Origin of the sequence: Amycolatopsis sp. NPDC059027 (assembly GCF_042739735.1) — a bacterium.
Classification (GTDB): Bacteria; Actinomycetota; Actinomycetes; order Mycobacteriales; family Pseudonocardiaceae; genus Amycolatopsis.
On sequence record NZ_JBHYIK010000034.1, the window covers coordinates 17006 to 57692 of the forward strand.

General features: G+C 70.9%; 30 protein-coding genes and 1 riboswitch. Of the genes, 24 read left to right on the forward strand and 6 right to left on the reverse strand.

Annotated elements, in window-relative coordinates; genetic code table 11:
- Window positions 1-212 precede the first annotated feature (212 nt).
- The 6 genes from pgeF to ACFWY9_RS23605 all read left to right on the forward strand — a co-directional run bounded on the left by pgeF (window position 213) and on the right by ACFWY9_RS23605 (window position 4690).
- A complete protein-coding gene (gene pgeF, locus ACFWY9_RS23580) occupies window positions 213-920 on the forward strand; it encodes a peptidoglycan editing factor PgeF (protein WP_378339919.1) in 708 nt (235 codons plus the stop codon).
- 76 nt (window positions 921-996) lie between these two features.
- Window positions 997-1737, forward strand: a complete 741-nt coding sequence (locus ACFWY9_RS23585; protein ID WP_378339920.1) for a YggS family pyridoxal phosphate-dependent enzyme — start codon at window positions 997-999, stop codon at window positions 1735-1737.
- Window positions 1738-1816: 79 nt separating this feature from the next.
- Window positions 1817-2410: a cell division protein SepF gene (locus ACFWY9_RS23590; RefSeq protein ID WP_378328795.1), complete on the forward strand. Its 594-nt coding sequence runs from the start codon at window positions 1817-1819 to the stop codon at window positions 2408-2410.
- 116 nt (window positions 2411-2526) lie between these two features.
- The gene (locus tag ACFWY9_RS23595; RefSeq protein WP_345402452.1) at window positions 2527-2802 is read left to right on the forward strand and encodes a YggT family protein; all 276 of its coding nucleotides are present in this window, start codon (window positions 2527-2529) and stop codon (window positions 2800-2802) included.
- A 51-nt stretch (window positions 2803-2853) separates the two neighbouring features.
- Window positions 2854-3714, forward strand: coding sequence for a DivIVA domain-containing protein (locus ACFWY9_RS23600; protein WP_378328794.1), 861 nt, complete (start codon window positions 2854-2856; stop codon window positions 3712-3714).
- A 343-nt stretch (window positions 3715-4057) separates the two neighbouring features.
- On the forward strand, window positions 4058-4690 hold the full coding sequence (locus tag ACFWY9_RS23605; protein WP_378339921.1) for a hypothetical protein: 633 nt from the start codon (window positions 4058-4060) through the stop codon (window positions 4688-4690).
- A 15-nt stretch (window positions 4691-4705) separates the two neighbouring features.
- Here ACFWY9_RS23605 and ACFWY9_RS23610 read toward each other — a convergent pair whose 3' ends face one another.
- Entirely contained in the window at window positions 4706-5455 is a 750-nt protein-coding gene (locus ACFWY9_RS23610; protein WP_378328792.1) for an ArsR/SmtB family transcription factor, read from the reverse strand.
- Window positions 5456-5519: 64 nt separating this feature from the next.
- Here ACFWY9_RS23610 and ACFWY9_RS23615 point away from each other — a divergent pair, with 64 nt between their 5' ends.
- Window positions 5520-6857 carry an MFS transporter gene (locus tag ACFWY9_RS23615; protein ID WP_378339922.1) on the forward strand — a complete coding sequence of 446 codons (1338 nt, stop codon included), beginning with the start codon at window positions 5520-5522 and terminating at the stop codon, window positions 6855-6857.
- Here the strand turns inward: ACFWY9_RS23615 and ACFWY9_RS23620 are convergent.
- The 4 genes from ACFWY9_RS23620 to ACFWY9_RS23635 all read right to left on the reverse strand — a co-directional run bounded on the left by ACFWY9_RS23620 (window position 6829) and on the right by ACFWY9_RS23635 (window position 16223).
- Complete coding sequence (locus ACFWY9_RS23620; RefSeq protein ID WP_378339923.1) at window positions 6829-9597, reverse strand: hypothetical protein; 2769 nt, start codon at window positions 9595-9597, stop codon at window positions 6829-6831. The genes ACFWY9_RS23615 and ACFWY9_RS23620 overlap by 29 nt on opposite strands.
- Complete coding sequence (locus ACFWY9_RS23625) at window positions 9597-11366, reverse strand: HSP90 family protein (protein ID WP_378328789.1); 1770 nt, start codon at window positions 11364-11366, stop codon at window positions 9597-9599. The genes ACFWY9_RS23620 and ACFWY9_RS23625 overlap by 1 nt, the downstream gene beginning before the upstream one ends.
- Before the next feature lie 214 nt (window positions 11367-11580).
- Window positions 11581-15564 (reverse strand): AAA family ATPase, encoded by a 3984-nt coding sequence (locus ACFWY9_RS23630; RefSeq protein ID WP_378339924.1) that lies wholly within the window; start codon window positions 15562-15564, stop codon window positions 11581-11583.
- Window positions 15565-15698: 134 nt separating this feature from the next.
- Window positions 15699-16223 (reverse strand): DUF2165 domain-containing protein, encoded by a 525-nt coding sequence (locus ACFWY9_RS23635; protein ID WP_378328787.1) that lies wholly within the window; start codon window positions 16221-16223, stop codon window positions 15699-15701.
- Between the two features lie 764 nt (window positions 16224-16987).
- Between ACFWY9_RS23635 and ileS the strand changes: the two genes are divergently transcribed.
- The 16 genes from ileS (at window position 16988) to ACFWY9_RS23715 (ending at window position 35556) form a co-directional block, all read left to right on the forward strand.
- Entirely contained in the window at window positions 16988-20158 is a 3171-nt protein-coding gene (gene ileS / locus ACFWY9_RS23640; protein ID WP_378339925.1) for an isoleucine--tRNA ligase, read from the forward strand.
- A 161-nt stretch (window positions 20159-20319) separates the two neighbouring features.
- A complete protein-coding gene (locus ACFWY9_RS23645; RefSeq protein ID WP_378339926.1) occupies window positions 20320-20622 on the forward strand; it encodes a hypothetical protein in 303 nt (100 codons plus the stop codon).
- The gene (locus tag ACFWY9_RS23650) at window positions 20615-22054 is read left to right on the forward strand and encodes an ATP-binding protein (RefSeq protein ID WP_378339927.1); all 1440 of its coding nucleotides are present in this window, start codon (window positions 20615-20617) and stop codon (window positions 22052-22054) included. The genes ACFWY9_RS23645 and ACFWY9_RS23650 overlap by 8 nt, the downstream gene beginning before the upstream one ends.
- Window positions 22054-22713: a response regulator transcription factor gene (locus tag ACFWY9_RS23655; protein WP_378339928.1), complete on the forward strand. Its 660-nt coding sequence runs from the start codon at window positions 22054-22056 to the stop codon at window positions 22711-22713. The genes ACFWY9_RS23650 and ACFWY9_RS23655 overlap by 1 nt, the downstream gene beginning before the upstream one ends.
- Before the next feature lie 154 nt (window positions 22714-22867).
- Window positions 22868-24292, forward strand: a complete 1425-nt coding sequence (locus ACFWY9_RS23660) for an SLC13 family permease (RefSeq protein WP_378339929.1) — start codon at window positions 22868-22870, stop codon at window positions 24290-24292.
- Between the two features lie 32 nt (window positions 24293-24324).
- Entirely contained in the window at window positions 24325-25497 is a 1173-nt protein-coding gene (locus tag ACFWY9_RS23665) for a glycerate kinase (protein WP_378339930.1), read from the forward strand.
- Between the two features lie 116 nt (window positions 25498-25613).
- The gene (locus tag ACFWY9_RS23670) at window positions 25614-27245 is read left to right on the forward strand and encodes a penicillin-binding transpeptidase domain-containing protein (RefSeq protein ID WP_378339931.1); all 1632 of its coding nucleotides are present in this window, start codon (window positions 25614-25616) and stop codon (window positions 27243-27245) included.
- 158 nt (window positions 27246-27403) lie between these two features.
- The gene (locus ACFWY9_RS23675) at window positions 27404-28099 is read left to right on the forward strand and encodes an ArsR/SmtB family transcription factor (protein ID WP_378339932.1); all 696 of its coding nucleotides are present in this window, start codon (window positions 27404-27406) and stop codon (window positions 28097-28099) included.
- Between the two features lie 107 nt (window positions 28100-28206).
- A complete protein-coding gene (locus ACFWY9_RS23680) occupies window positions 28207-29685 on the forward strand; it encodes a potassium/proton antiporter (RefSeq protein WP_378328778.1) in 1479 nt (492 codons plus the stop codon).
- 144 nt (window positions 29686-29829) lie between these two features.
- A complete protein-coding gene (locus ACFWY9_RS23685) occupies window positions 29830-30519 on the forward strand; it encodes a M23 family metallopeptidase (protein ID WP_378339964.1) in 690 nt (229 codons plus the stop codon).
- Window positions 30520-30604: 85 nt separating this feature from the next.
- Window positions 30605-30719, forward strand: a riboswitch (SAM riboswitch).
- A 39-nt stretch (window positions 30720-30758) separates the two neighbouring features.
- Complete coding sequence (locus ACFWY9_RS23690; protein ID WP_378339933.1) at window positions 30759-32120, forward strand: aminotransferase class V-fold PLP-dependent enzyme; 1362 nt, start codon at window positions 30759-30761, stop codon at window positions 32118-32120.
- A gap of 76 nt (window positions 32121-32196) precedes the next feature.
- Window positions 32197-32799, forward strand: a complete 603-nt coding sequence (locus ACFWY9_RS23695; RefSeq protein ID WP_378328775.1) for a hypothetical protein — start codon at window positions 32197-32199, stop codon at window positions 32797-32799.
- 24 nt (window positions 32800-32823) lie between these two features.
- The gene (gene lspA / locus ACFWY9_RS23700) at window positions 32824-33489 is read left to right on the forward strand and encodes a signal peptidase II (protein ID WP_378328774.1); all 666 of its coding nucleotides are present in this window, start codon (window positions 32824-32826) and stop codon (window positions 33487-33489) included.
- Entirely contained in the window at window positions 33486-34412 is a 927-nt protein-coding gene (locus ACFWY9_RS23705) for an RluA family pseudouridine synthase (protein ID WP_378328773.1), read from the forward strand. Before lspA ends, ACFWY9_RS23705 begins: the two co-directional genes overlap by 4 nt.
- Before the next feature lie 102 nt (window positions 34413-34514).
- The gene (locus ACFWY9_RS23710) at window positions 34515-35411 is read left to right on the forward strand and encodes a helix-turn-helix domain-containing protein (protein WP_378339934.1); all 897 of its coding nucleotides are present in this window, start codon (window positions 34515-34517) and stop codon (window positions 35409-35411) included.
- On the forward strand, window positions 35377-35556 hold the full coding sequence (locus ACFWY9_RS23715) for a DUF397 domain-containing protein (protein ID WP_378339935.1): 180 nt from the start codon (window positions 35377-35379) through the stop codon (window positions 35554-35556). The genes ACFWY9_RS23710 and ACFWY9_RS23715 overlap by 35 nt, the downstream gene beginning before the upstream one ends.
- A gap of 358 nt (window positions 35557-35914) precedes the next feature.
- Here the strand turns inward: ACFWY9_RS23715 and ACFWY9_RS23720 are convergent, their stop codons facing one another.
- The gene (locus tag ACFWY9_RS23720) at window positions 35915-36967 is read right to left on the reverse strand and encodes an AsnC family protein (RefSeq protein WP_378339936.1); all 1053 of its coding nucleotides are present in this window, start codon (window positions 36965-36967) and stop codon (window positions 35915-35917) included.
- Window positions 36968-37266: 299 nt separating this feature from the next.
- Here ACFWY9_RS23720 and ACFWY9_RS23725 point away from each other — a divergent pair, with 299 nt between their 5' ends.
- A complete protein-coding gene (locus ACFWY9_RS23725; RefSeq protein ID WP_378339937.1) occupies window positions 37267-40584 on the forward strand; it encodes a DUF885 domain-containing protein in 3318 nt (1105 codons plus the stop codon).
- The last annotated feature ends 103 nt before the right edge of the window (window positions 40585-40687 follow it).

The following is a 40687-nucleotide window of genomic DNA, read 5'->3' on the forward strand; positions in this document are numbered from 1 at the left end:
GGTGGTGGTGGTGGCCCCGCTTTCCGGGGGGGTTTTATGTCCGGAAGGCGGGCTCGGGCCCCGTGCGGCGCGCGCCCCGACCCTCCGGCGTCCTTCACTGCGTTGGATGCACTGAAAGCGTCCTTCAGCACCCGGCCAGCCGCTGAAGGGCGCCGCGCGCTCGGCACTAGGCTTGGCGACGGGACACTTTCCCGGGGAAAAGAGGAGCGGACTTGCGGATCCGGCGGGTGGTCACGACCAGGGCGGGCGGAGCCTCCGCGCCGCCCTACGACAGCTTCAACCTCGGTGACCACGTCGGCGACGACATCGGGAACGTCTTCGCCAACCGCAAGCGGCTCGCCGCCGAACTCGGGCTCGGCGAGGATCGCCTGGCCTGGATGGAACAGGTGCACGGCCGGACGGTGACGGTCGTCGACGGCTCCGAGACGAAGGCCGCCGAAGCCACCGACGCACTCGTGACCGCCGAGGCGGGGTTGGCGCTCGTGGTGCTCGTCGCGGACTGCGTTCCCGTACTGCTCGCCGACGCCGAGGCCGGTGTCGTGGCCGCCGTGCACGCGGGGCGAGTCGGCACGCGCGTCGGTGTCGTGCCCGCCGCGCTCGAACGGATGCGGGCGCTCGGCGCCGAGACGCACCGGATCGAAGCGTTGCTCGGCCCCGCGATCTGCGGCGACTGCTACGAGGTCCCCGCCGACATGGCCGCCGACGTCGACAAGCACGTGCCCGGCAGCGCCTGCAAGACCCGCAAGGGCACGCCGGGCCTCGATCTGCGGGCGGGATTGTGGCGTCAGCTCGCCGACCACGGCGTCGGCCGGATCGGCCTCGACCCGCGCTGCACCGCCGAGGACAGGACGTTGTTCAGCTTCCGCCGCGACGGCACCACCGGCCGGATCGCCGGGATCACCTGGGTCGATCCGGCATGAGCGACGCCTGCGAGCGAATCATGGACATCATGCGCCAAAAGGAATCGAACACTGTCTCGCGAAGCGAGTCGATCGCATGAGCGTCGACTCCGACACGAGGAAGGCCGAACTCGCGAAGTCCTTGGCAGCGCTGGAAGAGCGGATCGACGCCGCCTGCACCGCCGCCGGGCGCACCAGGGACGAGGTCCGCCTGATCGCGGTCACGAAGACGTTCCCCGCACTGGACGCCGCGCTGCTGGCCGACCTCGGCGTCACCGACGTCGGGGAGAACCGCGACCAGGACGCGGGGCCGAAGCGCGCCGAGGTCGCCGAGTTGCGACCCGAAGCGGCGCTGCGCTGGCACATGGTCGGCAGGCTGCAGCGCAACAAGGCCCGCTCGGTCGTGCGCTGGGCCGACGAGGTCCAGTCGGTCGACTCCGAACGGCTCGTGGACGCGCTCGCCAAGGCGGTCCACGTGGCGAGGGACACCGGTGACCGGGAACACCCGCTCGACGTGCTGATCCAGGTGAGTCTCGACGACGATCCGGCGCGCGGCGGCTGTCCGCTGGCCGGCCTCGATCGGCTGGCCGGCCATCTCGCGCGGGTGGGTGACCTGCGGCTACGCGGGCTGATGGCGGTGGCGCCGCTCGGTGCCGATCCGGCCGAGGCCTTCGCCCGGCTCGCCCGCGCGGGGGAGAGACTTCGCGAAGATCACCCGAATGCCGCAGAAGTCTCCGCCGGAATGAGCCATGATCTCGAGCAGGCGATCGCGCACGGCTCGACCTGTGTGCGTGTCGGAACCGCGTTGCTCGGCGGGCGCGGTTTAGCCTCGCCGTAGGGAGCCCGTCCGATGGTCACGGTGAGTGTCCACCGGGCGGGGTCGCACGGTGCGGGAGCGGCTAGGGCTAGGGAGAGGCATGAGCGCGCTGCAGAAGCTGAAGGCCTACTTCGGGATGGTGCCCGCAGAAGAGGACCAGTACTACGAAGAGGACTACCGGCGCGACGACCGGTCGGCGGACTACGACGGGTACGAACAGCCGCGGTCCCGGGGACGGTACCGCGACGAGGTGGACCCGTACGAGGAGCCGGTCGCACCCGCTCGGTCACGTTCCGTAATGGCTCGGGAGCGGTCCGAACCGCAGGTGCACGGCGCGCTCGCCGTCGACCGCGAGCCGGAGCCGGTCGCCAGGCTCCGGCCGGTGCAGGAGGCCCGCAGCGCCTACCGGGACGCCCTCAGCCGCATCATCACGGTGCACCCGTCGAGCTACACCGAAGCCCGCACGATCGGCGAGCACTTCCGTGAGGGCAACCCGGTCATCATCAATCTCACCGAGCTGGAGAACTCGGACGCGAAGCGGATCGTCGACTTCGCGGCGGGGCTCGCCTTCGCGGTGCGCGGCGCGATGGACAAGGTCACCAACAAGGTGTTCCTTCTCTCACCGCCGGACATCGACGTGACCGCGGAAGACCGTCGGCGGATTGCCGAGGGCGGATTGTTCCTGCGCGGCTGAAGTCGGATGAACCGCTGAGCGCAAGCAGACGTGATTTTGTCGACTCATCTCCGCGTCGACGCCCTTAGCTGCGTGTTCTGTCGGCCCTCCCGGCTACAGTGGTGAACGTGGAAGCTGTGTGGCTGGTCCTGTGGTACGTGCTGTTCGCGTTCTGGTTGTTGCTGACGGCGCGTATCGTGATCGAGCTCGTGCGCACCTTTGCGCGCGAGTGGCGTCCCGCCGGAGGGGTTGCGGTCACGCTCGAGACCATCTACACAGTGACCGACCCGCCGGTTCGCCTGTTCCGCCGCATCATCCCGATGGTGCGGATCGGCGGCGTCGGGCTGGACTTATCGATTATGGTGCTGCTGTTGGTTGTGTTCTTCGCGATGCAACTGGCGAATCCCAGGTAGTCGGGGAGACTTGGGTGACCCTGCAGGCCATGGAGTGCGTGAGGTGATCTGATGTCGTTGACCCCCGCTGACGTGCATAACGTCGCGTTCAGCAAGCCGCCCATCGGCAAGAGGGGCTACAACGAGGACGAGGTGGACGCGTTCCTCGACCTGGTGGAAACCGAGCTTGCCCGGTTGATCGAGGACAACAACGAGCTGCGGCAGCAGGTGGAGCAGCTCGACGCCGAGCTCGAGTCCACTCGGGGCGAGCTCGAGAACGCCAAGGTGAACGCGGTCAGCGGGCCGCCGCCCGTGCGTGACGAGCCGTCGCGCCGGCTGGCCCCGGTGCCGCCGCCGACCTCGCCGCTGGAGCAGACCCAGGCACACGGCATGGTCGGCGACAACGGCGAGCCGAACGTGCAGGCGGCCAAGGTCCTCGGGCTGGCACAGGAAATGGCCGACCGGCTCACCGCCGAGGCCAAGACCGAGTCGGACGGGATGCTGGCCGAGGCCAGGACGAAGTCCGAGCAGCTGCTCTCGGACGCGCGGGCGAAGTCGGACTCGATGGTGAACGAGGCGCGGACCCGTGCCGAGACGATGCTGAACGACGCGCGCACGCGCGCCGAGACGCTGGAGCGCCAGGCGCGCGACAAGGCGACCACGATGGAACGCGAGTCGCAGCGCAAGTACACCGAGGTGATGAACAACCTCAACGCCGAAAAGGGCGCGCTGGGCAAGAAGATCGAGGAGCTCCGCACGATCGAGCGGGAGTACCGCACGCGGCTGCGCGGGTTCCTCGAGTCCCAGCTCCGGGAGCTCGACGACCGCGGTTCCGCCGCACCGGCGTCGGCCTCCTCGAACTCGTCCCAGGGAGCGGGAGCTTCCGGCGGCGGACAGGGTTACTCGTTCGGCCCGCGGGCTGAAGCGGGCTGACCGAGGGGGTAGGGGTGAGGTGTGTTCGCGGAACACGCTCACCCAAGCCCTCGGTCAGGTGTCTTTTGGGGGTCGAACCCCCAAACCCCCGCCAGGGGGCAAGCCCCCTGGACCCCCGGTGGTGGTCGCTTCGGGTGCGAGCCTCCGGATCTCCGGTGGTGTCGCCTGGCGAGTAGGGGGTGGGGGCTGCCTTGGTTGGTTGTTCGTAGTGTGATCGGCCCGTGGGTATCGGAACGCGTCCGGTGCCTGCGGGCCGTTGCTGCGTAGTGCTGCTTGTGGCATCTGTTACGTGTCGTGGGCGGGTCGTGACCAGGGTGGGTGGCGGGTCGTGCTGTAATTCAGCGTGCTTTACATCGTCCTGGTTCTCGTCCTGGCGGCCCTGGGCCTGCTCGTCGCGGCACTCATCACCGCCACCTCGCTCTGGGCCTGGATCTCCATCGGGCTTTCGGTCCTCGCCGGGCTGTTGCTCGTCCTGGACTGGCTGCGCAGGCGGCGCCGCGCGGCGGCCGCCGGAGCGGAGCCCGCCGAGACGGCCGAGTCCGCTGAGGACAGTGAAGACAGCGAAGACGCCGAGCCCGCAACGGAAACCGGCGAGACGTCGGAAGAGAAGGACGTCGAGCAGACCACCCTGCTCCCCAAGGCCGGTGAACTCGGCGACCCGGGTGACACACCCGAGCCCGATGTCTCCGAAGACGCCTCCGACGCCGAGAAAACCTCGACGATCGCGGCCGCTCCCGCGGTGCGGGACGGCGACCCGCCCGAGGAACAGACTTCGGCCGACGACCTCGCCGTCGTCTCGGAACTCGAAGACGAGGTGGTCGTCGTCGACGAACACCCGCGGTATCACCTGACCGACTGCGGCTGGCTCGCCGGGCGCGACACCATCCCGATCGCCGTCGGCGAGGCACGCCAGCTCGGCTTCACCCCGTGCGGCCGCTGCACCCCGGACACCTCGTTGGCGGCCGCGCACCGCTGAGGCGCCGGAAACCCTTCAGGAAAGCCGGATTCCCAGGCGATCCCGCAATCCCGTCGCGCCCGCGTCGGTCACCCGCAGGGCGCGGTGTGCCTTCCCACGTTCGCGAACCCAGCCGAGTGCGGCGAACCGGGCCGCCACCGCCGCGCCGAGCCCGCCCGCGAGGTGATGCCGTTGTTCGCTCCAGTCCAGGCAGAAGCGCAGCAGCGGCCGTCGCTGGGCGGCGACTGCGTCGAGATCCACGCCCAGATCTCCGAACACGTGCGTGGCGCGGGGGCCCAGCGCGTACGGATGTTTCTTGAGCTGTGCGGAGATCTGGTCGCCTTCGCGGCGCCGGGTGCTGGGCTCGCCGTCGAGCGTCACCAGTGCGTCCCGCTCCAGCAACGCCGCCGTGACCGCGACACCGAGCCGACCGGCGAGATGGTCGTAGCACGTTCTGGCCGCACGTAAGGCCTGCGCGCGTGTCCCTTCTCGCAGCGAGGTCACCGGCTGCGTGGGGGAGAGCCGCGCCAAGGTCTCCAGCACGTCCGCCGTGTCCGGGCCGGCCAGCCGGTAGAAGCGGTGCCGTCCGGATTTCTCCGCGATCACCAGCCCGGCCTCGCGCAGTTTCGCCAGGTGCGCGCTGACACCCTGCGCGGAGAGCCGGGCCTCGGCGGCCAGCACCGACGCGGCCAGCGCCCGGCCGTCGCTCAGCGCCATCAGCACCCGGACTCGCGCGGGGTCGGCGAACAACGCCGCCGTGCGCGCGATATCGGCGTCACCTTCCATGCCTCCAGCATGCCGCGCGGACACTTCCACCGCGATGGAAGTATCGCGGGTGTCCACTAGGGACATGATCACCCACGCGGTCCGCTCGAAAACCCCGGTGCTGCTCGCCATGTGCGCGGGGATGTTCCTTGTCCAGCTCGACGTCACCGTCGTCAATGTCGCCTTGCCGACCATCGGCACCGAACTGCGGGCCGGGCTCGGTGCGCAGCAATGGGTCGTCGACGGGTACTCCGTCGTTCTGGCGGCGTTACTGCTCACCGGCGGCACGCTCGGCGATGTCTTCGGCCACCGCCGGATCGTCCACATCGGACTGACGATCTTCGGTGCGGCGTCGGCGTTGTGCGCGCTCGCGGGCTCGGTGCCGTGGCTGGTCCTGGCCAGGGCCGGACAGGGGCTGGGCGCGGCGCTGCTGCTGCCCGGCACCCTCGCCGTCATCACCGGCGCCTATCCGGAACGTCGTGAGCGGGCGCGTGCTCTCGGTGCCTGGGCGGGAATCTCCGCGGTGGCGCTGGCGGCGGGCCCGCTGCTCGGCGGGTTCGTGGTCGCGGCGGGGGGCTGGCGGCCGGTGTTCTGGCTCAACGTCCCGGTGGTGGTGCTCGCGATCCTTGCCACACAACGGTTCGTGCCGCCACACGTGCCGGCGGCCCGGCGCCGGGTCGACGTCGCGGGCGCGCTGACCGCGGCACTGGCTCTGGGATCGGGGGTCTTCGCGGTCATCGACGCGAACGCGATGGCGGCGGTGCTCGCGGTCGTGGCCGCGGTGGCGTTCGTGGTGATCGAACACCGCGCCGCCGACCCGATGCTGCCGCTGAACCTGCTGCGGTCGCGCGCCACCGCGGGCGCGAACCTGATCGCCATGGCCATGAATTTCGTCGGCCTCGGCAGCATTCTCGTGCTGACGCTGTACCTTCAGCGCGTGCTCGGCGCGGATTCCCTTGTCGCGGCACTGGAAGTCTTCCCGATGTTCCTGCCGCTGTCGGCGCTGGGCCCGTTGTCCGGCAGGCTGGCCGCGCGGTTCGGCCCGCGGCCGCTGATGCTTTCCGGCCTGGCGCTGGGTGCGCTGAGCCTGCTCAACCTGCTCCGGATCGGGCCGGACAGCGGGTATCCGGCCCTGCTGCCGACGATGCTCGGCCTCGGCGTCGGGATGGGCCTGCTGACCCCGGCCGTGGTCACCGCCGCCGTGGCCGGGATCCCAGCCGAGCGAGCAGGGATCGCCAGCGGCGTCAACAACACTGCCCGGCAGGCGGCCGGTGCGCTCGGCGTCGCGGTTTTCGGTGCGGTGGCAGGAGAACCCGCGCACCGGGACGCCTTCCTGGCAGGCCTGCACACCGTCGGCCTCGCTGCCGCGGTGCTGTGGGTGGCCGCGATCGCGGTCACGCTGGTGACGATCCCTGTCCGGTGAGTTCGGCAAGCAGCGCTTCGAGGCCTTCGCGTTGGCGGTCCGCGTCCGGCGGGAGACCCGCGAGCGCTGCTTCCACCGCTTCCCGTGCTTCCGCCGTGCGGCCGAGGTCGGTGAGCAGCCGTCCGCGGAGCGCGTCGGCGAACGCGGCCTCGGTCGTCGCGCCGACGCCCCGCAGCAACTCGGCGGCCGTGGCCGCCCGCTCCAGCGCGTCGTCCGGACGGTCGCAGTTCGCCAGCAGGCGAGCGCCGTTGTAGCCGACCATCGCGCGCTCCCACCGGACGATCGGCTCGTCGCCGTCGAGCGTGTCGGCGCACTTTTCCGCCGCCGCCAAGGCTTCGAGCGCCTTGTCCGGTTCTCCGGCCCACAGCCACGACAGCGTCGCGCAGCGGAGATTGCGTACGGAGTCGAGGGGGAGTTCGGCGGTGCGGAAGTACTCCGCGGCGCGGACGTAGTGCTCGGCCGCTTCGGCGTCGTGGTCGAGTTCGTCGAGGATGTCCGCGGCGGTCTCGGCCGCCTGCCCGGCCGCGGGCGGATGCTCGGCGGCGTCGAAGTGCTCGATCACCGGCTCCAGCAGGGCACATGCCTGCTCCCGCTGACCGAGCGCGCGGTACGCCCCGGCGAGCAGGTAACGGGCCCGCGCCAGCTCGCTTTCGTCGCCGACGCGCTCCAGGACGTCGATCGCGTCCTCCGCCGCGTCCGCGACCTCCTCCGGACGGTCGAGCCGATCGCTCGCGGCCGCGAGCTCGACCCGGGCGTGGGCGGCGCCGGTGCTGTCCCCGGCCGCGGTCAGGTCGGCGACCGCGTCGCGGTAGTGCTGTACCGCGTCGGCGGGGCGGTCGAGGTCGAGAGCGAGCCTGCCGAGGGTGAACCGCGCCTGGGCACGCAGTTCCGGGTCGGTGGCGGCCTCGGCGTTCGCCGCCGCGGTGTAGGCGTAGCCCAGTTCGCCGAGTGCCGCGCTCATCCGTGCCGCCGCGATCGTCGCCCTCGCCGCGTGGTTGGGGGAGCGGGCCTCGGTGAACACCGCCGCCCCGTGCTCCGCCAGTTCCCTTGCCGCACCAAGATTTTCCGGGCCGCTCCGTGCGACCAGGTCGGCACGCTGCAGCAGGATCCGTCCGGTCAGTTCGGCGGATCCCGACGCGGCGACGGCGTCCTCGGCCCGGCCGAGCACGTCGAGCGCGGCGTCGGCATCGCCGGAAGCGAGCTGCCCCAAGGACAACCGCAGCAGCGCGCGGACGTACTGGTCCTGATCGCCCAGCGTGGCGAGTGCCGACACAGCGGTGTCGAGTGTGGACAGACCCGAATCGCTGTCACCGGACCGGCACCGGGCGAGCGCGGCCTTGCTCGACGCGGCATGCCGGGCGATCTCGTCGCCCGCCTCGGCGAACAGCTCGGCCGCGCGAGTCCAGTCGCGTTCGGCCGCTTCGACGTCCTCGCCCACGATCGCGGCGGCGGCCCCGGCGATTCGTCTGGCCAGCAGCTCTCCGGTGGGTTCCGGGCACACCTCGTCGAACCTCGCCCACGCGGCAGCGGCGGCGATGTCGTCGTCGAGCAGGTACCGCTCCTCGGCGAGATCCGCCAGCGCCGCCGGAGTGTCCGGATAGGACGGTTCCGCGAGCACCGGCTCCGATGTCGCAGCCGGACGGGACACCGGCCCGGACAGCGGAAGGTGTTCGACGAGCGGTTCGGCGGCGAGGACCGAGCGGATCCGGTCGCCCTGTTCGCTCGTCCCGTTGCGGGCGTCGAAGCGGGTCGCGATCGCCAGCGCGCGTTCGGAAAGTTCGGCGTGCAAGGCTTTGACGGAGATCTCCCCGCCGGGCCGTTTCACTTTCGCGTCGCCGTGCCCGGACTCCGCCACCCGCCGCAGGGTCAGCGCCGCCGTCGCGGAGAACTCCATCTCGGTGTACGGGCTGGGCGCCTCGGCGAGCCAGCCGAGGTGCCGCTCGAGCAGTTCCAGCCCCCGCGCGTGGTTGCCGGTGAGTGCGCAGAATTCGAGGTGGTCGCTCACGTCGCCGAGCTGGGTGCGGTCGTGCCGGATCGCGCGGTAGGCCTGCCGATGTGCCCGCGCCGCCTCCGCCATCCGTCCAGTGTGGACATACGGGAGCAGCAGCGAGGTCAGGACGGTGTGCGGCTGCTCGACACAGGTGAAGACGCCGCCGAGCACCGGTTCGGCGATCGCGATGGCTTCCTCGAAGCGGCCGTACCGGCTCAGGTGCCAGACCTTCGCGCTGGGTTCGCAGCCGACGCAGTCCGACATCTCGCCGCGCGGCGACGCCGTCCATAGCCGGTACTGTTCGGCGGCCGTTTCGTGCTCGCCGACGTGCCGGGCGACCAGTTCCCGGTGCTGGTGCACGGGGTTCATCGTGTGCCCGGCGACACGGTACCGGCGTTCCATGTCGTCGAGGACGGCGTACGTGCGATCCAGCGGCATCTCGGGAAACCGCGTCATCGAGCTGACAAGGAACTTGAAGGCCCAGTAGAGGTGATCGTCCCAGCGCGGATCGGCCTCGCCGCGGTCGTACACCGCGAGGCACCACGAAAACGGCACGAACGCCTTGGCGGGCTCGCCGCCCTGCTGATAGGCGCTGATGACGAAGATCCGGGCGGCGTACCGAAGTTCCGGCGAGCCTTCGGCGTCGGCGGTCCTGAGCACGCTTTCCAGCGCGGTGATCTGGCCCTTCCCACGCGGCAACCGCTGCGACGCCCACAGCTTTTCCCACAGGGCTTCGTCGGTCGCGGCCATCAGCGCTCCTGTGCGGGGACGGCGTGCTCGAGCAGGCCGAGGAACGAACGGTTCAGCAGCGCGGAGTCCGCGGGCCGGATCGGGTGATGACCCAGCAGCAGGGCCTGGCCGTAGAGCGATTCGACGGCCAGTGCGGTGAGTTCCGCGTCCTGGAGCCGGGAAACCCGCTGTACCAAGGGATTCCGGTAGTTGAGCACGAGTTGCGGGCGGTCCTGTTCCGGCTTCTCGAAGGCCGAGAGCACCCCGGCCCACAGATCGTCCACTTTGTCCTTGGTCGCGCGCAGCTCGCCGGCGAACGCGGCGGCGCGGTCGACGAGATAGAGCACCGGTAGCGTCACGGGCTCGAACTCGCGCAGCACGACCTCGCAGCCGAGCCGGTCGACGGACCGTTGTGCCGCCGCGACGAACGGCCGGGTGGCGAGTGCGGCGGCGGTGTCCAGTTCGGCGAAGGCCGTGGTGATGTCGCTCGGGTCGAGCCGTTCGACGAGCAGGCCGGGTTCCAGCACACGCATGCGTTCGACGAGTTCGCTGTCGTAGGTGTACCCGCCGTTGATCACCGGGACGTCCTGCGCGGCCGCGACACCGGCCAGCTGGCTGAACTCCTCGGTGGTCGCGCAGTAGCGGAGAACCCCGTACCGGGCACGGAAATCGGCGAGGGTCATGCGGCCGGCGTTGGTTTCCAGCGGCCACCACTCGTCGACCAGCCGCAGCATCTCGTCGTCGTGCAGTGCCAGCGCCTTGACGCCGAGGTGGTGGACGCCGAGGAACCGGTTGAGCCGCTCGGGATGGGTACCTGCCAGACCGACGAGCCAGCCGCGCAACCGGTCGCCGAGTGCTTCGCGGGTGGCGGCGAGCTGCTCGTCGTCGTACAGCGCTTCCCGGCTCGCCGTCGGCCGCAGCTCGCCGGTGTCCACGACGCAGCGGGCGAAGAACGCCCAGTCCGGCAGCAGGCCCGGCGCGTTCTCCGCGAGCAGCATCCGCTTGAGGTACACGCGGTGTCCCGCGTGCTCGGCGGGGTTCGCGGGGAACGGCAGCACATAGGCGACACCGGTTAGCCCGGCCTCGGGGACGTCGAGCTCGACGACGTCGAACGGGGTGAAGCCGAAGGTTTCCTGGGCGTAGCCGACGAGGTCCGCGGCGCGGTGCCCGGCTGCCCGGTCGTCGGCCCGCCACGGGGTGCCCGCGCCGCTGATCGCCTTGCCGTTCACGGTGATCTCGAACGGCAGCATCGAGCCGTACAGCGCCGCGAGGCCGGTGACCGTCTCCGGGACGAACCACTGCTCCGCGCCGGGGCGCGCGGTGAGGGTGACCGTGGTGCCCGCCGTTTCCCGCTCACCGGGACCGATGGCGTAGGTGCCGTCCGCGTGGCCGGTCCACGTCACCGCCGGGCCGCCGTGCGCGGAGCGGGTGACGACGCGGGCCTCGTCGGCGACCAGGAAAGCGGACAGCAGCCCGATGCCGAACTGGCCGAGGAACTCGTGCCTTCCGTAGCCGAGTTCGTCCCGTTTGGAGCTCCGGCCGATGGTCGCGAGCAGTTCGTGCACCTGTGCCTCGGAAAGGCCGATTCCCGTGTCGGTGATCCGGAGCGTCCCACCGTCGACCTCGATCGCGATGCCGGCGGGTGCCGTGGGATCGGCCGAGCGCCGCGCGGTCACGGCGTCGACGGCGTTCTGGAGCAGCTCCCGGACGTAGACCCGCGGGCTCGAATAGAGGTGCTGGCTCAGCAGGTCGACGACACCGCGAAGATCTACCTGAAAACTACGGCTCACCGTGAATGTTCCCCCATGGCGTTGCGACGTCGGCTCAACACGGCCTCAGCACGCCTGAGACGGAGCACGTCAGCCGCCATCGTATCGAGAACGAGCCGTTCTGCGTCACCGACTTTCGGTACGCGGCACCGTCCGGCGCCGCTTCGCCGGGACATCCACAGTGGAAGTGTCACGTTCGATCCCTTGTGGACAGTCTATTGCGGACTTACGGCACTCAGCCGCAGGGGGACAGTGGCGAGATCTGCGGGAGGTGCCGCTGCCACTGGTCCGGCGTCAGGACGTTGCGGGTGGCGGCGCAGACACGCTGGATGACGTGGTCCACGTCCAGGTCCCACAGCAGGACGACGCCGTCGTTCCCGCCGGTGGCGAGCGAGCCGTCCGCCGGGTTGAAGCGGACCGCGTTCCCGAGCTTGGCCGCGACCGTGAGCTGTCCCAGCGACTCCGGACGCGCCGGATCTGCCATGTTCCACAGTCGCAGTGTTTCGGCGCCCGCCGTGGCGAGCCGGGCGCCGTCGTGGTCGAACACCGTGGCCATCGGCGCGCTGGTGTAGCCGGTGATCGGGCCGCCGAGCGGCCGCGGGTGCGCCGGGTCGGTCACGTTCCACAGCCGCACGGTCTGGTCGTCGCCCCCGGTCACCAGGGTGGTCCCGTTCGGGCTGAACGCGATCGACCGGACGGTGGCGGTGTGCGCGGCGAGCGGCTCGCCCAGCGGGACGGGCCTGGCGGGATCGGTGATGTCCCACAGCCGCACGGTGTTCGCGACGCTGCTGGTCGCGAGGGTCTTCCCGTCCGGGCTGAACACCGTCGAGCTGACATAGGCGGGGTGACCCGGCAGCAGTGGCCCGACCGGCCGGGGGCGGGCCGGGTCGGTGATGTCCCAGAGCCGGATGGTCTGGTCGTTCTCGCCGCCGGTGGCGAGCAGGCGGCCGTCGGGGCTGAACACCGCCATGTTGCCGTACCGCGTGGTCATGGTGAGCGGTTCGCCGAGCGGCCGCGGGTGCGCCAGGTCGGTCACGTCCCACAGCCGCACGGTCTGGTCGTCGCCGGCGGTCGCGAGGATCTTCCCGTCCGGGCTGAACCTCGCCGAGTTGACCGTGGCGGTGTGCCCGGTCAGCGGCGGCCCGGCGGGAACGGGGCGGGCCGTCCCCGTGACGGTCCAGAGCCGGACCGTCCGGTCGGCCGATCCGGTGACCAGCGCTCGCCCGTCCGGGCGATACCCGGCCGCGGTCACCCCGGCGGAGTGCCCGGCGAGCATCCCCGCCGGCAGCGACCACAGCCGCGTCACGCCGTCCTCGCTGCCGACGGCGAGCGACCGGCCGCCGGGGGCGAAGGCGAGCGTGAACCCGCCGTGGTCCTGGGAGAACGGCTTGCCTATCGGGAGGGCGTTCGCCGGATCGGTGACGTTCCAGAGGCGGGTGTCGCCGCCGGTCGAGGCGAGCGTGCGGCCGTCCGGGCTGAACGCCGCCTGCCAGATCGCGGCGGTGTGCCCGGTGAGCGGCCTGCCGAGCGGCGTCACGTGCGCGGGATCGGCGACGTTCCAGAGCCGGAGCGTCTTGTCGTCGCTGCCCGTGGCGAGGGTGTGGCCGTCCGGGCTGAAGACGACCCAGTGGACGGTGTCCTCGTGACCGGCCAGCGGCGGGCCGGCCGGGACGGGACGGAGACGGTCGCTGACGTCCCAGAGCCGCACGGTGCGGTCGTTGCCCGCGGACGCGAGCGTGCGGCCGTCGGGGCTGAACGCGACCGTGCGCACGTGATCCCCGTGCCCGCTCAACGGGGAGCCGAGCGGAGTGGGCCGGGCGGGATCGGTGATGTCCCAGAGCTGGACGGTGTGGTCGTCCTCCGCGGTCGCGAGGGTCTTTCCGTCCGGGCTGAGCGCCACGCAGTAGATCGTGCCGCCGCTCGACGTCGCCCGGCCGGCCGGTACCGGGTGGGCCGGGTCGGTCACGTTCCACAGCCGGAGGGTGTGGTCGTCGCCCGCGGTCACGAGCGTCCGGCCGTCCGCGGTGAAGATCGCGGAGGTGACCCAGCTGGTGTGCCCGGTGATCGGCTGCCCGAGCGGTTTCGGATCGGTGGGATCGCGCAGGTCCCAGAGCCGGACCGCGCCGTCGTAGCCCGCGGTGGCGAGCAGCGTGCCGTCCGGGCTGAAGGAGGTCTGGTACACCGAGCCGCGGTGGCCCGGCAGGGGAGTGGCGAGAGGGATCTGCTGGGTGGACAGCAGTTTCGCGGTGACGGACTGGTCGTCGGGACGCAGCCGGTGGGCTACCAGCGCCAGCTGCGCGGACAGCGAAGGGTCGGTGTCGGCGACCCGGTCGGCCTCGGCCACGAGCTGCCCGAACTCCGCGTCGTCCCGCTGCCGCAGCGCCACGACCGCGGTCGAGGCGGCGATCAGGGCGAACACCGCCACCAGTGCGACGGCGGCCCGGCGGGTCCAGCTGCTGCGCCGCCGCTGCCGCACCGACATCGCCAGGAACTCCCGCGCGGCCGCGGTCACGTGGGCGGGATGGGTGGACGCGGCCTGCCGCGCCGCTTCCAGGCGCGCGCCGCGATAGAGCAGGGAAGCGTCGCGGCCGTGGTCCTGCCAGGCCGCCGCGTCCTCGTCGAGGCGCTGCCGCACCAGGTTTCCGGTCCGGTCCTGGTCGAGCCAGGCACGCAGCCGCGGCCACGCGTACAGCAACGTCTCGTGGCTGATCTCGGCGGAATCGACGTCCAGCGTCACGAGCCGGGCCGCGGCGAGCACCTCCAGGGCCTCCTCCGCGACGGCGGGATCGTCCGTCGCCTCGACGAGTTCCTCGCGGGTGGACCGCCGCCGGGTGTCGCGCATGTCGTCCCCGACCCGCACCAGCCGCAGCAGCATCGAGTGCGTGATCCGCTGGGCCTCGGGGGAGAGCCGGGCCCAGGCCCGCTCGGCGGTCGCCGCCACCGCGCCGTGGATGCCGCCCGCGGCCCGATAGCCGGTGATGGTCATCCTGCTGGTCTGGCGTCGCTGCCACGTTGCGAGCAGCGCGTGGGACAGCAGCGGCAGCGCGCCCGCGTCGTAGGCGCCGTGCGCCGGCCCGCTGCGGCTGGCGCCGATGTCGCGCAGCAGCAGTTCCACCAGCCCGGGTTCCAGGCTCAGGCCGACGGACTTCGCCGGGCCGGTGACCGCGTCCCGCAGTTCCGTCACGGTCATCGCGCCGAGGGTGGACTGCCGCTCCTGCAAGGCTTCCGAGAGTTCCGTGAAGTCGAGGCAAGGACCGTAGAAGTCGGCGCGCAGGCCCAGGACCACCAGGGCGGGGGCCGGGTCGCCCGCGTCGCCGGGGGTGCAGGCCGCGTGCAGGACTGCGATGAAGGCGCGGCGTTGTTCCTCGTCGGCGCACAGCGTGAAGGCTTCTTCGAACTGGTCCACCACGAGCACCAGCCGCGCCGGGGTGCCCGCCTCCTCCGCGAGGTGCGCGGCGACGGCGCTCCGGACCCGTCCGGCGAACCGGGCGTCGTCCGGCGGGGCGTCCACGACGTCGGCCAGGCCGGGAATCCGGGTGATCAGCTCCTTCACCGGATGGTCGCGAGGCGTCAGCACCATCGAGGGCCAGTCCCCGGAGCCGTCCACCGGGAGGGCCCCGTCGGCCAGCGCCGGCAGCAGTCCCGCCCGCAGCAGCGAGGACTTCCCCGCCCCGGAAGCGCCGACCAGCATGACGATCCCGCCGGTCTCGACCGCGCCGGCCAGCCGTTTCAGCAGCGCTGTCGTGCTGCGGGACCGGCCGAAGAACCAGCCGGCGTCCTGCCGGGTGAACGAGGACAGGCCCGGATAGGGGCAGACACCGGCGCCGGTGTCCTGCGGGCTCTCCCCGGCGCCGTCCGGTGCCCCGTCGGCGTCGTCCACCGGCGCCGCGAGCGCCCGCTCCCACAGCCGCCGCCAGGCCTTCAGGTCGTAGAGACCCTCCAGGCTCGGGGACGGCCGGGTCTTGCGGGCCTGTCCGATGAGGACATCGAGAACGGCGGCCAGCACGGCGAACCGCGCCGGGACGTTGCGGCCGCGCCGCCAGTCACTGACCCGCTGGGGCGTGGCGCGCAGCGGCTGCCCCCGCTTGTCGACGAGGTTCTGCCGGTTCACCGACTCCGCCACCCGCTTCAGCGGCGGGTCGCCGGCTTCGGCGTAGAGCAGTGCGAAACGTTCCGCGAAGACTCCTCGCGGGCCCAATACCGGACCGGGCGTACGCATACATCGGTACCTTCCTCCCCCAGGTACCACCGGTGCGTGTTCGCACCGGCACCTCGTCTCCCGCCGCCCCGGCGGCTTCCGGCGTGGACAAGGAAGCCGAGGTTATCAGCGCGGGGCGGGCGGTGTCCGCCGGTTCACGGAGCCGCCGGGACGGGGGATTCGGCGGCGCGCCGCTGGGGCAGGTGGGCGAGGACGAGGCCGATCGCGGCGATGACGGTGTTCTGGAACGCGGGCTGGATGCCGTTCCACTTGCTGCTCTGCCACATCTGGAACCATTCGCCGCCGATCACGATGAAGCCGCAGGTGAACAGCACGACCTGCATGAGCCAGCCGAGCCGGGAGAGCCGCCGCGCGGTGTCCGTGGTGCTCTTCCGCAGCCAGGCGACGAACCCGGCGGCGAGGACCAGCGCGGTCAGCGTCTCCCAGGCGATGATCGCGACGTAGCCGGTGGTGGCCAGGCCGGGGCTGGTGATCGCGCGCCACATCGCGTGCGGCGACCGGAATGTGGTGTCCATGGCGAACACGTGCTGCACGAATGCTTTGTTCGTGTCGAAGTCGGTGATGTTCCCGAAAGCCACGAGCCCGATGTAGAGCGCCGTTATCCCGGTGAATGCGGTGAGCAGGGTGCGCAGGCTGGAGAGGCCGCGAAGGAGAGACATGCCCGGACCTTACTGGAATTCGGGCAGGCGGGGAAAGCCGCCGGGACGCTGTTTTCTGTCGATTGAGCGAAATGGGTGACGGGTGCGGCGGGCCCGCCGCGGCCGGCCAGTGTCCCGACGTGTCCGTTCTCCGGACCGGAAAATCGGATCATGTCGTTGACCAGCGGATCTGTGCAGCCTGCGGTGGTGGCGTCACGGTGTGTGGCGTCGTGGATGGCAAGCTTGATCCTGGCGCGTCCCGTGGTGCTACGAATGTAGCTTGACGTCGCGCGGGGAGCCGGTCGAAACTGGATTCGAGAAGACCGCCGGTTCGGCGAGCCCCGGCTTCGCCGAAGTACCGCTGAATGGAATGGCGACCGTTTCCGGAATGCGCGTGGAAATGCGGGAACGGGCGGATCCGCCGACGCGGCGGTGGTGGGCACGAAATGTCGAGGGGGCATTTCGTGCCCCTTCTCGTCCCCGGCGGGCGACCGCGTCGCCGGGTCGGCGCAAAGGCGGTTGCGTCCCCGGGTTAACCTGGACACAGCAGGCGTCGATCCGGCCATCACCGGGGAGCCTCCGGAAGAACAGGGCGCCACGCGTCCCCAGTAGAACCGGACGGGTGCGGCCCGTGACAGCCGTCGAACGAGTGGCCCGGGAGCGTGTGCCGGGCAAGCGGGGTGGTACCGCGGAACGCGCCGGAACCGGTGGCGTCTCGTCCCCGTGTGGGCGACCGGTCCGTGCCGGTGGTCCGTACGCGAGCGACGAGCCCCGAGGAGCATCGGATGTACCCCCAGGCCCAGCTGGACGGTGAGCAAGGCGTCCCGTCCCAGCCGTCCTTCCCGGCGCTGGAGAAGCAGGTCCTCGCCTACTGGGAGACCGACCGGACGTTCCAGGCCTCGATCGATGCCCGCGAGGCGGGGGAGAACGGCAACAACGAGTACGTCTTCTACGACGGCCCGCCCTTCGCCAACGGCCTGCCGCACTACGGCCACCTGCTCACCGGGTACGTCAAGGACCTCGTCCCGCGCTACCAGACGATGAAGGGCAAGCGGGTCGACCGCCGCTTCGGCTGGGACACCCACGGCCTGCCCGCCGAACTCGAGGCGATGCGCCAGCTCGGGATCACGGAGAAGTCCGAGATCGAGGAGATGGGGATCGCGAAGTTCAACGAGGCTTCGCGAGCCTCCGTGCTGCGCTACACCGACGAGTGGCGGGACTACGTGACCCGGCAGGCCCGCTGGGTCGACTTCGACAACGACTACAAGACGCTCGACCTGTCCTACATGGAGTCGGTCCTCTGGGCGTTCAAGCAGCTGTGGGACAAGGGACTCGTCTACCAGGGCTACCGCGTCCTGCCGTACTGCTGGCGCGACGAGACGCCGCTGTCCAACCACGAGCTGCGGATGGACGACGACGTCTACGCCAGCCGCCAGGACCCGGCCGTCACGGTCGGGTTCCGGTTGGAGGGCAACGACAGCGACCTCGACGGCACGTACCTGCTGATCTGGACCACGACCCCGTGGACGCTGCCCTCGAACCTCGCGACCGCGGTGCATCCCGAGGTCCGGTACGTCGTCGTCGAGAGCGAGAACTTCCCGGGCAAGCGTTTCCTGCTCGCCGAGGCCCGTGTCGCCGCGTACGCCCGTGAACTCGGCGAAGAGCCGACGGTCGTCGCGCACTACAGCGGCGCCGAGCTGCTCGGAACCCGATACGCGCCGCCGTTCCCGTACTTCACCGGGCACGAGAACGCGCACCGCGTCCTCTCGGCCGACTACGTCACCACCGAGGACGGCACCGGTGTCGTGCACATCGCGCCCGCCTACGGTGAAGAGGACAAGGTCGTCACCGACGCCGCCGGGATCGTCCCGGTCACACCGGTCGACGCGCGGGGCAAGTTCGACGCCACCGTGCCGGACTACCAGGGCCAGCAGGTGTTCGACGCGAACGCGAACATCGTGCGGGACCTCAGGAACGGCACCGGATCGGCGGCGGAGCAGGGCGCGCTGCTGCTGCGGCACGAGACCTACGAGCACCCGTACCCGCACTGCTGGCGCTGCCGCAACCCGCTGATCTACCGCGCGGTGTCCTCGTGGTTCGTCGCGGTCACCGAGTTCAAGGACCGGATGGTCGAGCTGAACCAGCAGATCACCTGGTACCCGGAGAACGTCAAGGACGGCCAGTTCGGCAAGTGGCTGGAGAACGCGCGCGACTGGTCGATCTCCCGCAACCGGTACTGGGGCTCGCCGATCCCGGTGTGGCAGTCGGACGACCCGGCCTACCCGCGCACCGACGTCTACGGTTCGCTCGACGAACTGGAGCGTGACTTCGGGGTGCGGCTGGACAATCTGCACCGGCCCTACATCGACGAGCTGACCCGGCCCAACCCGGACGACCCGACCGGGAAATCGACGATGCGCCGGATCGAGGACGTGTTCGACGTCTGGTTCGACTCGGGTTCGATGCCGTACGCCCAGGTGCACTACCCGTTCGAGAACGCCGAATGGTTCGAGCACCACTACCCGAGCGACTTCATCGTCGAGTACATCGGCCAGACCCGCGGCTGGTTCTACCTGCTGCACGTGCTGGCCACCGCGCTGTTCGACCGGCCGGCGTTCCGGACGTGCGTCTCGCACGGCATCGTGCTGGGCTCGGACGGGCAGAAGATGTCGAAGTCGCTGCGGAACTACCCGGACGTCAACGAGGTCTTCGAGCGCGACGGCTCGGACGCCATGCGCTGGTACCTCATGGCGAGCCCGATCCTGCGCGGCGGAAACCTCGTCGTCACCGACAAGGGCATCCGCGACGCGGTGCGCCAGGCCGTGCTGCCGCTGTGGAACTCGTACTACTTCCTCGCGCTCTACGCGAACGCCGAGGGCGTGGACGGCCAGTGGCGGACGGATTCGCGGCACATCCTCGACCGGTACGTGCTCGCGAAGACCCACGAGCTGGTGACCGATGTCGAGCACGCGATGGACACCTACGACGTCGCGGGAGCTTGCGCGCTCCTCCGTGTCTTTCTTGAGGTGCTCACGAACTGGTACGTGCGGCGTTCGCGCGACCGGTTCTGGGCGGGGGAGCGCGACGCGATCGACACCCTGCACACCGTGCTGGAGGTGACCTCGCGCGTCGTGGCGCCGCTGCTGCCGCTGACGTCGGAGGTCGTGTGGCGCGGGCTGACCGGCGGTCGCTCGGTGCACCTGACCGACTGGCCGAACGCGCTCGACCTGCCCGCCGACGCGGCGCTCGTGACGGCGATGGACCGCGTCCGCCAGGTCGCGTCGTCGGCGCTGTCGCTGCGCAAGGCGAACAAGCTGCGCGTGCGGCTTCCGCTGGCGAAGCTGACCGTGGCGGCCGAAGACGTCGAGGCGCTGCGCCCGTTCGCCGACATCCTGCGGGACGAGGTGAACGTCAAGGAGGTCGAGCTGACCACCGACGTCGCCGCGCACGGCGCGTTCGAGGTCGCGGTCAACGCGCGGGCCGCCGGGCCCCGGCTGGGCAAGGACGTCCAGGCGGTGATCAAGGCCGTCAAGGCGGGCGACTGGAGCACGACACCGGAAGGGGCCGTGGTGGCCGCCGGGATCGAACTCGTCGAAGGCGAGTACGAGCGGCGGCTGGTGGCCAAGGGCGGTGGCGCGGCGGCGGAGCTGCCCGGCGGCTCCGGGCTGGTGCTGCTCGACACCGAGGTCACCCCGGATCTGGCCGACGAGGGCGTCGCGCGCGACCTGATCCGCGTCGTCCAGCAGGCTCGCCGCGACGCGGGCCTCGACGTCGCCGACCGGATCACCCTGGTCGTCGACGCGCCGGAGGAGGTTGCGGCGGCGGCGCGGAAGCACGAGGAGTTCGTGGCTTCGGAAACCCTCGCAGTGAGCGTGTCCTACGGCCCGGTGACCGACGGCTCCACCGGCGCGGTGGGCGACGGCGTGAAGGTGACTGTCGCGGTGGCGAAGGCGTAATTCTCCGGCGAAGGCCGGATGATGAAGAAGTCCTCATCTTCGTCTCATCCGGCCTTCGCCGAGGCTCGCGAGGGTCGGGGCATGAGCGAAGCTTGCGAGCGAATCATCGACATCATGCGCCAAAAGGGGTTGGACACTGCCTCGCGGAGCGAGTCGATCGCATGAGCCGAGTTCCTCGTATCGCGGCGTTCGTGGCCGTGTTCGCCCTGCCGATCGGTGCCGGTGTCGCCGCATTCGCGGCGTCCATTCCTGACCCGCCGCGCGTGCCGTCCGTGGTCCGTATCGGCGAGTCCCCGGCTCCAGCGCCGTCGGCCCCGGTCACTCCGGTGCCGGGGCAATTGCCGCCCCCGCCGCCGGTGGACGACGATGACGACGGCCCCGATCACCACGACCACCATCACGACCACGACGACGGCCCCTTCGACGACGGGCCGCTGGACGACATCTGGCCTTTCGATGACTGAACGTGCCGCGCGCGGCAGCCGGATCCCGGCGAGGGTGCGGATCATGGGCTGGTTCGTCCTGCTGATGACGGCCGGGCTCGCCACCGTCGTGCTGCTGGTGTCGGTGTCGGAGTTCGCGGCCGTCGACAACCGCATCAACCGGGCGCTGGAACAGGACGTGAGCGAGTTCCGCACGTTCGCCGCGATCGGGACCGATCAGGGCGGCCGGGCGATCGGGGACCCGTGGGTGCTGTTCGACCGGCACCTGCGTACGCAGTACATCCACGAGGCGGAGGTGCTGCTCGGCGTCGTCGACACCGGGACGCAGCTGGACGCGCTCAAGCAGGTCGACCAGTCGGTGAAGCACGTCCGGATCGACCAGCCGTTGCTGCGTCAGGTGATCGACGCTCCCGGCGGCACCGGCACGATCGCCACCTCGGGCGGGGATCTGCGGTTCCTGCGGGTGGACGTGGTGGCGCCGGGTTCGCCGGGCGGGCACGCGTGGTTCGTCGCCGGGTACTTCGTCGATCACCTGCGCGGGGACGCGGTGAGCACGGTCCGGACGCTGCTGTGGGTGAGCCTGGTCGCGCTGGTGCTCGCCGCCGGGGTTTCGTGGCTGGTGGCGGGGCGGATCCTGGCACCGGTGCGGACCGTGCGCCAGGCCGCGGCGGACCTCACCGAGGACGACCTCACGCACCGCATCCCGGTGCACGGCCGGGACGACATCGCCGCGCTGGCCGAGCAGTTCAACGCGATGCTGGACCGGCTGGAACGCGCGTTCAGCACCCGGCGGCAGTTCCTCGACGACGCCGGGCACGAGCTGCGCACGCCGATCACGATCATCCGCGGGCATCTCGAGGTGATGGGCGACGATCCGGCCGAGCGTGCGGAGGTCGTCCGGCTGTGCACCGACGAACTCGACCGGATGGCCAGGATCGTCGACGACCTGCTGTTGCTCGCGAAGGCCGAGCAGCCGGATTTCCTGCGCCCGGAACGGGTTTCGGTGCCGGAGCTGACGAGCGACATCGACGCGAAGGCCCGCGCGATCGCCGATCGCAGGTGGACGCTGGAATCCGTCGGCGAGGGCGACGCGGTACTCGATCCGCAGCGGGTGACGCAGGCGGTACTGCAACTGGCGCAGAACGCGGTGCAGCAGACGGCGGCGGGGACGCTCATCCGCGTCGGCTCGTCGATCGAGGGCGATACGGTGTCGTTCTGGGTTGCCGACAGCGGCCCAGGGGTACCCGGCGAGCAAGCCGAGCGGATCTTCGAACGGTTCGTCCGCGGCGAAAGCGGCGAGCGGAGCGGGGCCGGTCTCGGGCTGGCCATCGTGAAGGCCATCGCCGAGGCCCACCACGGCCGTGCGTGGTTCCGCTCGGAACCGGGCTCGGGCGCGACATTCGGCGTCGCGCTGCCGGTGGGAGCCGTCGAGGACCAGTCGGAGGTGACGTGATGGGGCGGATCCTGATCGCGGAGGACGAGCAGCGTATCGCTTCCTTCGTCGAAAAGGGGTTGCGTGCCAACGGTTTTACGACCACCGTCGTGGGTGACGGTGACGCCGCCCTCGCCACCGCGATCGTCGGCGGTTTCGATCTGGTGATCCTCGATCTCGGGTTGCCGCTGCGGGACGGGTTCGCGGTGCTGCAGGCGATGCGCGCGGCGAAGATCGAGACACCGGTGATCATCCTGACGGCGCGGGACTCGGTGCGCGACACCGTCGCCGGCCTGGAAGGCGGCGCCGACGACTACATGACCAAGCCGTTCCGGTTCGAGGAACTGCTCGCCAGGGTCCGGCTGCGGCTGAGATCGGGGGAGTCGAAGCCGGAGGCCGGCGTCCTGCGGCACGGTGAGCTGTTGCTGGACCTGCGGACCCGCCGTGCGTCGCTGCCGGAGTCCACTGTGGACCTGACGGCGCGGGAGTTCGCGTTGCTGGAGCTGTTCCTGCGGCATCCGGGCCAGGTGCTGGCGCGGGAGCAGATCCTCTCGCACGTGTGGGGCTACGACTTCGACCCGGGGTCCAATGTGGTCGACGTCTACGTCCGCACCCTGCGCCGCAAACTCGGCCAGTCGCGGATCGAGACCGTGCGCGGCATGGGCTACCGCCTGGTCTGATAGCCGCGCTTCTCGAAGTGGCCAAAGCGCCCCGATGTGGCGTTCGGTGCGTTGAGCGCACCCAATGCCACATTGGGGCGTTCGTCCGATGAGATGAAGAGCCTCTCATCCGGTCTTCACGTGCGGCTCAGCGACCGGCGGAACGCTGGGAAGCATGGACAACCCGACCGCCGTGCTGAAATCCGGAGCGGCGACCGACCGACGCGTTCCGCTCTGGCCGTTCGCCGCCGGATCCGTGCTCGTCACCGCGATCATCCTGATACCGCAAGGAGCCGGGCTCGCCACGCACGGCCGGATCGCGCTCGCGGTGTTCGCGGTCGCGGTGATCGCCTGGGTCTCCGGCAGGCTCGATGACAACTTCGTCGGGCTCGCCGCCGCGACGGTCCTCGCGTTCACCGGGGTGGTCAAGGCGGCCACCGTGTTCGACGCGCTCGGTGGTGAGACGATCTGGCTGCTCGTCGCGGCGTTCGTCCTCGCCGCCGGGCTCGGCGCGACGGGCCTGCCCGCGAAGGCCGCCATGGCACTGGCCGCGAAGGCGCGCACTCCGCGACAGCTCGTCCATCTGGTCACGCTGACCCTGATCGGTACGGCGCTCGCGGTCCCGGCCACTTCGGGACGTGCGGCGCTGGCGTTGCCGGTTTTCGTGGTGCTGGCGAAAGTCCTTGCCGGACAACGGAAACTCGTCCGCGCGTTGGCGTTGCTGTTTCCCGCGGTCATCCTCCTGTCGGCGTCGGCGACGTTGATCGGCGCGGGCGCGCACGTGATCACGAGCGAGTTGCTCGCGGCCGCTACCGGGCAGGGGATCGGCTACGGGCGTTGGCTGCTGCTCGGTCTGCCGTTCGCGGTGGTCGCTTCCCATCTCGCCGCCGAGGTCGTGCTCCTGACGACCACCACGCGCGAGGACCGCCGGATCCGATTGTCGATCCCGCACGAGAAAACCCGCCTCACCGCGGAACAGTGGCGGGCGCTGGCCGTGCTGACACTGGTGATTTCCTTGTGGTGCACGGAATCCTGGCACGGGCTCTCGCCCGCACTCGTCGCGCTGCTCGGCGCTTTGCTGATCACGGCACCGCGCCTCGGCACGATCGGCATGAGCCCCGCGCTCGGTTCCGTTCCGTGGTCGCTGCTGGTGTTCATGGCCACCACGGCCGTGCTCGGTACCGCGCTGGCGACGTCGGGCGCGGCGCGGTGGCTGGCGGGCCTCGTCTTCGGCCAGGGCGGGTCGCCGATGGGGCTGCTGACGGCGGTTGTCGTGCTCAGCGCCGCCGCGCATCTGGTGCTGCAGTCGCGCTCGGCCCGGTCGTCGGTGCTGGTGCCGCTGGTGCTCCCGCTGGCCGCCGCGTCGGGGTTGAACCCGGCGGCGGTGGCGTTCGCGTCGACCGTCGCGGCCGGGTTCTGCCACACCCTGCCCTCGTCGGCGAAGCCGGTCGCCCTCTTCGCCGCCGTACCGGGCGTCCCCGGCTACGGCAAGGCGGATCTCGCGCGGCTTTCGGCCGTGCTCGGACCGCTCGTCGTCCTGCTCGTTCTCGCTTTCGCCGTCTGGGTATGGCCACTGCTCGGTCTCCCACTATCCCGTTAAGACAGTCGCTTGAGGACTGAAAGGACCGCGTCATGAGCACGTTCACCCCCACCCGTTTCCTGGTCGCCCCGAGTGGCTTCAAGGAGTCCCTGTCCGCGGAGGCGGTCGCCGACGCCATCGCGGCGGGAATCCGCAGGGTCGTTCCCGGTGCGCTGGTCGACCTCGTCCCCCTGGTCGACGGCGGCGAGGGATCGGCGCGCACCTTGGCGGTCGCGACGGGCGGTGAACTCGTGCCGGCGATCGTCCGTGGTCCGGTGGGTGATCCGGTCGCCGCGCATTTCGCGATCCTCGGCGGTGCCGGGCCGCGGACCGCGTTCGTCGAGATGGCCGCGGCGGCGGGCCTGCGCCTGGTGCCGCCGGGGCTGCGGGACCCAGGCCGGACGACGACCCACGGCGTCGGCGAGCTGATCGCCGCCGCACTGGACGCCGGGTGCCGGCGGATCCTGGTCGGCTGCGGGGATTCCGGGACCTGTGACGGCGGCGCGGGTGCCCTCCACGTTCTGGGGGCGAGGTTCGTCGACGCGGCGGGCGACCCGGTGCGGCCGGACGGGACGACGCTCGCGGACGTCGTCCAGCTCGATCTGTCCGGATTGGACGTACGTCTGTCCGATGTGGACGTCGTGGTCGCCTGTAATCCGCACAACGTCCTCACCGGAAGCCGCGGTGTGGCAAGGGTTTTCGGTCCGCAGAAGGGTGCGACACCGGAGCGGGTGGACTCGCTGGCCGTGGCCATGGAGCACTGGGCGAAGCTGCTGGAACACCAGGGCGGCGTCGACCTGCGCACGGTCGCGGGCGGCGGAGCGTCGGGCGGTCTCGGTGCCGGACTGGCCGGTGCGCTCGGGGCCCGGCTCGTGCCGCGTTTCGACGTCCTGCTCGACCATACCGGCTTGGACGCCGCGCTCGACGACGCGGATCTGGTGATCACCGCCGAGGGCGCCATCGACGCCCAGTCGTCGTTCGGCAAGGTCCCCGGCGAGGTGGCCCGCCGGGCAAAGCGGCATGGCAAACCGGTCGTCGCGCTCGCCGGCACGATCGGCGCGGGAGCACGGGACACCTACGACACCGGGATCGACGCGTTCGCCGGGATCCTGCCCGCGCCGCTGCCGCTGGCCGAGGCCATCGCCCGGACGGCGGAACTGGTGACCGACGCCACCGAGCGGGCGCTGCGGCTCGTGCTGGTCGGCGCCACGCTGGCGCGCGGCTGATCACGAAAAGGATTCGGGTAGGTCGCTTTCCCACCAGGAATCGTGACCTGTTGGTCAACCATGGGCAGGCTGGGCGATCGTGCGCGGGGGTCGCGCGCAAAGGGGAGGGGTGGAAAGTGGGTCCTGCCAGAAGACGGGGAGTGCTGATCGGCGGCGCGGTCGGGGTGGTCGCGATCGTCACGGCCGCGGTAGTGGTCTTGACCAGTGGGAACGAAGCGCCGGCGAGCGACGCGGCGCCGGCGGGGAAGCCGGGTCCGGTGGCGGTGGATCCGACGGGGTTGGTGACGGAGTACCTGCAGGACCTCGCCGAGGCCAATCCCGACGCCGCGGGCGCGCTGACCGACGATCCCGCGGCGGCCGCGGTCGCATTGCGGGACGCGCGCAACGCGCTGATGCCGACCAAGACCACGGCGACGTTGAGCAGGCTCGATCCGACACCTGCCGGTGCGGCGAAGACCAGCGGCACGTTCGCCATGACGTGGACACTGCGGCCGGGGAAGACCTGGACCTACGACGTCCCGTTCGAGCTGACGAAGGCCGCGCAGGGCTGGCGGCTGCACTGGGTCCCCGCGTTGCTGCACCCGAAGCTGGAGCCGGGGCAGCGGCTCGTCGCCGCGACCGCTCCCGTGGATCGGCCCGCGGTGGTCGACCGGGACGGCAAGCCGCTGGTGATGGCGGGGCAGGCGGGGAACAAGCCCGCGGAGGGAAACCCGGCGCCGCTGCTGCAGAGTGTGTTCGCCGCGCAGGCCACGACGGCGAAGTCGGACGGGTTCGCCGTCCAGCGGGTCGACGCGTCGGGAAAGAACCTCGAAACGCTGTACGGCCAGGACGAGGACGGTGAGGGCAAGCCGCTCACCGCGTCGCTGAGCATCGCGACGCAGAACGCCGCACAGTCCGCTGTGGACGGTTACCGGGGCAGGGCGATCATGGTCGTGCTCCAGCCGTCCACCGGTGACATCCTCGCGGTGGCGCAGAACGCGGCGGCGGGCACCGAGCCGAAGGCGTTCAGCGGGCTGTACGCGCCGGGGTCGACCTTCAAGATCGTGACGGCCACCGCCGCGCTCGAACAGGGCCTCGCGACGGCCGATACGGCGTTGCCGTGCCCGGGTAGCGACCAGATCGGGACCCGGACGATCCCCAACGAGAACCACTTCGACAAGGGCACGGTCCCGCTGCACCAGGCGTTCGCGTTCTCGTGCAACACGACGTTCGGCAGGCTGGCCTCGCGGCTGCCCGCGGACGGGCTCGTCAAGGCCGCCGACCAGTACGGGCTCAACGCCGACTTCGAGATCCCCGGCCTGCAGACCGAGGCCGGGAAGGTCGTGCCCGCGACCGGCAACGACCGGCTGGTCGAGGACGGCATCGGGCAGGGGGACGTGCAGGTCAGCCCGTTCGGCGCGGCGCTGATGGCCGCGACGGCGGCGTCGGGCAAGGCCGTGACGCCGAAGCTGTGGCACGGGCTGGACACCACGGTCGCCAAGCCGTACTCGCCGCCGTCCGCCGGGGTGCTGAACGCGGTGCGGTCGATGATGCGGGAGGTCGTCACCACCGGCACCGGAAAGGCGGCGGCCGGGGCGGGGCAGGTCCACGGAAAGACCGGCACGGCGGAGTTCGGCGCCGACGGCCAGGCCAACGGCTGGTTCGTCGGCTACCGCGGCGACGTCGCCTTCGCTGTCCTGCTGGAGGGCGCGAACGACTCGAACCCGGCCGTCTCCCTCGCCGCGAACTTCCTCAACGCCGTCCACTGATCCGCTGGTCGGATGTGCTGAAGGACGCCTTCGGTGCGCTCGATGCACCGAAGGCGTCCTTCAGCGCGGCCAATGCACTGAAAGCGTCCTTCAGCTCGTTCGCACCGGGGCCCACGGTTCGGCCACGGCCGAACGGTCCGGCTTCTACGGTGGAGGACATGGAGACCATCGCACTGGCCGAGGTGGCCGCGGTGCTCGCCGACCCGAGCAGGGCGACGATGTGCCTGGCGTTGCTGGACGGCCGTGCGTGGACCGTCGGCGAGCTGGCCGCGGCCGCGCGGATCGCGGTGTCGACGGCGAGTGAGCATGTCACCCGGCTGGAGGAAACCGGGTTCGTCGCGCGGGTGAAACAGGGACGGCACGCCTACGTCCGCATCGCGGACCCGCGGGTGGCCGAGCTGATCGAGCACCTCGCGCAGCACGCCGACCGCCGCCCGGTCACCGGCCTGCGGTCCTCGGTCCGCGTCCGCAAGCTCGGGTTCGCCCGCACCTGCTACGACCACCTGGCAGGGAAGCTCGGCGTCGCGCTGCGCGACGGGATGATCGCGCGCGGGCTGGTCGACGTCGGCTCGGGGCTCACTCTCACGGCTCGCGGCCACGACGTGCTGGTTGAGCTGGGCGTGGACCTCCCGAACGGTGGGCGGCGGCCGCTGCTGCGCGACTGTCTGGATTGGACGGAGCGCCGCGAGCACCTCGGCGGCGGCGCGCCCGCGGCGTTGCTGGAGCGAGCGCTGGCGGCGGGCTGGGTCGAGCGGGGTCACCAGGCGCGCGCGATGCGGGTGCTGCCCGCCGCGGTGGAACCGTTCGCAACGCTCGGTGTCGACCTCGACACGCTGGAAGAGCCCGCATTTTGATGTTTCTTTAACACACCGGGTGAGCGTCACTGGGCGTCGGTACACGATCGTGTGAGCACCCCGCCTCCTTATCCTGAGAGCCCACGGCGACCGGGAAGGGAGGCGACATGGATCAGCTTCCCGTGCTGCTCGGAGTCGGCGGGATCGTGCTGCTCGCCTCGGTGGTGGCCGTGCGCCTGTCCGTCCGGCTCGGGCTGCCCTCGCTCCTGCTGTACCTGGGAATCGGCGTCCTGCTGGGCGAAGCCGGGTTCGGCGTCCGCTTCGAGAATCCCGAGCTGACGCAGTCGCTCGGCATCGCCGCGCTGGTCCTGATCCTCACCGAGGGCGGGCTCACCACGCGGTGGCAGGCGGTGAAACCCGCGCTGGGGCCTGGAATCGCACTGTCCACTTTGGCCGTCGTGGCGAGCGTGGCGGTCACCGGCAGCGCGCTGCACTGGCTGCTCGGCCTCGACTGGCGGCTCGCGCTGCTGTGGGGCTCGGTGCTTGCCTCCACCGACGCGGCCGCGGTGTTTTCCGTGCTGCGCAACGCCGGGGTCGGCAAGCGGCTGGTCGGCATGCTGGAGCTGGAATCCGGCCTCAACGACGCGCCCGCCTACATCGCCGTCGTCGTGCTGGCCACCGGGTCCACAGTGGACTGGACGCTGCCGCTGCTGGTGGTCTACGAGCTGGCCGCCGGGCTGGTGATCGGCCTGCTGCTCGGCTGGCTCGGGGCACTGGCGCTGCGAAGAGCGGCGCTGCCCGCCACCGGTCTGTATCCGCTCGCCACGGTGTCGGTGTGCGTCCTGGCGTTCTCCAGCGGTCAGCTGGCGCACGCTTCCGGCCTGCTCGCGACGTACGTCGCCGGGCTGGTGCTGGGCAATTCCCGGCTGCCGCACCGATCCGACACACTGTCCTTCGCCGAAGGCCTCGGCTGGCTCGCCCAGATCGGGCTGTTCGTGCTGCTCGGCCTGTTCGCCTCGCCGAACAGGCTGCTGGAGACGCTGGTGCCGGGCCTCGTGGCGGGCGCCGTCGTCCTGCTGCTCGCGCGTCCGCTCTCCGTCCTGCTGTCGATGCTCCCGTTCCGCGTGCCGTGGCGGGAACAGGTGTTCCTGTCGTGGGCCGGCCTGCGCGGCGCGGTGCCGATCGTGCTCGCGATGATCCCGCTGTCCCAGGGCGTGCCGGGCGCGCAGCGGCTGGTCGACGCGGTGTTCGTGCTGGTCATCGTGCTGACCCTGGTGCAGGGCGCGACGCTGAGCCCGCTCGCGCGGGTGCTCGGCCTTGCCCGGCACGCCGAACCGCACGAGGTCGAGGTCGACTCCGCGCCGCTCGACGAGCTGGGCGCCGAGCTGTTGCAGGTCCGCATCCAGGCCGGATCGCGGCTGCACGGCGTGTACCTCTCGGAGCTGCGGCTGCCGGTGGGGGCGACGGTCAGCCTCGTGGTGCGCGACGGCGCCGGGTTCACGCCCGAGAAGACCAGCCGTCTTCAGGAGCACGACCAGCTACTGGTGGTGACCACCGAACGGGCCCGGAGTGCCACGGAACGCCGGTTGCGGGCCGTGGACCGGGCAGGCCGCCTGGCCCGCTGGAAGGGCGAATCCGGGCGCTAGCTCACAAAACCGGCCTCGATGGTTGGTGGTTTTCCGTAGAAATCTCCACCGTGTGTTCCCTTGACGCATCCTTTCGGGCTAACGTGCGCTCGCATCGTCTACCTCGAATGGGTGAGCTTCTCGGGCTAAGGAGTACACACGGTGATGCTGAAAATGCGCGCACGCTGGGCCGGTCTGGCCGCCGCGACGACGGCAGGAGCGTTGTTCCTGGCCCCCACGGCCTCCGCCGCGGACACGTTTCCCGCCTTCGCCCTGCCGTTCGCCTCGGGCCAGCTCGTGTATTCGGCCGGGATCCACTCCGACGACGGCGGCAGCGGCGTCAAGAACGCCATCGACTTCAGCCCGGCCGACAAGACCGTCCGCGCCCCGCTGGCCGGGATCGTGCACCTGCAGCACTGCGCCGAAGGCGACTGGGTGACCATCGACCACGACGGCGGCTGGCGCACCGGGTACTACCACATGGAGAACATCCAGGTCGCCGACGGACAGCGGGTCGTGCCCGGCGCCGTCCTCGGCTCCACCGGCAATGCTCTGCCCTGCGGCGGCAGCACCACCGGTGCCCATGTCCACTTCACGCTCTGGACGCTGCCCGCCACGACGGCGTCCGGGAACTCCGGCGACGCAAGGGATTGGCGCGCTCGCGGGAACTGGAGCGGGCTGTCCTACGCCGAGGTCTCCGGCGAGCTGGCCGCCGCGCTCGGTGAGCCGATCGACGGCAAGGAGCTGGGCGGATGGCGGTTTGCGGCGGGCGCCGAGCAGTACCAGGGGACGGCGACGCACCTGACCGACCAGTCGGTCGTCCGGCTGCCGGGCCGCTTCCGGGTGACGGCGTAGACCGCAATTCCGGAGAGTGACGGCCGTCTCAGTCACCCGGAAGGGGCTGGATCGGCGCGCGCGGTGTCGGCTATCTTCGTCGTCAGGTCATGAGTGTCAGCGCTAAGCCCCGGCTTGCTGGCCGGCAACCCTCCAACCGCGGTGGGGTGCCCCGGGTGAGGACCGGGCCTGTCGCGAGGTGCGGCGGGCAAGCGCGGGCCCCTCGCCGGGGGTCCCCCGGACCGCCGAGGAGGCACCCGATGACACTCGCCGTCGATCGTCAGAACACCACCGAAACCACGGTTACCGTTGCGCCGCAAGGAATTCCCGCGGTCACGGGTGCCGGGCTGAGCGTTCCGCTCGTCACCGGCGGCGAGATCGGCTACGCGAATCTCGACCACGCCGCGAGCGCGCCTTGTCTGGACGCCGTGCGCCGCGCGGTCGACGAGTTCCTGCCCTGGTACGCGAGCGTGCACCGCGGCGCCGGGTTCGCCTCGCAGGTCTCGACGCGGCTTTACGAGCGCACACGCGACATCCTGCGCCGGTTCGTCGACGCGCGTTCGACCGACACCGTGGTGTTCACCCGCAACACCACCGATTCCTTCAACCTGCTCGCCCGCAGCCTGCCCCGGCACACCTCGGTCGTCGTCTTCGACACCGAGCACCACGCCGCGCTGTTGCCGTGGAGGGGGCCGAACGTCCGCCGGATCCCTACCCCGCGCACCCGGCTCGCCGCGGTTTCCGCTGTGGACGAAGCGCTCGCGGAATGCCCGCAGGGGCCCCGATTGGTGGTCGTCACCGGAGCGTCCAATGTGACCGGTGAGCTGCTGCCCGTCGCGGAGATCGCGGCGGTGGCCCGCCGCCACGGCGCCCGGATCGCGCTCGACGCCGCCCAGCTCGCCCCGCATCGCCGGATTTCCTTGCGGGAACTGGATGTCGACTACGTCGCGCTGTCCGGTCACAAGCTGTACGCGCCGTTCGGTGCCGGTGCGCTCGTCGGCCGCGCGGACTGGCTCCGTGCCGCCCAGCCCTACCTCGCCGGTGGCGGCGCGACCAAGCTCGTCACGGGCGAGGCCGACGACCTCGGTGTCGTCTGGAACGCCGGACCGGAACGGCACGAGGCGGGTTCGCCCAACACCGTTGGCGTGTATGCCCTCGGCGTCGCGTGCGAGCAGCTCGCCGCGCACTGGGACGCCGTCGGCGCACACGAGGAGGTCCTGCTGGCCCGGCTGCGCAAGGGCCTCGCCGCGATCCCGGGCTGCGCCGAACTGCGGCTGTTCGACGCACCGGTGGACCGCGTCGGCACGGTGAGCTTCGTGGTCGACGGCTTCGAGCCCGGCTGGCTGGCGGCCGTCCTTTCGGCCGAGTACGGCATCGGCGTCCGCGACGGCGCCTTCTGCGCGCACGTCGCGACCAAGCGGCTCATCGGCGTCGCCGGGGGAGCGGGGCAGCAGGCGGTACGGGTCAGCCTCGGCCTCGGCAGCACCACCGAACACGTCGACCGGCTCGTGCTCGCGCTGCGCCAGATCGTCGCGCGCGGCGCCCGCTGGGAGTACGCGAAGCAGGACGGCCGCTGGGCGCCGGTCGGCGATCCGCGCGAACTGCCCCCGTTCTGCGCCTGAGCTGAAGGGGACTTTCGTCGCATCCCATGCACGGAAAGTCCCCTTCAGCTCATGGGCGATCCGCTATCGTGGCGCGATGGGAAATTCGCGGCCACGGTACTGGTTTCCCTTGGCGCTGCTGGGATTCGCGCAGCTGATCCTGGTCGCGGCCGAGATGCCGAGGGCGAATGGATCTTTCGGCTACTTCGCGAATGTGCGTGAGTACCCGATGACCGAGTCCACCGCGGTCGCGGTGCGCGTCTCAGCGCCCTACGGCTGGTCCGGCGCGGGCACGGGCTGGTTGTGGGTGCTGGCGGCGGCCGTCCTCGGCGTCGCGATCTGGTACTTCGTCCTGGCCCGGCGCGCGGGCAGCCCGCCGCGCACCGGCCGGTTCGCACTGCTCACGCTCGGCGCGCTCGTGGCCGTGCCGCTGCTCGACCTCGTCGGATACTGGCAGTTCCGGCTGGACGCCGACGTGCGGGGCCCGATGATCGCGACGCTCGGCCTCGTCCTGCTCGCCTGGTTCGAGCGCAGCGTGCTCGTGCTGGTGGTGACGGCGGTGTTCGTGCTGGCCGCGGTGGTGCTCCTGCCCGGCATCGCCGGGGTCCTGGTCTCGGCCGTGGCGCTGCTGGCCGGGGCGTTCGTGGCGCTCGCCGGGCCGCGGCGGGGACGTCCGGAGCCTGCCGCCGACACGGACTGAACGCGTGACGTGGACAATGGACCGGTGAGCACCGAGTCCTCCCCGTCCGAACCCGAGACGACCCCGGCCGCGGACCTACCGCCGAATCCGGCCGTGACCAGCGAATCCGCGGTTTCCGAGCCGGAAGAGGCGAGCCCGTCGAAGGCGCTGCCGAGGCGCACGGTGGCCATCGTGTTCGCCGTCGCGGTCGTGATCTGGGTGATCGACCTGGTCACCAAGAACCTCGCCGCGGCGAACCTGGAGGGCAAGGAACCGGTCCGGGTCCTCGGCGGCCTCGTCTACCTGCAGCTGGTGCGCAACCCCGGCGCGGCGTTCTCCATGGCCACCGGCATGACGTGGGTGCTCGCGCTGGTCGCGGCGGCGGTCGTCGTCGCGATCGTGTGGCTGTCGCGCCGGCTGCGCTCTGTGGGCTGGGCGATCGGGCTCGGCCTGGTGCTCGCCGGTGCGCTGGGCAACCTGACCGACCGCATCTTCCGCGCGCCCGGCCCGCTGCAGGGCCACGTCGTCGACTTCATCTCCGCCTTCGCCCCGAACGGCCAGGGCTGGGCCATCTTCAACATCGCCGACTCCGCGATCTGCGTCGGCGGCGTGCTGATCGTGCTGTTGTCGTTGCTGGGCAAGGACTACGACGGGACCTCGACGAAGGACAAGAAGAAGGCAGCCGCCGAAAGCGCCGGGGAACAGGCGTGAGCGCGCGGATGCTGCCCGTCCCGGACGGGCTCGACGGCATGCGCGTCGACGCCGGGCTCGCGAAACTGCTGGGACTGTCCCGCACGGTGGTCGCGGAACTCGCCGCGTCGGGCGACGTGCTGCTCGACGGACGTCCCGCCGGCAAGTCGGACCGCCTCACCGCGGGCGGGCTCCTCGAAGTGACGCTGCCCGATCCGGAACGGCCGATCGAGGTCGTCGCCGAACCGGTCGAGGGCATGCTGATCCTGCACGACGACGAGGACATCGTCGTCGTCGCGAAGCCCGTCGGCGTCGCCGCGCACCCGAGCCCCGGCTGGGCAGGCCCGACCGTGATCGGCGGTCTGGCCGCGGCGGGCCTGCGGATCTCGACCTCGGGCTCCGCCGAGCGTCAGGGCGTCGTGCACCGCCTCGACGCGGGCACCAGCGGCGTGATGGTGGTGGCCAAGAGCGAACACGCCTACACGGTGCTGAAGCGGGCGTTCAAGGAACGGACCGTCGACAAGGGCTACCACGCGGTCGTCCAGGGCCACCCGGATCCCACGCGCGGCACGATCGACGCCCCGATCGACCGGCATCCGCGCCACGACTACAAGTTCGCCGTCGTCACGGGCGGCCGTCCGAGCGTCACGCACTACGAGGTCACCGAGGCTTTCCGTGCCGCGTCGTTCGCGCAGATCAAGCTGGAGACGGGCCGGACCCACCAGATCCGCGTGCACTTCTCCGCGCTACGGCACCCGTGTGTCGGCGACCTGACCTACGGCGCGGACCCGGTGCTCGCGCGGAAACTGGGCCTCTCGCGCCAATGGCTGCACGCCAGGACGCTCGCCTTCGCGCATCCCGCGGACGGCCGGTGGGTCGAATTCGAGGCCGAGTACCCGGACGATTTGTCGGGCGCGCTCAAGATCCTCCGCGACGAAACCTGATTTTGTTGCACTAGCTGAAACAGCTCCCGCGTTCGGGCGGATTGTGCCGACGCGCGCGGAAAACCGGTTCATCGCCACTCTCCGTGAGTGATGATGACTCCCATGGCGATGGCCGATTCGGATCCGACAGTCCGCGCGCAGGAACTGGGCGCGGCGATGCGCGAACTACGTGAAGAAGCCGGTTTCACCGTGCGTGCCGCCGGGGAGCGCATCGATGTGTCCGCGAGCAAGATCAGCCGCATCGAGACCGGTAAGAACGCCATCGCGGTCGAGGAAATCGCCGCGCTGCTGGCGGTCTACGAGGTGACCGGCCCGAGGCGCGCGAAGCTCATCGCCCTCGCGAGGGAGGCGGACCAACGCGGCTGGTGGCAACGCAGCGCGCCTACGTTCGCCGAACGGCAGGAAACCTTGATCTCGTTGGAATCCCGTGCGCTGATGATCACCAACTTCGAGTTGATCGCTATCCCTGGGCTCCTCCAGACCGGCGAGTACACCCGGGCGATCATGGTCGAGTCAGGCCTGATCGAAGACGGTGATGTCGAGAAACGAATGGTGACGCGGCTGCAGCGTCAGTCCGTGCTCATGCGGCGTCAGCCTCCTGGTCTGGTGGCGATCATCGACGAGTTCGCGCTGCGCCGGGTGATTGGTGGTCGCGCGGTTCAGCGTCGCCAACTGGAGCACCTGGTGGTCATGGCGCAGCGGCCCAACATCGTCATCCATGTGGTCCCGAACGACGATCGCGGTCATGCCGCGATTGCTGGCGGTTTCACGGTCCTCCGGCGCCCCGAAGGCGGTCCGGTGGTGTTTCTGGGGAATCACACCTCAAGCCTCTTCCTGGAGGAACCCCCAGAGGTCCTGCAATACGAGGAAGTGACACGTCAGGTGCTCTTGCGTGCGCTCGGTCCGGCAGAATCGGCAGAGTACATTGCCGAACAGGCAACTCTGCTAGACACGGGAGAGCCGCGTGAAAACCCATCGCAACGAGCTGACCTGGGTTAAGAGCAGTTACAGCACGACAGACGAGAACTGCGTCGAGCTGGCGTTCCCCGGCCCGGACGTACTGGTCCGCGACTCGAAGGCCCCCGAAGGCGGCACCCTCCACCTCTCCACCGCCGCCCTGTACGCCCTGCTCCACAGCCTCTGACACCCGCGCCACTGTCCACACAGGACACCTCCGTCGCCGTCCTGCCCGATTGGTCCCCCTTTGTCTGTATCCTCAAGTCCGTGAATGCCACATCGAGGGAGTCAGAGTCCCTCGATGTGGCATTCACAGACCACGGCCCCTCCCGCGCGGGACCACCTCGGCCAAACAGCTCCGGAAGTCCGCTGCACGGAGCCTGTGATCGAAATTCACGGGCCGAGGAGGGGCTTTCGTCTCGCCACGCGAGGAAAGGCGCCTCGGCCTCGTCCCCCGGTGGCTCCAGGCTGAACGTCCCGAACGAGCGTTCGCGACATCACCCGCCGCCCAAGGCCCCCACGGACCACACTGTCGTCCCGGGTGATCAGTCCTCGATGGACCAGGTGATGCTGCGTTCGTCCGGCTCCGGCCGCGGGCTCCAGCGCACCGACACCACGCGCGTCGCGTCCGGCAGCACGTAAACCGTGTGGCCGCCCAGCGTCTCGCCGGGGCGCACGCCGATCTTGTGCGGCGGTCGCGAAGTCAGCGACACCGGTGCCTTGCCGATCGCCGTGCCGTCCGCGGTGAGCAGTTCGAGGTAGTTGTCCGGCAGCGAGGCGAACGGGATGTTCCCGCGGTTGGTGATCTCGGTGTGCACGACGACCGAGCGTTCCCCGTCCTCGAGCCGGTAGCCCGCGGCGCCGAACAGGTAGTCCGCCGGGTCCTGGACCTCCAGGAGCTGAACCGTGAGCTGCTCGCCCTCCAGCCCCTGCGTCTCCAGCACGTCCCCGGTCCGGCCCTGCTTCCCGGCCGCCTGCGGGGCCGGCGCCGGTTCGTCCCCGCGTGCCCATGACGACGACTGCGGCAGGCCCCAGGTGCTGAACGCCGGGTCGACCGCGGCGGGCGGGGGAGCGGGAGCGAACTGCTGCGGCGCGGGCGGACGCTGCTGGGGCGGGGCCACGGGCGGCGGTCCGGGATAGCGGGCCGAGGGCGTCCCTTGCACCGTGTACGCGCCCGATGGCGCGCCCTGGACCGCGTACGGGCCGGACGGCGCGCCTTGCACTGTGTACGCCCCCGAAGGCGCACCCTGCACGGTGTAGGCGCCCGATGGCGCGCCCTGCACCGGATGCGGTGGGTGCGGAACCTGCGGCGGCCGCTGCTGAACAGGGGCTTGCTGGGCCGGGGTCTGCTGCGACGGCGGCTGGACCGGGCGATTCGCCCACGACGGCGGCGCTCCCGCGATGGCGGCACGCAGGCCCTGCGGATCGCTTTCCACACCCACGAGCAGCGGCAGCCCGCTGCCGGACAACGCGACCAGCCGGTAGGCGACCTCGCGCGGATCCATGCCGACCTTCGCCGCGAGCTCGTGCACGGCGGCCTTGCCCAGGTCGGCGAGCGCGGCGAGCAAGCGGGTATCGACGGGATCTGTCACAGCCACTCCCGGAACGCTACCGTCTCGCCCCCGCGGACGCGTCGAAGGCCGCCCACGCCCGGCGGGTCCCAACGGAGCCAGGCCCGGTTGCGACAAGGGCGTCCCTGGGTGCGCTGGACGCACCGGGGGCGTCCCTCGGTGCGGCCAACGCACCCAGGGCGTCCCTCGGTTCCAGCCGCCCGGGACGCTCGCTGTGGACAAAACCCGGTACGAGCGGACCGTTCGTACCGGAGAGCGGCGGTGGCGCCGGAGTTGTGGTTAGGGTCGGAGACAACACCGTCCGCGCACCTTTGGGGGCCCACGCCATGACCGCAGTCGCCGCGCTCGCCGACGAGTTCGTCGAGGAGTTGTTCACCGTCGATCCGCTGACGCCCGCCCTGCTCGGCCTGCGTTCGGACGCGGCGGGGCTGGGCGATTTCACCGACGCCGCCGAGCAGGCACACCGGGCGAAGCTCGTCGAGTTCGTCGAGCGGGCACAGGCATTCGACGACGCCGCTCTCGACAGCCAGGACAGGGTCACCCGTGACGTCCTGATCAGCTCCGCCCAGGGGCGGATCGACCTGATCGACAGCCGGTCCGCCGAGTTCACCGTGAGCGACCTGTTCATCGCACCGGCCTCGGGGCTGCTCACCGCGTTGCCGATGGTCTCGGTGACCGCCGGCCCCGCGGCCGAGGCGCAGCTGGGCAGGCTGGCCGCCGTCCCCGAGTACCTCCGGCAGGCCGCGCAACGGCATCGTGACGGCATCGCCGCCGGCCGGGTCCCGGTGGCGCGGCTGGTACAGAGTGCCGTGGCGCATCTGGATCGCTACCTGGCCGACCCGTCGGCGGATCCGCTGCGGCGTCAGCCCGCTCCGGACGAGGAGTTCGCCGCCAAGCGCGAGGAACTGCTGCGTGACGTCGTGCGGCCCGCGTTCGCCGAATACCGCGACGTGCTCGCCGCCGAGATCGCGCCACACGGGCGTCCCGATGACAAGCCCGGCGTGTGCTGGCTGCCCGGCGGCGAGGAGATCTACGCCCGGTTCGCGCGCAAGCACACCACCACCGACCGCTGCCCGCGTGAGCTGCACGAGACCGGCCTGGCGCTGATCGCCGCGCAGGCCGAGGAGTACCGGACGCTGGGGGAGCGGGTCTTCGGCACCCGCGAACTCCCGGAGATCTTCGCCAAACTGCGGACGGATCCGTCGCTGCGCTGGTCGGGCGCGGAGGAGCTGTTGCAGAGCGCTCGCGACGCGATCACCCGCGCGGAGGCGGAGGCGCCGAAGTGGTTCGGCACCATCCCCGAGCAGCCCTGGGTTCTCGAACCGATCCCCGAGGAGGTGGCGCCGGGCGCGCCGCCCGCGTACTACATGCCGCCCGCCATCGACGGATCCCGCGCCGGCACGTACTTCGCGAACACCCACAAGGCGACCGACCGGTTCCGTCAGGCGTCCGAGGCCACGGCGTTCCACGAGGCCATCCCCGGCCACCACTTCCAGCTGAGCATCGCGCAGAACCTCACCGAACTGCCCCTGCTGCGCCGCATCGGCGACTTCAACGCCTACGTCGAGGGCTGGGGCCTCTACACCGAGCGGCTCGCCGAGGAAATGGGGCTGTACTCCGACGACGTCTCACTGCTGGGGCTGCTGACCGTGGAGTCGATGCGGGCCGGCCGGCTGGTGGTCGACACCGGGTTGCACGCGCTCGGCTGGAGCAGGCAGCAGGCGGTGGACTACCTCGTCGAGCACACGCCGATGGCGCAGGTCGAGATCGAGTCCGAGGTCGACCGGTACATCGCCTACCCGGGCCAGGCACTGTCGTACATGGTGGGGCGGCTGGAGATCCAGCGGATCCGCGCCGCGGCCGAGCGCAGGCTCGGATCGCGGTTCGACATTCGCGCGTTCCACGACGTAGTGCTCTCCGGCGGCGCGCTGCCGTTGTCGGTGCTGGACACCGTGGTGTCCGACTGGGTCGCCGGGCACGGCGACACTCCCAACGGGCTCGCCGAGGACCTGACCGCGTTGCTGTTCGAGGCCGATCCGCTGTGGCCTTCCCAGCTCGGGCTGCCGGGTGACCACGACCGGCTGGGCGATCCGAGCGCGGAAGCCGCGGCGCGGCACCGCGAGGCCTGCCTCGACATCGTGACGCGGGCCGAGGCGCTCGATCGTGGCTCGTTCCCCACCGAGGAAGCGCTCACGCGCGACGTCGTGATCTCCCAGGCGCGCAACGTCATCGACGCGCACGACGCGCGGCTGTTCGAGTTCTCGGTCAGCGACGGGCTCAGCTCACCCGCGCTGACCCCGCTGGTGTTCCTGCCCAGCATCGTGCTGGACGACGAGGCGAAGGCCCGCGGTTATCTCGCCCGGCTTGCCGCGCTCGGGCCGTACCTCGACGCGGTGATCGCGCGGCAGCTGGCGGCGCTGAAGGAGGGCTTCGTCCCGGCGGACTTCCTGGTGCGGATCGGCGTCGGCTACGTCGACCGCTATCTCGGCGCCCCGGACAACGACCCGCTGCGGGTCACCCCGAGCGTGACCGTCGAAGGGTTCGAGGCTGAACGGGATCGGCTGCTCACCGAGGTCGTGCGGCCCGCTTACCAGCGGTATCGCGACTTCCTGGCGAACGAGGTCACCGAACACGCCAGGCCCGAAACCGAACCGGGCCTCGGGTACGTGCCCGGTGGGCGGGAGAAGTACGAGGGCATGATCCGCGTGGAGACCACCACGTCGAGGACCCCGCGCGAACTGCACGACACCGGCCTCGAGGTGATCGCGAAGCTGGCCGACGAGTACCGCGAGCTGGGCTCGCGGGTGTTCGGCACGACCGATCTCGCGGAGATCTTCGAGCGGCTGCGCACCGATCCGGAGCTGCGCTGGCGCGACGGCGAGGAGCTGCTCGACGCGGCTCGCGCCACCATCAAACGCGCAGAAGCCGTTGCACCGCAATGGTTTTCGACGGTTCCGGCGGCCGAGTGCGTGGTCGCGCCGGTCCCCGAAGCCGAGGGGGCGGGCGGCACGACCGCGTACTACCTCGAGGCCGCCTTGGACGGTTCGCGGCCGGGAACGTACTTCGCAAACACCCACGAGGCGAGCAGCAGGCCGAAGTGCACGAGCGAGGCGATCGCCTTCCACGAAGCCGTTCCAGGGCACCACTTCCAGCTGAGTATCGGGCAGAATCTCACCGAACTGCCGCTGCTGCGGCGCATCGCGCACGTCAACGCCTACAGCGAGGGCTGGGGTCTCTACGCCGAGCGGCTGGCCGACGAAATGGGGCTGTACTCCAGCGACGTGACCCGGCTCGGGATGCTGATGCAGGACTCCCTGCGCGCGGCGCGATTGGTGGTCGACACCGGGTTGCACGCGCTCGGCTGGAGCAGGCAGCAGGCGGTGGACTACCTGCGGGAGCACACGCCGGTGGCGCTGCTGGAGGTCGAGGCCGAGGTCGACCGGTACGCCTCGATTCCGGGGCAGGCGCTGGGATACATGGTGGGACGGCTGGAGATCCAGCGGCTCCGCGCCGAGGCCGAGCGGGCGCTCGGGGACCGGTTCGACATCCGCGAGTTCCACGAGGTCGTGCTGGGCCACGGGACGCTGCCGCTCACCGTCCTGGAAACCGTCGTCACCGACTGGATCGCCGCCCGCACGTCCTGACCCGGCGCCGCCCCAGCGCCGATGGCATCGCCTGATGTCGCGAACGCTCCGTTAGGACGAAGAAAAAGACCCAATGGTGGGTTGGGAGAAAAAAACAAACCGG

Bases quoted from the DNA above. Each gene is read 5' to 3' on its own strand.
- ACFWY9_RS23650 (WP_378339927.1), top strand. From the start codon at position 20,615: ATGACTGAACGTGCCGCGCGCGGCAGCCGGATCCCGGCGAGGGTGCGG.
- ACFWY9_RS23615 (WP_378339922.1), top strand. From the start codon at position 5,520: ATGATCACCCACGCGGTCCGCTCGAAAACCCCGGTGCTGCTCGCCATG.
- ACFWY9_RS23710 (WP_378339934.1), top strand. From the start codon at position 34,515: ATGGCGATGGCCGATTCGGATCCGACAGTCCGCGCGCAGGAACTGGGC.
- ACFWY9_RS23725 (WP_378339937.1), top strand. From the start codon at position 37,267: ATGACCGCAGTCGCCGCGCTCGCCGACGAGTTCGTCGAGGAGTTGTTC.
- ACFWY9_RS23675 (WP_378339932.1), top strand. From the start codon at position 27,404: ATGGAGACCATCGCACTGGCCGAGGTGGCCGCGGTGCTCGCCGACCCG.
- ACFWY9_RS23695 (WP_378328775.1), top strand. From the start codon at position 32,197: ATGGGAAATTCGCGGCCACGGTACTGGTTTCCCTTGGCGCTGCTGGGA.
- ACFWY9_RS23585 (WP_378339920.1), top strand. From the start codon at position 997: ATGAGCGTCGACTCCGACACGAGGAAGGCCGAACTCGCGAAGTCCTTG.
- ACFWY9_RS23630 (WP_378339924.1), bottom strand. From the start codon at position 15,564: ATGCGTACGCCCGGTCCGGTATTGGGCCCGCGAGGAGTCTTCGCGGAA.
- ACFWY9_RS23690 (WP_378339933.1), top strand. From the start codon at position 30,759: ATGACACTCGCCGTCGATCGTCAGAACACCACCGAAACCACGGTTACC.
- ACFWY9_RS23655 (WP_378339928.1), top strand. From the start codon at position 22,054: ATGGGGCGGATCCTGATCGCGGAGGACGAGCAGCGTATCGCTTCCTTC.
- ACFWY9_RS23635 (WP_378328787.1), bottom strand. From the start codon at position 16,223: ATGTCTCTCCTTCGCGGCCTCTCCAGCCTGCGCACCCTGCTCACCGCA.
- ACFWY9_RS23660 (WP_378339929.1), top strand. From the start codon at position 22,868: ATGGACAACCCGACCGCCGTGCTGAAATCCGGAGCGGCGACCGACCGA.
- ACFWY9_RS23590 (WP_378328795.1), top strand. From the start codon at position 1,817: ATGAGCGCGCTGCAGAAGCTGAAGGCCTACTTCGGGATGGTGCCCGCA.
- ACFWY9_RS23685 (WP_378339964.1), top strand. From the start codon at position 29,830: ATGCTGAAAATGCGCGCACGCTGGGCCGGTCTGGCCGCCGCGACGACG.
- ACFWY9_RS23620 (WP_378339923.1), bottom strand. From the start codon at position 9,597: ATGGCCGCGACCGACGAAGCCCTGTGGGAAAAGCTGTGGGCGTCGCAG.
- ACFWY9_RS23665 (WP_378339930.1), top strand. From the start codon at position 24,325: ATGAGCACGTTCACCCCCACCCGTTTCCTGGTCGCCCCGAGTGGCTTC.
- ACFWY9_RS23680 (WP_378328778.1), top strand. From the start codon at position 28,207: ATGGATCAGCTTCCCGTGCTGCTCGGAGTCGGCGGGATCGTGCTGCTC.
- ileS (WP_378339925.1), top strand. From the start codon at position 16,988: ATGTACCCCCAGGCCCAGCTGGACGGTGAGCAAGGCGTCCCGTCCCAG.
- ACFWY9_RS23645 (WP_378339926.1), top strand. From the start codon at position 20,320: ATGAGCCGAGTTCCTCGTATCGCGGCGTTCGTGGCCGTGTTCGCCCTG.
- ACFWY9_RS23610 (WP_378328792.1), bottom strand. From the start codon at position 5,455: ATGGAAGGTGACGCCGATATCGCGCGCACGGCGGCGTTGTTCGCCGAC.
- ACFWY9_RS23600 (WP_378328794.1), top strand. From the start codon at position 2,854: ATGTCGTTGACCCCCGCTGACGTGCATAACGTCGCGTTCAGCAAGCCG.